The 57,671-nt window shown below is 70.0% G+C and carries 44 protein-coding genes and 1 tRNA gene (1 of these 45 running past the window's edge); 28 read left to right on the top strand and 17 right to left on the bottom strand.

Features of this window, described 5'->3' with window-relative positions; genetic code table 11:
• Positions 1-289, bottom strand: the beginning of a protein-coding gene (locus AB0M01_RS36815) for a glycosyltransferase (RefSeq protein WP_363677188.1). The gene continues 947 nt to the left of window position 1, outside the view; 289 of the gene's 1,236 nt are visible here — the first part of the coding sequence; its start codon is at positions 287-289; its stop codon lies off the left edge, out of view.
• A gap of 278 nt (positions 290-567) precedes the next feature.
• Between AB0M01_RS36815 and AB0M01_RS36810 the strand changes: the two genes are divergently transcribed.
• The 5 genes from AB0M01_RS36810 to AB0M01_RS36790 all read left to right on the top strand — a co-directional run bounded on the left by AB0M01_RS36810 (position 568) and on the right by AB0M01_RS36790 (position 4,758).
• Positions 568-1,776, top strand: a complete 1,209-nt coding sequence (locus AB0M01_RS36810) for a 3,4-dihydroxy-2-butanone-4-phosphate synthase (RefSeq protein WP_363677187.1) — start codon at positions 568-570, stop codon at positions 1,774-1,776.
• Positions 1,773-2,495, top strand: a complete 723-nt coding sequence (locus AB0M01_RS36805; RefSeq protein WP_363677185.1) for a methyltransferase domain-containing protein — start codon at positions 1,773-1,775, stop codon at positions 2,493-2,495. Before AB0M01_RS36810 ends, AB0M01_RS36805 begins: the two co-directional genes overlap by 4 nt.
• Positions 2,496-2,629: 134 nt before the next feature.
• Complete coding sequence (locus tag AB0M01_RS36800) at positions 2,630-3,037, top strand: cyclic nucleotide-binding domain-containing protein (RefSeq protein WP_363677184.1); 408 nt, start codon at positions 2,630-2,632, stop codon at positions 3,035-3,037.
• A complete protein-coding gene (locus tag AB0M01_RS36795; protein ID WP_363677182.1) occupies positions 3,015-4,010 on the top strand; it encodes an adenylate/guanylate cyclase domain-containing protein in 996 nt (331 codons plus the stop codon). The genes AB0M01_RS36800 and AB0M01_RS36795 overlap by 23 nt, the downstream gene beginning before the upstream one ends.
• Positions 4,011-4,044: 34 nt before the next feature.
• A complete protein-coding gene (locus AB0M01_RS36790) occupies positions 4,045-4,758 on the top strand; it encodes a GNAT family N-acetyltransferase (RefSeq protein WP_363677181.1) in 714 nt (237 codons plus the stop codon).
• 12 nt (positions 4,759-4,770) lie between these two features.
• Here AB0M01_RS36790 and AB0M01_RS36785 read toward each other — a convergent pair whose 3' ends face one another.
• Positions 4,771-6,054: a hypothetical protein gene (locus tag AB0M01_RS36785; RefSeq protein ID WP_363677179.1), complete on the bottom strand. Its 1,284-nt coding sequence runs from the start codon at positions 6,052-6,054 to the stop codon at positions 4,771-4,773.
• Positions 6,051-6,383: a PadR family transcriptional regulator gene (locus AB0M01_RS36780; RefSeq protein ID WP_363677177.1), complete on the bottom strand. Its 333-nt coding sequence runs from the start codon at positions 6,381-6,383 to the stop codon at positions 6,051-6,053. Before AB0M01_RS36780 ends, AB0M01_RS36785 begins: the two co-directional genes overlap by 4 nt.
• A gap of 178 nt (positions 6,384-6,561) precedes the next feature.
• Here AB0M01_RS36780 and AB0M01_RS36775 point away from each other — a divergent pair, with 178 nt between their 5' ends.
• Positions 6,562-7,482 carry a helix-turn-helix domain-containing protein gene (locus AB0M01_RS36775; protein ID WP_363677176.1) on the top strand — a complete coding sequence of 307 codons (921 nt, stop codon included), beginning with the start codon at positions 6,562-6,564 and terminating at the stop codon, positions 7,480-7,482.
• Here the strand turns inward: AB0M01_RS36775 and AB0M01_RS36770 are convergent.
• Together AB0M01_RS36770 and AB0M01_RS36765 are read right to left on the bottom strand one after the other, a co-directional pair.
• Positions 7,479-7,982, bottom strand: coding sequence for a hypothetical protein (locus AB0M01_RS36770; RefSeq protein ID WP_363677175.1), 504 nt, complete (start codon positions 7,980-7,982; stop codon positions 7,479-7,481). The two genes, AB0M01_RS36775 and AB0M01_RS36770, sit on opposite strands and share 4 nt — an antisense overlap.
• Positions 7,983-8,007: 25 nt before the next feature.
• Positions 8,008-10,311, bottom strand: coding sequence for a glycoside hydrolase family 95 protein (locus AB0M01_RS36765; RefSeq protein ID WP_363677173.1), 2,304 nt, complete (start codon positions 10,309-10,311; stop codon positions 8,008-8,010).
• Positions 10,312-10,393: 82 nt separating this feature from the next.
• Here AB0M01_RS36765 and AB0M01_RS36760 point away from each other — a divergent pair, with 82 nt between their 5' ends.
• On the top strand, positions 10,394-10,807 hold the full coding sequence (locus AB0M01_RS36760; protein WP_363677172.1) for an SMI1/KNR4 family protein: 414 nt from the start codon (positions 10,394-10,396) through the stop codon (positions 10,805-10,807).
• Between the two features lie 9 nt (positions 10,808-10,816).
• On the opposite strand, the gene AB0M01_RS36755 is transcribed toward AB0M01_RS36760, so the two are convergent.
• On the bottom strand, positions 10,817-11,383 hold the full coding sequence (locus AB0M01_RS36755; RefSeq protein ID WP_363677171.1) for a dihydrofolate reductase family protein: 567 nt from the start codon (positions 11,381-11,383) through the stop codon (positions 10,817-10,819).
• 130 nt (positions 11,384-11,513) lie between these two features.
• On the opposite strand from AB0M01_RS36755, the gene AB0M01_RS36750 reads away from it, so the two are divergent.
• Together AB0M01_RS36750 and AB0M01_RS36745 are read left to right on the top strand one after the other, a co-directional pair.
• The gene (locus tag AB0M01_RS36750; protein ID WP_363677169.1) at positions 11,514-12,275 is read left to right on the top strand and encodes a methyltransferase domain-containing protein; all 762 of its coding nucleotides are present in this window, start codon (positions 11,514-11,516) and stop codon (positions 12,273-12,275) included.
• Positions 12,272-12,931, top strand: coding sequence for an alpha/beta fold hydrolase (locus AB0M01_RS36745; protein ID WP_363677167.1), 660 nt, complete (start codon positions 12,272-12,274; stop codon positions 12,929-12,931). Before AB0M01_RS36750 ends, AB0M01_RS36745 begins: the two co-directional genes overlap by 4 nt.
• A gap of 7 nt (positions 12,932-12,938) precedes the next feature.
• On the opposite strand, the gene AB0M01_RS36740 is transcribed toward AB0M01_RS36745, so the two are convergent.
• Together AB0M01_RS36740 and AB0M01_RS36735 are read right to left on the bottom strand one after the other, a co-directional pair.
• The gene (locus tag AB0M01_RS36740; RefSeq protein WP_363677166.1) at positions 12,939-13,199 is read right to left on the bottom strand and encodes a hypothetical protein; all 261 of its coding nucleotides are present in this window, start codon (positions 13,197-13,199) and stop codon (positions 12,939-12,941) included.
• Complete coding sequence (locus tag AB0M01_RS36735; RefSeq protein ID WP_363677165.1) at positions 13,199-14,620, bottom strand: FAD-dependent oxidoreductase; 1,422 nt, start codon at positions 14,618-14,620, stop codon at positions 13,199-13,201. The genes AB0M01_RS36740 and AB0M01_RS36735 overlap by 1 nt, the downstream gene beginning before the upstream one ends.
• Before the next feature lie 88 nt (positions 14,621-14,708).
• Between AB0M01_RS36735 and AB0M01_RS36730 the strand changes: the two genes are divergently transcribed.
• Both AB0M01_RS36730 and AB0M01_RS36725 read left to right on the top strand, forming a co-directional pair.
• The gene (locus tag AB0M01_RS36730; protein ID WP_363677164.1) at positions 14,709-15,068 is read left to right on the top strand and encodes a metalloregulator ArsR/SmtB family transcription factor; all 360 of its coding nucleotides are present in this window, start codon (positions 14,709-14,711) and stop codon (positions 15,066-15,068) included.
• The gene (locus AB0M01_RS36725; RefSeq protein WP_363677163.1) at positions 15,065-15,463 is read left to right on the top strand and encodes an arsenate reductase ArsC; all 399 of its coding nucleotides are present in this window, start codon (positions 15,065-15,067) and stop codon (positions 15,461-15,463) included. The genes AB0M01_RS36730 and AB0M01_RS36725 overlap by 4 nt, the downstream gene beginning before the upstream one ends.
• A gap of 599 nt (positions 15,464-16,062) precedes the next feature.
• Here AB0M01_RS36725 and AB0M01_RS36720 read toward each other — a convergent pair.
• From AB0M01_RS36720 to AB0M01_RS36710, 3 genes are read right to left on the bottom strand one after another with little or no spacing between them, the layout of a single operon-like run.
• Entirely contained in the window at positions 16,063-16,980 is a 918-nt protein-coding gene (locus AB0M01_RS36720) for a helix-turn-helix transcriptional regulator (RefSeq protein ID WP_363677162.1), read from the bottom strand.
• The gene (locus AB0M01_RS36715) at positions 16,913-17,425 is read right to left on the bottom strand and encodes a DUF6879 family protein (protein WP_363677161.1); all 513 of its coding nucleotides are present in this window, start codon (positions 17,423-17,425) and stop codon (positions 16,913-16,915) included. Before AB0M01_RS36715 ends, AB0M01_RS36720 begins: the two co-directional genes overlap by 68 nt.
• A gap of 20 nt (positions 17,426-17,445) precedes the next feature.
• Complete coding sequence (locus AB0M01_RS36710) at positions 17,446-17,691, bottom strand: hypothetical protein (RefSeq protein WP_363677159.1); 246 nt, start codon at positions 17,689-17,691, stop codon at positions 17,446-17,448.
• A 115-nt stretch (positions 17,692-17,806) separates the two neighbouring features.
• On the opposite strand from AB0M01_RS36710, the gene AB0M01_RS36705 reads away from it, so the two are divergent.
• Positions 17,807-18,079, top strand: a complete 273-nt coding sequence (locus AB0M01_RS36705; protein WP_363677158.1) for a hypothetical protein — start codon at positions 17,807-17,809, stop codon at positions 18,077-18,079.
• Positions 18,080-18,150: 71 nt separating this feature from the next.
• Here the strand turns inward: AB0M01_RS36705 and AB0M01_RS36700 are convergent, their stop codons facing one another.
• Complete coding sequence (locus tag AB0M01_RS36700) at positions 18,151-20,112, bottom strand: Xaa-Pro dipeptidyl-peptidase (protein WP_363677157.1); 1,962 nt, start codon at positions 20,110-20,112, stop codon at positions 18,151-18,153.
• A gap of 145 nt (positions 20,113-20,257) precedes the next feature.
• On the opposite strand from AB0M01_RS36700, the gene AB0M01_RS36695 reads away from it, so the two are divergent.
• Positions 20,258-21,271, top strand: a complete 1,014-nt coding sequence (locus tag AB0M01_RS36695; RefSeq protein WP_363677156.1) for a LacI family DNA-binding transcriptional regulator — start codon at positions 20,258-20,260, stop codon at positions 21,269-21,271.
• 33 nt (positions 21,272-21,304) lie between these two features.
• Complete coding sequence (locus tag AB0M01_RS36690; RefSeq protein WP_363677154.1) at positions 21,305-22,219, top strand: 1,4-dihydroxy-2-naphthoyl-CoA synthase; 915 nt, start codon at positions 21,305-21,307, stop codon at positions 22,217-22,219.
• 13 nt (positions 22,220-22,232) lie between these two features.
• Here AB0M01_RS36690 and AB0M01_RS36685 read toward each other — a convergent pair whose 3' ends face one another.
• The gene (locus AB0M01_RS36685; protein ID WP_363677152.1) at positions 22,233-23,207 is read right to left on the bottom strand and encodes an RICIN domain-containing protein; all 975 of its coding nucleotides are present in this window, start codon (positions 23,205-23,207) and stop codon (positions 22,233-22,235) included.
• Positions 23,208-23,439: 232 nt separating this feature from the next.
• Between AB0M01_RS36685 and AB0M01_RS36680 the strand changes: the two genes are divergently transcribed.
• Genes AB0M01_RS36680 through AB0M01_RS36670 form a run of 3 tightly spaced genes read left to right on the top strand, consistent with a single transcriptional unit; the run spans position 23,440 to position 29,551 of the window.
• The gene (locus tag AB0M01_RS36680; protein ID WP_363677150.1) at positions 23,440-23,985 is read left to right on the top strand and encodes a sigma-70 family RNA polymerase sigma factor; all 546 of its coding nucleotides are present in this window, start codon (positions 23,440-23,442) and stop codon (positions 23,983-23,985) included.
• Positions 23,982-25,067, top strand: coding sequence for a hypothetical protein (locus AB0M01_RS36675; RefSeq protein WP_363677149.1), 1,086 nt, complete (start codon positions 23,982-23,984; stop codon positions 25,065-25,067). Before AB0M01_RS36680 ends, AB0M01_RS36675 begins: the two co-directional genes overlap by 4 nt.
• Positions 25,058-29,551 carry an FtsK/SpoIIIE domain-containing protein gene (locus AB0M01_RS36670; RefSeq protein ID WP_363677148.1) on the top strand — a complete coding sequence of 1,498 codons (4,494 nt, stop codon included), beginning with the start codon at positions 25,058-25,060 and terminating at the stop codon, positions 29,549-29,551. Before AB0M01_RS36675 ends, AB0M01_RS36670 begins: the two co-directional genes overlap by 10 nt.
• 94 nt (positions 29,552-29,645) lie before the next feature.
• On the opposite strand, the gene AB0M01_RS36665 is transcribed toward AB0M01_RS36670, so the two are convergent.
• Genes AB0M01_RS36665 through AB0M01_RS36655 form a run of 3 tightly spaced genes read right to left on the bottom strand, consistent with a single transcriptional unit; the run spans position 29,646 to position 31,252 of the window.
• Positions 29,646-29,954 (bottom strand): hypothetical protein, encoded by a 309-nt coding sequence (locus AB0M01_RS36665; RefSeq protein ID WP_145805289.1) that lies wholly within the window; start codon positions 29,952-29,954, stop codon positions 29,646-29,648.
• Between the two features lie 45 nt (positions 29,955-29,999).
• Complete coding sequence (locus AB0M01_RS36660) at positions 30,000-30,302, bottom strand: hypothetical protein (protein WP_363677145.1); 303 nt, start codon at positions 30,300-30,302, stop codon at positions 30,000-30,002.
• 29 nt (positions 30,303-30,331) lie between these two features.
• Positions 30,332-31,252: a hypothetical protein gene (locus tag AB0M01_RS36655; protein ID WP_363677144.1), complete on the bottom strand. Its 921-nt coding sequence runs from the start codon at positions 31,250-31,252 to the stop codon at positions 30,332-30,334.
• Positions 31,253-31,399: 147 nt separating this feature from the next.
• On the opposite strand from AB0M01_RS36655, the gene AB0M01_RS36650 reads away from it, so the two are divergent.
• Genes AB0M01_RS36650 through AB0M01_RS36635 form a run of 4 tightly spaced genes read left to right on the top strand, consistent with a single transcriptional unit; the run spans position 31,400 to position 51,002 of the window.
• On the top strand, positions 31,400-41,053 hold the full coding sequence (locus AB0M01_RS36650) for an actin cross-linking domain-containing toxin (RefSeq protein WP_363677142.1): 9,654 nt from the start codon (positions 31,400-31,402) through the stop codon (positions 41,051-41,053).
• A gap of 35 nt (positions 41,054-41,088) precedes the next feature.
• On the top strand, positions 41,089-47,451 hold the full coding sequence (locus AB0M01_RS36645) for a hypothetical protein (RefSeq protein ID WP_363677140.1): 6,363 nt from the start codon (positions 41,089-41,091) through the stop codon (positions 47,449-47,451).
• Complete coding sequence (locus AB0M01_RS36640) at positions 47,448-49,976, top strand: right-handed parallel beta-helix repeat-containing protein (RefSeq protein ID WP_363677139.1); 2,529 nt, start codon at positions 47,448-47,450, stop codon at positions 49,974-49,976. The genes AB0M01_RS36645 and AB0M01_RS36640 overlap by 4 nt, the downstream gene beginning before the upstream one ends.
• 60 nt (positions 49,977-50,036) lie before the next feature.
• Positions 50,037-51,002, top strand: coding sequence for a hypothetical protein (locus tag AB0M01_RS36635; RefSeq protein WP_363677138.1), 966 nt, complete (start codon positions 50,037-50,039; stop codon positions 51,000-51,002).
• A gap of 5 nt (positions 51,003-51,007) precedes the next feature.
• Here the strand turns inward: AB0M01_RS36635 and upp are convergent, their stop codons facing one another.
• A complete protein-coding gene (gene upp, locus AB0M01_RS36630; RefSeq protein WP_363677136.1) occupies positions 51,008-51,649 on the bottom strand; it encodes a uracil phosphoribosyltransferase in 642 nt (213 codons plus the stop codon).
• 139 nt (positions 51,650-51,788) lie between these two features.
• Between upp and AB0M01_RS36625 the strand changes: the two genes are divergently transcribed.
• From AB0M01_RS36625 to AB0M01_RS36595, 7 genes are all read left to right on the top strand, one after another.
• Complete coding sequence (locus tag AB0M01_RS36625) at positions 51,789-51,959, top strand: hypothetical protein (RefSeq protein ID WP_363677134.1); 171 nt, start codon at positions 51,789-51,791, stop codon at positions 51,957-51,959.
• 59 nt (positions 51,960-52,018) lie between these two features.
• The gene (locus AB0M01_RS36620; RefSeq protein WP_363677132.1) at positions 52,019-53,383 is read left to right on the top strand and encodes a hypothetical protein; all 1,365 of its coding nucleotides are present in this window, start codon (positions 52,019-52,021) and stop codon (positions 53,381-53,383) included.
• Between the two features lie 10 nt (positions 53,384-53,393).
• On the top strand, positions 53,394-54,743 hold the full coding sequence (locus tag AB0M01_RS36615) for a hypothetical protein (protein WP_363677130.1): 1,350 nt from the start codon (positions 53,394-53,396) through the stop codon (positions 54,741-54,743).
• Between the two features lie 102 nt (positions 54,744-54,845).
• Complete coding sequence (locus tag AB0M01_RS36610; RefSeq protein WP_363677129.1) at positions 54,846-55,346, top strand: tRNA adenosine deaminase-associated protein; 501 nt, start codon at positions 54,846-54,848, stop codon at positions 55,344-55,346.
• A gap of 28 nt (positions 55,347-55,374) precedes the next feature.
• A complete protein-coding gene (tadA, locus tag AB0M01_RS36605) occupies positions 55,375-55,809 on the top strand; it encodes a tRNA adenosine(34) deaminase TadA (protein WP_363677265.1) in 435 nt (144 codons plus the stop codon).
• 13 nt (positions 55,810-55,822) lie between these two features.
• A tRNA-Ser gene (locus AB0M01_RS36600) sits at positions 55,823-55,913 on the top strand.
• Between the two features lie 142 nt (positions 55,914-56,055).
• Positions 56,056-57,564, top strand: coding sequence for a potassium/proton antiporter (locus AB0M01_RS36595; RefSeq protein WP_363677128.1), 1,509 nt, complete (start codon positions 56,056-56,058; stop codon positions 57,562-57,564).
• Positions 57,565-57,671 lie beyond the last annotated feature (107 nt).

The raw sequence follows: 57,671 nt of genomic DNA, 5'->3' as shown, positions 1-57,671 counted from the left end.
CGCCCTCGACCAGGTCGAGCAGCGACGCGTGCAGCTGGTCCGCGATCTGGTGCTTGTGGTCGATCAGCCAGCGCACGTACGACGCGACGTCGCCGGCCGCGAGCCAGCGCCGCCCCTGCTCCGACTCCAGGAACTCGCGTGCACTCATCTCCATGTCGACGGTCGGTACGCCGAACGCCGGCCCGATCCACGCCAGGTCCGACGACGTCGCCAGGACGACCTCGTGCCCGCGCGCCATCAGCTCGGCGGCCAGCACCGCCATCGGCTGCGCGTCCCCACGGCTTCCCATCCCCACCAAAGCGATTCGCACGAGCCCACCCCAGAGCCAGTCGGCACACGAAGCACCGATGCTAGCCGTCTAGACCGGTTCAGTACGCCGGACTCCCGGCGTGGTTTACTGCTGCTGGTGCGATTCCAAGGTGTGACGGCGGGGAGCTGATCCCCGGCCCGTCGGCTTCGTACGGCGTACGGAGTGACCCGGTCCGACCGGGGCCACGCGGTGATACCCCGCTCTCGTGCTCGGACCCTGCCGGGTCCCTGGTCATCTCTGGACGCGGGAGCTGACACATGTTCACAGGAAGAATCGAGCGGACCGCGGTCGTCGCGGAGGTGGGCGCCGAGGCGCTCCGGGTCACCGTCGACGCCGGCGTACCGCTCGCCGAGGGTGGTGCCGTCTGTCTGGACGGCGTACGGATGACGATGCAGGCGGCCGCGCCGGGTGCGCTGGTCGCGACGCTGACCGACGAGACGCGCCGGCGGACGACGTTCGACCGGGTCGAGGCCGGCGCCGAGGTGCACTTCGAGCTGCCGCTGGCGGCCGGGGACCGGATCGACGGGCACCTGGTGCAGGGGCACGTCGACGGCGTCGGCAAGGTGCTGCGGATCGACGACGAACCGGCCGGGCGCCGGGTGTGGATCAAGCCGGCCGACCGGCAGCTGGCCCGCTTGGTGGCCAAGTCGTCGGTCGCGCTGAACGGGGTGAGTCTGACCGTCGCCGAGGTGCTGAAGGACCGCTTCTCGGTGGTGCTGGTGCCGAACACGCTCCGGCGTACGACGCTCGGTCGGCTCGCGGCCGGCGACCGGGTGAACCTGGAGAGCGACCTGCTCACGCGGATGGCGCGGGAGGGGCACGGGCCGGAGCTGCTGCGGGCGGTCGCGCGGCTGCCTTGGGCCGGGCAGCTGAGCGGGGAGGTCGGCGTACAGAAGGTGGTCGCGCAGTTGGCGGCCGGGGGTGGGGTCGTGGTGTGGGACCCGACGCTCGAGGGGGAGGGGGACGTGGTGTTCGCGGGGGAGCGGTTCCGGCCGCAGGCGATGACGTTCCTGCTCACGCAGGTGTGTGGGCACACGACGATCCCCTGTGCGGCGAGCGTGCTGGAGCGGTTGGAGATCCCGCCGATGCCCGGCGAGGGGGATCGGCAGGGGACGGCGATGCATGTTCCGGTCGATCTTGCGTCGCTGCCCGGGACCGGCGTGAGCGCGGCGGATCGTGCGGCGACCGTTCGGCGGCTCGCTGCGCTGGATGCCGTTGCTGCGGACTTCCTGCGGCCCGGGCATGTCTTCCCGCTGGCCGCTCGACCGGGCCTGCTCGCCGAACGCAAGGGGCACACCGAGGCGACGGTCGCGCTCTGTGAAGCGGCGGGGCTTGCGCCGGTCGGGGTCTGTTGCGAGGTGATGCGGCCGGACGGCGTGATGGCGGACGCGACCGACCTGGAGCAGTTCGCGCTGCGCTGGGAGCTGCCGATGATCGACGTCGACGACCTGGCCCGCTGGCTGTGACCGCGCTGTACGACGACCCGGACTTCCTGTCCGGCTACCGCGAGCTCCGCCGCAGCGGCCGCGGACTGAACGAGGACCTGGAGATCCCGGCGATGAACGCGCTGCTGTCGCCTGGCGGGCGCGGGGACGAGTTGCGGGTCGCGGATCTCGGCTGCGGCGAGGGTGAGCTCGCCCTCCGGCTGGCCTCGGCCGGTGCCTCGGTGGTCGCGATCGACGCGTCGGCCGCCATGCTCAGTCGGACCACCGAGCATCCTCAGATCCGTTACCTGCAAGAGGATCTGGCGCGACTGGACCTACCGGCGTCGTCCCTCGATCTCGTGGTGAGCAGCCTCGCACTGCACTACGTCGAGGACTTCATCGGCCTGGTCTCCCGCGTCGCCCACTGGCTGGTCCCCGGCGGCCGCTTCGTCTTCTCCGTCGAGCATCCGGTGATCACCGCACCACGCGACGCCGCCGACCTGCTCGTCGACGACTACGCCGATGAGGGCCCCAGGCAACGAACCTGGTTCGTCGACCACGTCGTCAAGTACCACCGCACGACCGGATCGACCGTCGAAACCCTCCTCGGGCAGGGCTTCACGATCGAAGCCCTGCGGGAACCGCAACCAACCCGCGCGCAGGTGGCAAGCAAGCCCCACCTGGCCATCCACCGCCGCCGCCCACCGATCCTGCTGATCGCGGCGCGGCTGGTCAGTCCACGGCGTACCGGGCCGCCCTGACGAAAGCCGCCGGCCACCTGATCGCGGTGAAGGGTGGTCGGTCTGAGCGTGGATCCCGGGTGCGGGTGACCCTCGGGCGGTTCAAGCGTTAGAGTTACCGACGGGAAACATCATCTGTGGCTCGGAGGATCGACGTGGCGTTTGGTAGGACGTCCCCCAGGGATCTGCCGTTGTTCGCGGACCTGTCCGGCCGTGAGATCAAGGACATCTTCCGGGCCGGCGAAGAGGTCTCGGTCCCGGCGGGCTGGTCGCTGATCCTGGAACAGACGCCGCCGGACGCGGCGTACCTGATCCTGGCCGGTACGGCGTCGGTGCGGGTCAAGGGCGAGGAGATCGCCGAGCTCGGCCCGGGCGACATCGCCGGCGAGGTCGCGGTCCGGCAGAACCGCTTGCGCACGGCAACGGTCACGGCGCGCTCCCGGCTGCAGCTGCTGCACTTCACCCGGGAGAAGTTCGACGACCTGACCACCCGGCTGCCCAACTTCCGCGACGCCATCGACGCCACCATCGCCGAACGCCGTGGCCCCCAGCCCGACGCCTGAGCCCGCCGCGGCTCCGCCTGACCTCGGAGCGCTGGCGAAGGAGTTCGAGCGCACCCTGCTCGGTGGCGAGCGGACGTTCACCCGCCTGCAGGTCTCCGAGCGCGCCGGCATCTCGTACGAGCGCGCCGAGCGGATGTGGCGCGCGCTCGGGTTTGCGACCGTCCCGGACGACGAGGTCGCGTTCACCGCGGACGACGTCGAAGCGCTCCGGCTGGTCGCCGCGCTGGAGGACGACGGGTTCATCGACCCCTCGGTCGAGTCCTCGCTCGCGCGCAAGCTCGGCCAGACCCAGTCCCGCCTCGCGTCCTGGCAGTCGGCGATGTTCCTCGACTTCCTGGCCCACGCGAAGCTCCCGGCCGACGAGGCGATCGAGGTCGCCGGGATGCTGCTGCCCGCGATGGAGAAGCTGCAGACCTACGTCTGGCGGCGGCATCTCGCGGCCGCGGCCGGCCGCTCGGTGGCCGGCTCCGACGAGCTGGCCCGCGGCATCCGCGCCGTCGGGTTCGCCGACATCGTCAGCTACACGCGTCTCACCCGCCGCCTGACCGAGGCCGAGCTCGGCGAGCTGATCGAACGCTTCGAGGGGATGGCCGCCGATGTCGTCGCGCAGAACGGCGGCCGGGTGATCAAGTCGATCGGCGACGAGGTCCTGTTCGTCACCGACACCGCCGCGCAGGGTGCCGCCGTCGCGCTCGCCCTCCAGGACCACGTCGCCTCCGTCGAGGACCTGCCCGACCTGCGGATCGGCCTCGCGTACGGCGGGATCCTGATCCGCCTCGGCGACGTGTACGGCGAGACCGTCAACCTCGCCGCCCGGCTCACATCGGAGTGCAAGCCCGGCCGGGTCCTGGTCGACCGCGAGCTGGCCGCCGCGCTGGACGGCCACGCGTCGTACCACCTGCGTCGCCTCCGCCGGGTGAGCGTCCGCGGCTACCACCACCTCACGCCGTACGCGCTGCAGCACAACCACTGAGTCGATCCCTGGTGATTGTTGGGACAATGGTTGAGTGCGCGAAATCTTGAGCCCGGCGGAGTTGTCCACGGCTGCCGACGGCGACGCGAAGGTCCTGTGGGCCGCCCAAGGCCTCACCGACGGCCACCGGGCCTGGTCCGCCGGGGACGCGGTCGCCGTCGTGGCGCCCGATCTGTCCCGGCACGACCGCATCGTCGTCCACGGCCCGGTCGACGATGCGGCACCGCTGGTCCGGGACGTCCTCGGGATCGTCGGTACGGCGTACCGGCCGTTCGGTGACGAGGAGCTGATCCGCGGCCTCGTCGACCGCATCCCGGAGCTGAACCTGCGCGCGACCTTCGGCTGGATGGAGATCGACGAGGCGCCGGTCGAGACCGTCACCGCGCGCTGGTTCCCGGATGACGCGGGCGTCGCCGAGCTGCTCGAGCAGGCCTCGCCGACGTCGTACGCCTGGCCGGGAGACCGTGGGATCAACCGCTGGGCCGGCATCGAGGAGTCCGGCGAGCTGCTGAGCGTCGCGGCCGACGCCTGGAGTGCGCCGGAGATCGGCTTCGTCGCCGGGGTCGCGACGCGACCGGCGGCGCGCGGCCGCGGGCTCTCGCGGCAGGTGTGCGCGTTCGTCACCGCCGAGCTGGTCAAGCGGCACGGACGGGTCGCGCTGATGGTTGATGGCAGCAACGAAACCGCGATCGGGCTATACCGCAAGCTGGGCTACCGGTACCACCCGGTCGGGGCGGCGCACCTGTAGCCCAGCGAGACGTCAGCGGGTCGGCGGCGGGACGGTCAGCGTGACACCGGTCGACGGCTTCGCGCTGGGGGTCGGCGTCGGCTTGGCGGTCCCGGACGTCGGATTCGGCGTCGGCGTCGGATTCGCGCTCGGCCCACCGGTCGGCCCGGTCGGTGTCGGCGTCGGTGCGGTCGGCGTCGCGGGCGCCGGCGGCGGCACGAACGGCGCCTTCGTGCTGTCCTTGCAGCCCATCTCCTCACCCGTGTCCGGGTTGTACTCCCCGGTCGGGGAGTCCGGCTCGATCACCGCCTGCGGGTACAGGTTGCTGACCGTACTCCCGCCCCGGCCGTAGGTGTTCGCGCAGTCGCTCAGCGGCAGGTTGAGCGGCTGCCCGTTCTCCGTGTACAGCCGGACGCTGACCTGCCGCCCCTGCTCGTCGAACGGGTACAGGTTGTTGATCGGCTCGCCGTCGAGCACCAGCCCGTTCTGGTACGACGGGCCGCCGCTCCGGTCGTCGTAGGTGCGCAACGAGAACAGCCCGTTCGACGCCCCGACGAAGCTCCCGGCGAGCGCCGCCGGCACGGCGAGGATCGCGATCACGTTCAGCGGTACGACGTACCAGAGCCACCGGCGGTCCTGCTGGCTGCGCCGCCCGATCCAGATCGACACCCCGGCGCCCGCGATCGCGCCCACGACCGCGACGGCCCCGGCGCCGAACAGCGCGAAGAACCCGCCGCCGCCCATCGCGCCGCGGAACACCCACCAGACCGGCTGCCCGACGCTGACCAGCTCGGTCCGCACGTTCGGGGGGATCTGCGCGATCAGCCCGCGGACGAACTCCGCACCCTGCGCACCGCGCGGCGTGTCCAGCACCGCCCGCGGGCTGTTGTTGCCCAGAGCCCGTACGCCGAGGAACGCGGCGGCGAACAGCACCGCCAGCCCGATCAGCCCGAAGAAACCGGCCGGCCCGGGAGACGAGGTCAGCAGCCCGACCAGCACCAGGAACGGCCCGGCAGTTCCGGCGATGATGCCCCAGCGCAGTGCTTTCTCGGCGGCGCTCTTGTTCAGCTCCGGCGGCCGCGAGGACGCCGGGTACCCGGCCGCGGTGCGCAGTTGGTCGGCGTACTGGCGGGGAGTGCCGAGGCGTTCCCACAGCTGGCCCTCGGTCGGCTCCTGCTGGAACTCGGCCGCGACCTCGGTCAGGTGGCTCGCGACGTCGTCGAGCACGTCCTCGAGCTCGCCCGGCGGCAGGTCGGACAGCTCCGCCTTGACCTGCGCCAGATAGGTCGCGATCGTCCCGGTCAAGGTGCTGTTCACGCTGCCTCCTCCTTGGTGGTCAGCAGGCCCGCCATCGTGCCGGCGAAGTGGTTCCAGGTCTTGGTGGACTCGGCCAGCAGGGTGAGGCCGATCGGGTTCAGCCCGTAGTACTTGCGGTGCGGGCCCTCCTCGCTCGGCTGCACGTACGACGTCAGCGCGCCGGCCGCGAACAGCCGCCGCAGCGTCCCGTACACCGAGGCGTCGGCGACGTCCTCGAGCCCGGCGGCGCGCAGCCGCCGGAGCACGTCGTACCCGTACCCGTCGGCGTCGCGCAGGACGGCGAGCACCGCCAGGTCCAGCACGCCCTTGAGCAACTGACTCGGATCCATCGGCCTCTCCCGCTCGTCCACGTCCGGCGCACCGCCGCCCCGGGCCCCTCAGACCGGACCGGCGGTGCTCTGCCGTTCACACTACTCCACATCCCGGAGTAGTGCACATCATCAACATCGGGCGGGTTGCGCAAGTTCGATCAAGTCCATCCCGGCGTCCAGGCCGCACAGTGGACCCATGACCGACGTGTACGCCGACTTCGTGGCCGCCGTCGCGGAGAGCCTGGACGGCTCCGCCCCGGCGGCGACCGGTACGACGCTCGCCCGCCGCGCCTACCTGTCCCGGTTCCACTTCGACCGGGTGATCAGCGCGGCCGCGGGCGAGCCGCCCGCCGCGTTCCGGCGCCGGCTGCTGCTCGAACGGGCGGCGTACCGGCTGCTCGCGGAGGACGTCGGCGTGCTGGAGATCGCGGTCGACGCGGGCTACGGCTCGCACGAGGCGTTCACCCGGGCGTTCGCGCGGGCGTACGGGATGTCGCCGCGCAGCTGGCGCGGCGAGCCGTCCCGGGTGTTCTTCCTGGCCGCACCGAGCGGCGTGCACTTCCAGCCACCGGCAGGGCTCCGGCTGCCGGCGAGGAGAAAGGTGAGAGGGATGGACGTTCTGGTCCGGATGGTCGAGCACCACGTGTGGCTCACCGGTGAACTGATCGAACGCGGCGCCCGGCTCGACGCCGCGGCGCTGGACCGGCCGATCGAGCTGTCGGTCGAGGGAATCGACGACGACACCTCGATCCGGTACCTGCTGGACCGCTTGGTCTGGCAGGAGGAGATGTGGCTGGCCTCGGTCGAGGACCGCCCGTTCCAGGTGCCGGAGTGCGGCCGCGACGTGACCACACCGATCCCGGAGCTGCGCACCCGGCACGCCGACGCCGGCGCCCGGTTCGTTGCCCTGGTCAACCGTCTGAACGACGAGGGCCGCTTCGACGAGAGCTTCGTCGACACAACCTGCGAACCGCCGCGAGTCTTCACGTACGGCGGAATGGTCGCGCACGTGCTCACCTTCGCCGCGCACCGGCGCTGCGTCCTGGTCGGCGCTTTCCACAGCGCCGGCGTCACCGACCTCGGCTTCGGCGACCCGATGGAGTTCGTCGCCGGCTAGTCGCAGCGGGCAGGGGCGAACTCGTCGAGCGACGTCACGCGGTAGTCGTCCTTGTAGTCGGGCGATCCCTGCTGTACGCCGTACCGGACCTCGCCGGGCTTGAGTGTCTGCAGGTCCTCTGGCGTGAAGACCGTCAGTCCGCCGAAGGACTGGTGCTTCTCGGCCCAGCTGCGGATCTTGTACGACGTCCCCGCTCGTAGCTCCGGTACAGCGGTGACGGGCTTCCAGCGCGCGTCGCCGGTCGCCAGGGGGATCTGCTGGACCGATTTCGCGCCCTTCGATGTTGTGTACTGGGCGATCGGCAGCTTCGTGTCCTTGCGGGACTCGTCGAACAGCTGCAGCTCGACGAGCTCGCCCTTCCTGCAGTCCTCCAGGACGATCACCGGGCGGCCGGTCGAGTCGACGGTGAGGCCGACCTGGGAGGGGATGTAGCCGGGGCCGCAGCCGGTCAGAGTCGCCGCCGTACAGAGTGCGGCGGCGACCAGACCGATCTTCAGCATTTCGTCAGCGTAGAGCTCGACAGGTCTAGGCGATGGTGATCCGGGCGGTCTCGCCCGGCTGGAGGTCCAGGTCGACCAGCTCGTCACCCAGCCGGACCTGCTGCGGCGTCGAGCGCTCCGCGGCGGTGATCTCGGCTGCGGTGAGCTTCCCGTCCGCCCAGGCCAGGTCGACCGTGTACCCGCCGCGCGCCCGCAGCCCGGTGACGCTCCCGGTCGGCCAGCTGCTCGGCAGCGCGGGCAGCAGCTCGATCTCGGTCCCGGTCGACTGCACGAGCAGCTCGGCCATCGCGCCGGTCCCGCCCGAGTTGCCGTCGAAGGCGTACACGTTCTCGTTCACGCCCGCGATGCCGGCCACGGAGTACGACAGCAGGTTCGCCTCGCTCGCGTCGGCGATCAGCGACCGGACGTGCTGCAGTGCGAGATCACCCTTCTGCAAGCGCGCGTAGAATGCGATCAGGTTCGCCTCGACCCACTCGGTCTGCTCCCAGCCGTCCGCGCCCTGCCGCCGGTCGATGATCACCTCGGCCGCCTGGGCGAGCTCCGGCGTGGTCCGGGGTGTGATCTGCCGCTCGGGGTAGAGCGCGATCAGGTGCGAGGTGTGCCGGTGGTTCGGCTCGGCCTCGTCGAAGTCGTGCAGCCACTCCTGCAGCTGCCCGTGCTTCCCGATCTGGAACGGCGGCAGCTTCTCGCGGGCCTTGGCGGTCTCCGCGCGGAAGTCCTCGTCGACGTTCAGCAGCTCGGAGGCCTCACCGCAGATCCGGAACAGCGCGTCGATCAGCACCCGGTCGGTCGTGTTGCCCAGCGAGAGCGACGCCCTCTCGCCGTCGGGCGTCAGGTACCAGTTCTCGGGGGAGTCGGACGGGCCGCTGAGCAGGTAGCCGGTCTCCGGATCCTCGGTCAGGTACGCGAGGAAGAACTGCGCCGCGTCCTTCAGGACGGGGTACGCCCGGGTCGCGAGGAAGTCGAGATCTCGGTGGTACTCGAAGTGCTCCCACAGCTGCAGCGAGATCCAGATCCCGCTCGTCACGTGCAGACCCCAGCCGAGCCCCCAGCCCGGCGCGCTGTAGCTCCACGCGTTCGACACGGTGTGCGAGACCCAGCCCGGCGCGCCGTACATCTCGGCGGCGGTCTTGCTCCCGCTCGCGCGGAGCCGGTCGATCAGGCCGAACAGCGGCGGGTGACACTCGCCGAGGTTGGTGATCTCGGCCGCCCAGTAGTTCTGCTGGGTGTTGATGTCGAGGTGGTAGTCGTTCGTCCACGGACCGCCGGAGGCGCGGCCGTCGTTCCACAATCCCTGCAGGGCAAGGGGGAGTGGTGAGTTTGCGCGCGACCCGGCGATCGTCAGGTACCTTCCGTACTGGAAGTACAGCGCGATCAGATCCGAATCATCGTTGCCTTCAGCAAGTAGTCTGCGCCGCTCGTCGGTCGGCTTCGCGTTGGTGTCGCCTCGGAGGTCGAAGCTCACCCGCCCGATCAACTCCGCGTGATCCTCGACGTGCTCGCGCTTCAGTACGTCGTACTCCGGCACCTCGAGCAACGCTGCAGCCTGCGCCGGGTCCGCCCCCAGCCAATCGGTGCCCACAGCAACCACAACGGTCACCGTGGTCGCGCCGGTGACCCGCAGCCCGTCCTCGTCCTCCTCGACCACCCCGTCGGTGATCACCCGAGCGTGGATCTCGACGGTCGCGCCGACCTTCCCGTTGCTGTGCAGCTCCTCGTACGCCTGCCCGCGCAGCACCAGCCGATCACCGTCGACGGTCACCTCAGCCGGAATCGCGTCGTCGCTGAAGCCCACCCGATGGTCGACCGGTGCGCTGCTCGTCACCTTGACGACAAGCACCCCCGCGACGTTGCTCGCGAACACTTCCCGCTGGACGCTCACGCCGCCCTTGCTGAACGCCGACCGCACGATCGCGTCATCCAGCTCCAACGACCGCTCGTACCCGTCGACTTCCCCGTCGAGCCCGTGCTCGACCACCAACTCCGGCAACGCCACGTTCGTCCCGAACGCCGAAGGCCGCCCCAGCAGATGCTCCCCCGCCAGCGCCTGCGCCTCGGCGTACTCACCGCTCAGCAGGAGCCGCCGAATCTGCGGCAGGTACTTCAACGCCGTCGTACTCACATCACTGTCCCCCGGCGCCCCCGACCAAGCAGTAGACGCCGACAACCGCACCCGCTCGGCCTCGACCCCGGAGAACACCATCCCCCCAACGCTCCCGTTCCCCACCGGCAACGCCTCGAACCACCGCTCCGCGGCCCGTTCGTACCAAAGCCGCCCCGCCGACTTCCCGGCACCCGCGACCCGCTCAACCACCTCACGCTTAAGCACCGCCACACCCTAAGCGCGCCACTCGACCGGTGGCTGCGGCCCCTCGGATCCTGGACGCCGCAGCGGTGAGATGCTCGGCCTCATGCACGAGCCGACCTGGCGCCACCTGCTGACCGCCGACGTGCAGCTCCAACCACCCGCCACTCCGGCCGAGCTGAGCGCCGCCGAGCGCGACCTCGGGACCGCACTCCCGCCCGCTCTCCGCGAGCTGTACGCCGTGACCAGCGGTATCTACGACCCTGCCGGCCAGTGGTTCGTCCTGTGGCGGCTCGCAGACCTCGCACCCCGGAACCTCGACGCCTGGTCGATCGAGACCGAGGCACGCCGCGACCTCCTCGCCTTCGGCGACGACGGCACCGGCGACCCGTTCTGCCTCGCCCTCACCGGCGACCCAGCCGTCCACACCTGGTCCCCGATCGACCAGCAGGCCTGGCCGCTCGCCGCGACCCTGCACGAGTTCTGGGCGGGCTGGATGACGGGCGAGATCAAGGCCTGACCCTGCCCCTCAGCCGTGCAGCGTCGGCCGGTAGATCAGCTCCTGGGTGTTGCCGTCGAGCGTGTGGCTCTCCAGCAGCTCGAGGTCGAAATCGGCGGCGCCCGCGAACACCGGGACCTGGCCGGTCTGCCCGGTGAGCACCGGGAAGATCGTCAGCTGCACCCGGTCGACCAGACCGGCGGCCATCAGCGCACGGTTCAGCGACACGCTCCCGTGCGAGCGCAGCGGTACGTCGGATTCCTCCTTCAGCCGCCTGACGACCTCGACCGCGTCCCCGCTCTCCAGCGTGGCGTCGGGCCAGTCGAGCGGGCCTTCGAGCGTGCTCGACACCACCGTCGCCGGCAGCGCCTTCATCCGTCCGATCCACTCGTCCATCCCGTCGGCCCCCGCGAGGATCGCCGCGTTCAACCGGTACGTCGCCGCGCCGTACACCATCCGCTGCGGTACGCCGTACTGCGCGGCCCGCCGCGCCAGGAACTCCGGCCCCTGCTTGCTCCAGTACCCACCCCAGTCCCCGGTGTGCGACCCGAAGCCGTCGAGGCTGGCGAAGATGTCATAGGTGTAGCTGACCGTCACTGTCGTACTCCTTGTCCCCGGCGGCCGTCGGTCGGCCGCTCACCAACCCGACGAACCCCGCACCCCCGATCCGACACCCGCGCCGAAAATCCTTTGCCCACCAGCGTCGCGCTTCGCAGACTCGAAACCCATGGACGAAGCCGAGCTGACCCACCTGCTGCGCAACGACCGCTACCCCCGCTCCGCCACCTACTCCGCCCGCCGGGCGGTCGACGCCGCCATGGGCCCCAACCCCCTCTGGCAAGCCGAAGCCCTCACCTCACTGATGTCCCTCCGCCCCGGCCAGCGAGTCCTCGACCTCGGCTGCGGTACGGCGCTGAGCTCGATCTTCCTGGCCCGCGAGTTCGGCGTGGAGGTCTGGGCCACCGACCTGTGGATCCAACCCGACGAGAACCTCCGCCGCATCACCGAGGCCGGCCTGGACGATCGGGTCCACCCCATCCACGCCGAGGCCCACGCCCTCCCGTACGCCGACAATTTCTTCGACGCCGCCATCAGCATCGGCGCCTACCACTACTTCGGCACCGACGACCTCTACCTCGGCTACCTCACCCGCCTCCTCAAACCCGGCGCCCACCTGGCCATCTCCCAGCCCGGCCCGGTCGAGGACTACGAATCCTTCCCGCCAGCCCACCTCACGCCGTACTGGAAATGGGACTTCTGCGCCTGGCACAGCCCTCAGTGGTGGCACCACCACTGGACCAAGACCGGCCTGGTCACCGTCGAGGTCGCCGACCAGCTCGCGCACGGCTGGCAAGACTGGCTGCAATGGAACGACGCCTGCGACCGCTACCGAGGCGCCCCCGACCAGGAAGAAGCCCAGATGCTCCGCGCCGACGAAGGCCGAACCCTCGGCCTCACCCGAGTCATTGCCACCCGGAACCCGGCGTGAAGTACATCCTCGTCCCCGGCGGCTGGCAGGGCGCCTGGGCCTTCGACGCCGTCACCGCAGAACTCCGCTCAGCAGGCCACGAAGCAGAAGCGATCACCCTTTCAGGCCTCGACGACGACCGCCCACCCGTCCCACCCAACCTGACCACCCACATCACCCAACTCACCGACCTCATCGCCGGAGTCGAAGGCCCGCTGACCCTCTGCGGCCACAGCTACGCCGGCCTCGTCATCGCCGGCGCCGCCGCCCGCCTCCCCGAACGCCTCACCCACCTGGTCTTCATCGACGCCTACGTCCCCACCGACGGCGACTCCTGCTGGTCCCTCACCACCGACACCTTCCGCAACCTCTTCATCACCGGCGCCCACCCCGACGGCCGCTGGGTCGCGGTCCCCGAGGGCATGGACCCGAGAGCCCGCCCCCACCCGCTCCCCAGCTTCCTCCAGTCGATAACCCTGCCGCCGCCCACCACCCCGCCGTACGCACGAACCTTCATCAGCGGCGGCGACTGGCCCGGCACCCCTTTCACCGCTCTGGCCGCCCGCCTCCGCAACGACGCGACGTGGAACTTCCACGAGATCCCGGTCGGCCACAACATCGCCCGGCGGGATCCAAGCGCGCTCGCGGCCGTCCTCGACGCGTTGCCGCCTCACTGACCGATGATCAGCTCTGGTGGCGCGGCAGCGTGCGTGACGTGCTGAAGAGCAGAACACCCGCGCTGATGCACGCGCCGCCGACGGCGAGGATCACCGGGCGGTACCCGGCGGCCACGGCCAGGACGCCGAGCAGGACGCCGAAGGCGTAGTGCAGAACGCCGTACCCGACGGTCTGGGTGACGGCCAACGCTGCCACCAGGCGGCGAGGGACGCCGGAACGGACGCCGCTTCCGGTCGTGCCGGTCGCGGCGACCCTCGCAGGGCCCATCAGCCGCAGCAGCCCGAGCTCGACGAGGCCGGCTGGTCGTCGATCACGGTTAGCAGGCCGCCGCTGATGCCGGTCGCGAGGCCTCGCCCGGCCGGGGCGGAGCTTGCGGCCGTTTGTGGCGCCGGTCCGCAGCATCCGCCGGCGGTCTCCGCGGTGGAGTCCCCGTAGGCGAGGTTCGAGGAGCAGACGCCGGTCTCGGGAAGGTCGAGCTGTACGTCGCGTGCCGCCGCCCAGTCCCCGGCGAGCGCGGCGACCACGGAGCGAGCCTGCTCGTACCCCGTGGCCAGCAGGAACGTCGGCGCCCGGCCGTAGGACTTCGCGCCGACCGCGTAGTACCCCGGTTCGGGGTGGGACAGCTCGTCGGCGCCGTGCGGCGGGACCGTCCCGCAGGAGTGCTGGTTCGGGTCGATCAGCGGCGCCAGAGCGCGCGTCGATCCCATGATCGGGTCCAGGTCCAGCCGCAGCTCGCCGACCATCTCGTGATCGGGCCGGAAGCCGGTCGAGTTGACCACGGTGTCCGCGACGACGCGCTGCTCACCGGCGGCCAGCTCGATCCGGCCGTCCGCCGTACGGGAGGCGCCGTCGATGCGGAAGCTGCTCACCAGCTCGACGTGACCGGACCGGACGAGCTTCTTCAGCCGGCTGCCCAGAGCGCCGCGCGCGGGCAGTTCGTCAGCGTCGCCACCGCCGTACGTGCGTGCCTGGTCGGCCCTGCGGACGACCCACACGATCTCGGTGCCGGGCGCCTGCTCAGCCAGAGCCCCGAGGTCGAGAAGCGTCGTTGCGGCGGAGTGGCCCGCTCCGACGACAGCGGTACGGCGTCCGGCGTACCGGTCGCGGTCGCGGCCGAGGACGTCGGGCAGCGCGTGGGCGATGCCGTCGGCGATCGCAGCTTCGCCACGGGCCGGGATCCCGGAACCGCCGAGCACGTTCGGGCGCCGCCAGGTGCCGGCCGCGTCGATCACCGCGGACGCGAGGATCTCGGTACCGTCGGCCAGCCGGATCAGGAACGGCGCCTGCTCGCGTCCAGCGGTGCGGACCCGGTCGAAGCCGTCGCGGGTGACGGCGACGACGGCCGCGTCGTACCGGATCCGGTCGTTGAGCGCGGGGGTCTTGGCGAGCGGTTCGAGGTAGGAGTCGATCAGGTCACCGCCGGTCGGCAGTGTGCCGAGGTCGGGCTGCACCCAGCCGGTCTGCTCGAGCAGGCGGCGGGCCGCGCTGTCGATGTCGTAGCGCCACGGGCTGAACAGCTTGACGTGCCGCCACTCGTCGATCGCGGCGGCGACTCCCGGTCCGGACTCGAGCACCAGGAAGTCCAGTCCTCGTTCGGCCAGGTGCGCGGCGGCCGCCAGACCGATCGGTCCCGCTCCGATGACCACGACCGGTCCCGCCGGCGACACGGCGGTGTTCTGCTCACTCACGATCCGTCCCCACTCTCGCTGTATCGAAGTTCATCTAATCAACGAGCCCCACCTTGCCTCTTGATTCGACAGGAGTCAAGATAGACGCATGTCGAAACAGAAGACCGCCCCGCCGTCGGCCGGCGGCTGCTGTACGCCGATTTCCGAGGCCGCGCTCGACCCGGCCCGGGCGGCCGAGGGGGCGGCTCTGTTCAAGGCCCTGGCCGACCCGATCCGCCTTCGCCTGCTGTCGATCATCGCCGCGTCCGACGGCGAGACCTGCGTCTGCGACCTCACCCCTCACTTCGAAGTGAGCGGCCCGACGATCTCCCACCACCTGAAGATCCTCCGCGAAGCAGCCCTGGTCGACTGCGAACGCCGCGGCACCTGGGTCTACTACTGGCCCGTCCCCGAAACCCTGCACCACATCGCGTCCCTGGTGACCATCCCGGCCAAGGCTGCCCGGTGACCAAGCCAGTCGTCCTCTTCGTCTGCATCCACAACGCCGGCCGCTCCCAAATGGCCGCCGGCTGGCTCCGCCACCTGGCCGGCGACACCATCGACGTCCGCTCCGCCGGCTCCGAACCCCGCGCCCACCTCAACCAGGTCGCCGTCGAAGCCATGCACGAAGTCGGCATCGACATCACCACCGCCGTACCCCAGCTCCTGAACACCGAGACAGTCCGCGAAAGCGACGCCGTCATCACCATGGGCTGCGGCGACACCTGCCCGATCTTCCCCGGCAAGCACTACGAAGACTGGGAGCTCACCGACCCTGCCGACCAGCCGATCGAGGTCGTCCGCGAAATCCGCGACGAGATCCAGGTCCGCGTCCAGACGCTGATCAGCAAGCTCACGCAGTGATCAAGTCACACGCAGGACGAAAACGTTGACCTGCACCAGGTAATCCGGTGTCTGCGCGACAACGTCGTCCGGATCGAGAAATGGATGCAATCCAAGGCTCTGGCAGGGCCTCAACCCTCCCCCACCTAGGTGGCTCCTCGCCGGCATCCTCGAATCGCAAGTGGTCTCGCCCTCGTTCGATCTATTGGAGCAGCCAGGGCGACACAGCGGTCAGGGCACGGCTTACGTGCCGCCCTGGCTGGTCTAGGGGATCGGGAGTTCTCGGCCGTCCTGGTGTGTCCAGAGCTGCGGCAGGCGCTCGACGAAGACACGATCGTGGGTGAACCAGCGGGCTGTGGTTCCCTCGAGCAGAGGTCTGTCCCACACGACCTGTACGTCGGATCCGGACACCGCGACGATCGTCCCTGGCCCGTAGTCCGGCGAGCTCACCCGCCGGCCGATCCGAAGCTCCGATGGTCGATGCTCTCTGATCGTCAAGGCCGGCTCCCGTTCTCGTCACGCCGCTGGAACCGTGCCAACGCTAGTGATCGAAAGGCCGCCTCAGGAGAGAATTTCTCCGGATTTCTCGACGTCCGGCAACTGCCCTCGGAGTGCAGAAATCAATCGCTCGGAACGTCTGACTCCGCCGCGAGATCGTTCATCACCCGGCCGATGATCTGACGTGCGCCACGGCCGTAGCTTGCGACCCCGGCGAGTTGCTCGAAGGTTTCGGAGTACAGCTCGATCTCCTGCGGCTGACGCAGATCCAGCTCCGCGCTGAACGTCTCCAGCACGACCCGCCGGTCGTCGTACATCCAGAAACCGTGCCAGGGCGAGACGGTGTACTCGGTCTCCGTCGCGATGATGCCAACCCGTACGTTGCGCAGGTGCGAGACAGCCGCGAGCCGGTCGAGCTGCCCGAGCATCGCGTCGATCGAGCACAGCCGAAACCGCAACGCGGCCTCGGTCAGGACGAAGTGGAACTGCTTCCCCGGGCGGTACAGGATCTCTTGACGCCGGAGCCGGGCGGCCACGGCTTCGTCGGCGTCGTTGACGATCTTCAGCCGACGCACCGACTCCTCGAACCGCGCTCGGGCGTACTCACCGGTCTGCAGCAAGCCCGGTACGACGGTCGCCTCGAACACGCGAAGCAGCCGAGTCCTCTGGTCCCACTCGTAGAGCTGCTCCTGCTGCGGCCGTAGTCCGGCCCGCATGAGATGCCGCCACTCCGCGAACTGCAGTTCCAGCGTGTGCAGCGACGCCAGGAGCGCATCCAGCTCGGACGCGTGACCGCTAGCCAGCACCCAAGCGCGGAGGTCGTCGTCGCTCGGAGTCTGCTTGCCGTTCTCGAGCTTCGAGACCTTCGACGGCGCCCAACCCAACGACTCCGCGAACTCCCGCCCACTCGATCCGGAGGACTGTCGGAGATCGCGGAGCCGTCGGCCGAGCGCAGTACGCGCTGCGTGGACGTTAGTCGCGTCCGCGGTGTTGTTGTCCGGCAAAGTCGTCCCGTCGTACGGCGTGATGCCAGGCGGCATCTCGCCAGCCATTGTGCTGCACGACCTCACGAGCGTCGGTGACCAGCTCGCTGCCGGCGAAACGATCGGAGTCGTCGAAGTTCATCCGCACCAGAGTCGTCGAGTCGAACAGCCAGTAGTCGTGCTTCGGTACGCCGACGGCGTCGGCCTGATCTCTCGCCAGGTACCGGATGTCCTCGCCGGCCGCGGTGGTGAACTGTGCACACCACATCCCGAAGCGGCTGTAGTCGGACAACGGCACCGTGACGACCCGAACCCGGCTGAACCGCCGCCCGGCCGCATCTGCGTCGCGAACCAGCTCCAGCCACTCCTGCAGCCAGGGTAGGTCGTCCGGCTCGCCCGTCAAGAACTTCGCGAGCGACCCAGCCTCGTCGTCCTCGTCGTACCGATCACGAACTTCGAGCCGGAAAGCCGTGTGCTCGAACGAGTTGAGCAGCTCCCACAACGACGGACCGGACGCGGCGCTCAGCTCCCCTCCTGCTGCTCCAGGTACCGAAGCGCGTACATCTTCAGCACCTCCTCGGGAATCTCGATCAAGGTCTCGTGCGCGGGCACCGGCGCGACGGCGTTCACATCGGCCAGCACCTGCGGATCGGTCACCTTCCATCCTTGCGCGATGTAGGTGACCCGATCGGTCCGATCGGTCGCGAACAAGGTCGGTGAGTTCTTGGTCTGCGAGTCGGGATCCTTACCGAGGAAGCGTGCACGCATCGCGGTCTCCCTTGCGAGAAAGTGATCGAAATTTCTCACCATCGTCCCGCCGTCGTGCGTCGAGGTCAACAGCGCTCGGCGAGTTCGGATCATCGAGCCGTGTCAGGATTTCCTCATGGACTCAGCGGTGACCGCTGCGCGGCTCGAGTGGTGGGCGAATCGTTGGACGTGCTTCGGTGCGTTCTCGGTGTCGGTGAACATCTCAGTCGACGAGCAGGGATGGGCGGCGACGGGACAGCTCGCGCAGGCCGAGGAGTACGCGGATGTAGCAGCCTTGTGCGAGTTCGACGAGGCGTTCGAGCTTCGCTTTCCGGATGACAGCACGGTGGGCGTCCTGGTGAGCGACTTGACGCGGACGGGGAGCTTCACGCTGACCGAGGTGCGGTAGGCGCGATCGTCTGCTGTCGCTTGAGGGCGCCAGCCCGCACCCCAGGGCGCAAGCCCGCGTGGGAATGAAAACTAGCCGAGGGGGTCGTGGAGATTCGGTCGCTGGGTCGGCGTGGTGATGTCGACGTCGAGGGGTACGACCTTCGAAGGCGCAGGGACCTTGCCGGCAGTCACAGGCAGGTTCAACCGGCTGTGGGCGAGGTCGATGTCGACCGTCGCTCCCGTGTCGTTCGGGGTCGTCCACTCGGTGTCCGACAAAGTGACCGCGAGGCCGAGGGTTCGGCCCTTGGGGATGACCTCGTCCTGGGCTCGCAGAGGCACAGTGACCGTTGTCCACTTGCCAGGCACTAAAGGCTTGGGATGCGCCAAAGAAGAGCTGTGGGCAGCGTCGATCCAACCCCGGCTGACGATCCCATGGTCGGACGGCGCGGTGAGCTTCTCCACGGTGAAGTAGCACGAGTCGTCGTACTCGACGCTTTCGCCTTCGCAGGTCGACTGAGACGTACGCCGGATGCCCGTGTAGCGCTCGGCGTCGCCGTACTCGATCAGGCGGGCGGTGACCGGAGTGGTCTCGGAGTCGGCCTTGACGCGCAGCGTGACGGTGGGCGTCCCGCTGAGGCGGATGGTTGCCGGGAGCGGCGCGGAGAGGAACATCTGGCGGCCGGCGATCTCCTCGGTGGGCGTCGCGACGATCGTGTCCTCGGTCAGTGAGGGATCGTCGGTGACGGTCACCGTTCCCTTGCCGTAGGCACCTAGTTTGCCGGCGGCCAGGGGGACGGGGACGGTCCGCGAGACGGCAGGCCAGGAAGCGTAGGAGCGCCACACGTCGGGGGCGACCTCCACGGACGCCTGCGGTGAACGCATCACTCCGTTGGGCAAACCCTGAAGCCAGTAGTCGAACCATGCATGCAGTTCGTCGACCCACTCGTCGCGCCGGAACTCGAAGGGGTCGACGTGGTCCTCGAGGCCGAGCCAGATCTTCCGCGGTACGCGGTTCTTGGCGAGCGCGTCCCACCACTGCGCGAAGTGGTTGGTCTGGACGTTGTAGTCGCTGAGCCCGTGCGTCACGAAGACCGACGCCTTGATGTTGCGGGCGTCCTTCACGTAGTCGCGTTCGGCCCAGAAGCGGGTGTAGTCGCCGGTCTCGTCGTCGTCGGACTCGCCGAGATCGGCCCGTACGGCGTCGCACGCGGGCGTGTCGTGGCCGACGTACGCGCCGAGCCAGGGCATGTAGTCGACCGAGTAGGGCACGCCGCCGGAGCGCGAGTAGTCGTACCAGGAGGAGATCGCCGAGATCGGCACGATCGTCTTCAGCCCCCGTACGCCGGTCGCGGCGACCGCGTTGGCCAGCGTGCCGTCGTACGACTTGCCGATCATCCCGACGGCGCCGGTCGTCCACGAGGCCCGCACCGGCGAACCGTCAGCCAGAGAAGCCGTGTTGCGCCCGTTCAGCCAGTCGATCACCGCGACGACCGAGTCGACCTCGTCCTCGCCGCCGACGTCGCCGCAGCCGGTGGAGCGGCCGGTGCCGACGATGTCGACGCCGACGACCGCGTAGCCGCGCGGGACGAAGTAGTTGTCGTAGTACAGCGGCATCTTCTGGATGACGCCGTTCGCGTCGTAGGTCTTCTTCTCGCTCTCGTTCCCGCGTCCGCAGCAGGAGTAGTACGGCGAGGCGTCCATGATCACCGGGATCCGGACGCCGGCGGCGTCGGTCTCGCGGGGGCGGACGATGTCGACCGCGATCTTGTCGTCGACGCCGTCGGAGTCGGTGTCCATCCGGGTGTCGACGTAGACCGACTCGCGGATCGCGCCCGCGTAGTCGTAGACCGGCTTGGTGCTCTTCGTCTTGGTGTCGACGTGCTCCGGTACGCCGCCGGCCAGGCTTGCCTCGAGCGCGGGGGCGGCGACACCGCCGGACGGGCTGGGCGTTCCGTCGGGAGCCGGCGCGGCCGTCGAGGTACCGGTCACCGCAACGAGGCAGAGCAGGGTGGACGAGGCCAGGACGGTCACCCTGGCGCGGACGGTCGTCATGGCTCGGAAGGCTAGTCACTCGTACGCCGAGAAGCCAGGCTCTGGCGACATTCCCGGGTACTTCCCGGGCACTCAGCGTGATCGACACCACTGGTCCGATAGGGTGACCGCCACCCGGGGGGAGCCAAAGGAAGGTGGGTGGCCAGTGAATCTGCGAGCGCCGGTGACATTGCTGGACGTCGCGCAGCGGGCAGGTGTGTCCGTCGCGACCGCCTCCCGCGTGCTGAACGGCGGCGACCGGGTACCACGCCCGGAGCTGCAGGAGCGGGTCCGCGAGGCGGCCGCGGAGCTCGGCTACACGCCGAACGCGCAGGCCCAGGCGCTGGCCAAGTCGTCCACGAACGTGGTCGGCATCCTGGTGCACGACATCGAGGACCCGTACTTCGCGGCGATCGCGAACGGTGTGATGCGCGCCGCCGACGAGCGGCACCTGCTGGTGATGATGGCCAGCACGTTCCGCGACGCCGAGCGCGAGATTGCTTACTTGTCGTCGCTGCGCGCCCAGCGGGCCCGCGCGGCGGTGATGATCGGCTCCCGCCGGACCGACGCCGACCAGCTCGCCCGTACGGCGAACGAGATCGAGTCGTTCCTCGGGTCGGGCGCGGGGCTGGCGCTGGTCAGTCAGGCCGGGATGCCGGCGCACACGATCGAGCCGGACAACCGGGCGGGCGCTGCGCAGCTGGCGCGCGAGCTGGTCGGTCAGGGCTGGCGGCGGTTCGGCGTACTGGCCGGGCCGGAGGAGCTGGCGACGGCGCGGGACCGCAAGGACGGGTTCGTCGCGGGGCTCGCCGAGGCCGGGCTCGAGCCGGTGGCGTCGCAGCCGGGGGACTTCACCCGTGACGGTGGCCATGCGGCGGCCACCGAGCTGCTGGACCGGGAGCCGGAGCTCGACTGCTTGTTCGCGGTGAACGACGTGATGGCGGTCGGCGCGATGTCGGCGTTGCGGCAGCGCGGGATCGACGTACCGGGCCGGCTCGGCGTCGCCGGGTTCGACGACATCGCGACGCTGCGAGACGTCTGGCCGGGGCTGACCACGGTCCGGCTGCCGCTGGAGCAGATGGGCCGCCGGGCGCTGGAGCTGGCGATCGAGGGCGGCGACCCGCGGACCGAGACCTACCCGCCCGAGGTGGTACTGCGGGAGAGCACGACCAGGCACTGAGCCTTCGACCGGCTCTGAAATATGCTCGGCCGGGTGACCGAGCCTGTGAACGTCAGCGAGATCTTCGACCCGTCGGCGTGGAAGCAGGTCGACGGCTTCGACCTGACCGACATCACCTACCACCGCGCGGTGGACGCCGGGGTGGTGCGGATCGCCTTCAACCGCCCCGAGGTGCGCAACGCGTTCCGCCCGCAGACGGTCGACGAGCTGTACCGCGTGCTCGACCACGCGCGGATGTCGAGCGACGTCGGCTGCGTGCTGATCACCGGCAACGGGCCGTCGGCCAAGGACGGCGGCTGGGCGTTCTGCTCCGGCGGCGACCAGCGGATCCGCGGCAAGGACGGTTACAAGTACGCCGAGGGCACGACGGCCGACTCGATCGACCCGGCGCGCGCGGGCCGGCTGCACATCCTCGAGGTGCAGCGACTGATTCGGTTCATGCCAAAGGTCGTCGTGGCCGTTGTTCCGGGCTGGGCCGCCGGTGGCGGGCACAGCCTGCACGTGGTCGCGGACCTGACGCTGGCCTCGGCCGAGCACGCGCGGTTCAAGCAGACCGACGCGGACGTGGCCTCGTTCGACGGCGGCTTCGGTTCGGCGTACCTGGCCCGGCAGGTCGGGCAGAAGTTCGCCCGCGAGATCTTCTTCCTGGGCGACGAGTACTCCGCCGAGGACGCGTTCCGGATGGGCATGGTGAACAAGGTCGTCCCGCACGCCGAGCTGGAGCAGGTCGCGCTGGAGTGGGGCAAGAAGATCTGCGCCAAGTCGCCGACCGCGCAGCGGATGCTGAAGTACGCGTTCAACCTGGTCGACGACGGGCTGGTCGGCCAGCAGCTGTTCGCCGGCGAGGCGACCCGCCTGGCCTACGGCACCGACGAGGCCGCCGAGGGCCGCGACTCCTTCCTGGAGAAGCGCCCCGCCGACTGGTCGTCGTACCCCTACGCCTTCTAGAAACCCGTCCAGGTCAGGACTGGGTCCACTTCTGGCTGCCGTCGCCGGTGCAGCCGCGCAGGAACAGCAGTCCGCCGTTGTCGGCCTTGTCGACCGTGACGCACTTGCCCTCGGCGGCCGGGTTGATCAGCTGACCCTTCTGGGTGACGCGGAACTGCTGGGCGGCGCTGCCGTTGCAGGCGACCAACTGGACCGCGGTGTTCTCCGCGATCGAGCCCCAGGCGAGATCCATGCACTGGCCCAGCGCGCGGACCGTGCCGTCGGAGTTGAACGTCCAGGCCTGGTTCGCGCCGTCGTGGCAGTCCCAGACCTGCAGCGGGGTGCCGTCGGTGCCCGCGCCGGCCCGGCCGTCCTTCACGTCGATGCAGCGTTCGGCGCCCTCGCTGCGCATGGTCGCCGGGGTGCTCTTCATCGCGCGCAGCTGGTTCGAGTCCTGCTTGACCGAGTCACCGCCGGTCTGCTGCTGGCCCTTCTCGGTCACCTTCGTCGTCACGGTGGTCGTGGCCTTGGGCAACGTCACCGTCGTACCGGGTTTCACCACGGTGACTTGGCCGCCCGGCGCCGTCACCGTGGTGGTGGCCCCAGGCAACGTCACCGTCGCGCCGGGCCTGAGCACGGTCACCTGGCCGCCCGGCGCGGTCACCGTCACGGTCGCCGTCGCCACCGAGACCCGCGGCGTGCCGGTCACCGTCGTGGTCGTCGTCGCGGTCGGTACGGCGCTGGGCGTGGTCGTGGCGCGCGAGGTCAGCGGCGCGTCGACGGCGACGATCGTGTCTTGTGGTGAGTCTCCGCCGAGGTGGGTCAGCAGGGGGACCGCGACCGCCGCCCCGGCCACGAACGTGGCGACGAACGCCGTCGTCATCCAGGCCCGGCGGTCGGGCAGGTTCGCCACCCGCGGCGTCAGCGGACGGCGGGCGAAGGTCCCGGCGAACCGGGTCGAACCGGGCCCGTCGGAGCGGCGCGGACGGGAGAATCGGGAGGGCGGCACGTCAACTCCATGGCTTCTAGGGCGATCAGCCGGCTGCCTCCGGCACGGGCAGCCTCCCCGAGGATCACCCGCGTCCGTGGCCGGAGTCAAACATCTCCGGGAGATCACTCGTTGGTCACCAGATGAGCGGCAGTCGTTACTCATCGTTCACCGGAAGCGATTGCGCAGCTTGTCTTCAAGAGTTAAATTGAGGCCCGAATTCGGGTCTCTGCCTCTTGTACCGCCCCAATCTGTGAGGTCCGTCATCAACGACATCAGCCCTGGCCGACTGCACGCCATCGAGCTCTGTCTGGCCGAACGTGACAGCCTGCGCCGCTACGTGAAGAGTCTGATCGGCGGGGACGCGTTCGCTGTCGAGGACGTGGTCCAGGAGACGTTGCTGCGCGCCTGGCAGCAGGCCGAGACGCTGGACTGGGAGAGCCGGCCGATCCGGATGTGGCTGTTCCGGGTCGCCCGCAACCTGGTCGTCGACCTGCACCGCCGGGAGCGCCGCGCGGTCCCGAGCGGGCTGTGCCAGGCGGACTTCGAGACGACCATCAGCGCGCCGGACCCGGCCGAGGAGGTCGCCGGGCGGCACGTCCTGGTGGACGCCCTGAGACGTTTGTCACCCGCGCACCGCGAAGTGGTGATCCGGGTGCACCTGTGCGGCCAGCCCGGCGAGGATGTTGCCATGGCTCTCGACGTTCCCCTCGGCACCGTGAAGTCGCGGACCCACACGGCGGTCCGCGCGCTGCGGGCCGACCTGCTGCGTCGCGGGTGGGGCGAGGCCGCTGCATGAGCTCGTTGGGAAGCGGCAGCAGCACGCACCAGGTGCTCGGGTACATCGGCCTGGCGCTGCTGTTCCTCGTCCTGCTCAACCTGCTGGTCCGCAAGCTCGGTGGCTGGAAACGCCTCGGTCGCTGGATCAAGCGGGAGTCCAGCAACACCTTCCACGCGTTCTACGACCCGGTCGCGGACCGCGTCCGGTATCGCCGGCGCGTGCGGTTCCTGACCGGCGTACTGCGGAACCGGAACGCGTGGGCGCAGGCCGAGCAGGCGATGAACCACGCGGCGGCGATCGATCGCGCGATGGCGCCGTACGCGCTGGCGCTGACCAAGCGCCGGATCGGTGTCCTGGTCGCGGGTCCCGCGGCTGAGCGGCCGCTGCCCGAGCCCTGGGAGAAGGACGAGCACGACCCGAGGCTGTGGTGGATCGAGCGCTCCGAGCTCGCGGACTACGCGCTACCGATCGGGTACGCGCCGTCCCAGACCCCGTTGCTGATCTGCCTCGGGACCGGCAGCGACGGACAGAGCGCGCTCCTGATCGACCTGCTGGCCGGCCCGTCGTCCCTGTCCGTGTACGGCGTGCAGCGCACCGCCCAGGCGGTGGTCCAGGCGGTGGCGGCGCAGCTCGACGTCCGGCTGCCGGCCGGCGCGGTGGAAGTTGCCGCGGGCATCCATGACCGGCACGACGGGATGCGCCTGGACGAAGCGATCCGGCGGATCGGTGCCTGGTTCGTCGTCGGCGCCGAACGGCTCGATCAGCCGATCCCGTCCGGGGTGCGCCTGATCAGCCTCGGCGTGGCGCGGGGCAGTTCGCGCCTGGTCGAGGCGACCGAGGAACACGGGCTGCGACTGCACGGTGGCGCTCCCTGGCTGGAGATCGACCCGTTGCCGTTGGCCAGGGCCGTCGCTCGTTCCGTCCGCCGGATGCCGCCGCACGACTTCGAGACCCGTGGTCCGGCCCGTCCCGCGACCACCACGACCGACGACCTGGACGACCTCGAACTGCCGGTCGGCGTGGCCGGCGTCTCGGTGCTGCACCCCGCCGGGGCCCGGGCGAACGACGTACCGACCGGGAAGGCGACATCGTGGAGCTGAACCTCACGACGGTCGAACAGCAGGGCAAACGGCGGACCGACCGGGTGGTGAAGCTCCCGAAGGGGCTCTCCGTCGGAGCGCTGGCCGAAGGCCTCGGTCAGCCGGGACAGACGTTGTTCGTCGGCAGCCGGAAGCTCAACCCCGCCGCGCCGCTGGCCGGATCCGGCGTACGCGACGGCGGCGTGCTCGGGATCGGCGCTCCGGCCGAGATGCCGAACCTGTTGCAGCGGCCGGCCGGCCCCGCGCCGGTCACCGTCGAGCTGCACGCGGTCTCCGGTCCGGAGGCGGGCCGGATCTGGCGGATCGGGCCCGGCAGCCACGAGATCGGCTCCGACCCGCTGTGCTCGATCCAGCTGAACGGTTCCGGCGTCCCTCCCCGCGGCCTGTGGGTCACGGTCGGCCCGGGCGGTGAGACGTACTGGCACCAGACCGAACCGATGAACGGCAAGGTGATGAGCCGGCGGATCGGCCCGCCCGACGACGACGCGGCGACCAGCGCGATCCGGATCAGGGACCTGGAGAACCCGGCCGCCGACGAGTCGTCGCCGGCGATCGACCCCGGCGAGAGCCCGGTCGGCCAGATCAACGAGTGGCTGCCCGAGGAGGACCTCTCGGTCGGCTCGGTGCTGCTGCGCCGCAGCGGCGCGCTGGAGCCGGTCGCCGCGGTGCGGTTCTCCGACGACGGCTTCGGCCTCGACTACAACCGGCCGCCGCGGATCGCGCCGCACCTGGACGACGAGAAGCTTCGGTTGCCCACGGCACCGACCCCGCCGGCCAAGCGGCCGTTCCCCTGGCCGGTCGTGATGGCACCGGTGGTACTGGGCATGGTGATGGTCTGGTTGCTCAACTCCTACTACTTCCTGATCTTCACGATGCTCAGCCCGATGATGATGGGGATGAACTACTTCAACGGCCGGAAGACCAACCGGGCCGAGCACATCGAGGCGATCCGCCGGTACAACGCGCGGAAGGCGGCGCTCGAGGAGGAGATCAGCGTCGCGGTCGCCCGGGAGCGGGTGATCCGCAACGTCACCGCGCCGGACCCGGTCCGGGTCGCGCAGCTCGCGACGATGCCGGGCAGTCGCCTGTGGGAGCGTCGCCGCTCCGACCCCGACTACCTGTTGCTCAGACTCGGTACGGCGGACCAGCCGTCGCTGAAGGAGCTCGACGACCAGAGCCGCGAGGAGAACCACCGCACGATCCGGTGGACCATCCCGGACGCGCCGGTCGCCGTCCCGCTGCGAGGGCACGGCGTCGTCGGGATCGCCGGCCGCACCGCGGAGTCCCGCGCGCTCAGTCGCTGGATGGTCGTCCAGGCCGCGGTGATGCACTCGCCCCGGATGCTGCGGATCGTCGTCCTGGCCGAGCCCGACCGGGCCGAGGACTGGAACTGGGTGCGCTGGTTGCCGCACCTGCGGCCGGAAGGCGCGCCGGCGGCGGTCCTGATCGCGAACGACGAGGCGACCACCGCGGCCCGCGTCACCGAACTGATCTCGCAGGTCCAGGGCCGGCAGCGCCGGATCGAGGCCTCCGGGCGGAACGGGCAGCTCAACGATCCCGAGGTCGTCGTGATCGCGGACGGCGCCCGCCGGCTGCGCGACGTACCGGGGTTCATCCAGGTGCTGACCGACGGCCCGGCCGTCGGCGTCTACAGCATCTGCCTCGACCGCGACGAGCGGCTGCTGCCGGAGGAGTGCGGCGCCGTCCTGGCGACCGGGCTGCAGAGCCTCACCGTGAAGCGCCCTGGTCTGCCCGACCTGAACAACGTCCGTATCGACCTGGTCTCGGCGCAGTGGTGCGAGCAGATCGCCCGCGCGCTCGCGCCGGTCCGCGACGTCAGCCCCGACCACGACGCCGGTCTGCCGAAGCGGGTCAAGCTGCTCGACGAGCTGGACCTGGAGCCGCCGACGGCGGAGACGCTGCTGAGTCGCTGGCAGCGCCGTCCGGGCAGTACGTCGTTCGTCCTCGGTGCCGATTTCGACGGCCGGTTCAGCGTGGATCTCGTTGCCGATGGCCCCCATGGCCTGATCGCGGGAACCACCGGTTCGGGCAAGTCGGAGCTGCTGCAGACGATGGTCGCGTCACTGGCGGCCGCGAACCGGCCGGACGAACTGACCTTCGTCCTGGTCGACTACAAGGGCGGTAGCGCGTTCAAGGAGTGCGCCGGACTGCCGCACACGCTCGGCATGGTCACCGACCTCGACTCGCACCTGGTCGAGCGAGTGCTGGAGTCGCTCGAGGCCGAACTGCGCCGCCGGGAGCGGATCCTCGCCGCGGCCGACGCCAAGGACCTTCCCGACTACCAGGCCAAGCGACTGGTGAACCCGGAGCTCGGCCGCCTGCCGCGGCTCGTGCTGATCATCGACGAGTTCGCGGCGATGGTGCGCGAGATCCCCGAGTTCGTGCCCGGGCTGATCGGCATCGCCCAGCGCGGCCGGTCGCTCGGCATCCACCTGATCCTGGCAACCCAGCGGCCCGGTGGGGTCGTCACCGGTGACATCCGGGCCAACACCAACCTGCGGATCGCGCTGCGGGTCACCGACGCGGCCGAGAGCATGGACATCGTCGACGTCAACGAGGCGGCCTCGATCAACCCGTCGCTGCCCGGCCGTGCGGTGATCCGGCGCGGGCCCCGGCTGGCCGACCTGTTCCAGACCGCGTGGGTCGGCGCCGAGCGCGACGCGGGTGACGACCTGATCGAGCAGGGCCCGGTCGAACCGTCGAACGTGCACGTCACCGATCTCGACTGGGAGTCGCTCGGCAGGGCGGTCGCCCAGGACGACGCGCCCGTCGTACCGGACCAGACGCCGGCCAAGCTCGCGGTGACCGACCTGATGGCACTGGTCGAAGCGATTCGCCAGGCGGCCGAGCAGCTGGACGACTTCACTCCGCAGCCGCAGCCGTGGAGGCCGGCGCTGAAGGAGCAGATGCTGCTGTCGGAGCTGCCGGACACGAGCCACCAGAAGATGTTCGCGCCGTACGCGCTGGAGGATCTGCCCGCGCTGCAGCAGCAGCGGGTGGCCGGCGTCGACTTCGAGACCTTCGGCCACCTGTACGTGATCGGCGCACCGCGCACGGGCCGGACCCAGATGCTGCGGACGCTGGCCGGTTCCGCGGCGAAGAACCTCAGCGTCGCCGACCTGCACATCTACGGCATCGACGCCGCCGGTGGCGGTCTGGCTGTACTCGAAGCGTTGCCGCACTGCGGTGCGGTCGCGTCCCGGCACGACATGGAACGGATGGCCCGGGTCCTGCGCCGACTGAACCTGGAGATCACCCAGCGCCAGGAACTGGCCGGCAAGCACAACGCGACCGGTCTGACCGAGCTGCGCAAGGTCCTGCCGAAGGCGGAACGGCCCGCGCACATCCTCGTCCTGATCGACGGCTGGGACGCGCTGTCCGCGACGCTGGACGACCACGATCAGGGCCAGATGCTGCAGGACGTGATCCGGCTGCTGCGCGAGGGCGCGGGGGTCGGGGTCCACGTCGTGGTGACCTCGGAGCGCTCGCTGCTGGGCGGCCGGTTGGCATCCCACAACGACCACAAGCTGCTGCTGCGCCAGGCCGAGCGGACCGACTACCAGGCGGCCGGTCTCCGGCTCACCAAGGTGCCGGCCAACGTGAACGCGGGTCGCGGCTGGCACGTGCTGACCGGCAGCGAGACCCAGATCGCGGTGCTGGCCGAGGGCGGCGGCGCCGAGCAGGTCGAGGCGATCCGCGAGATCGCGGTCGAGGCGCGGAAGCGGGACGCGAAGGTTCCGGCCGTACGCCGTCCGTTCCCGGTCGCCGAGCTGCCGACCTCGGTCGAGTTCAACGCGGCGTACGAGCGGGTGCCCGCGGAGAACCGGCGACCGCTGTGGGGTCTGATCGGCCTCGGCGGCGACGACGCCGGGCCACTGGGCGTCGACCTGGCCGGCTCGGCCTCGTCGTTCGCCGTCCTCGGGCCTCCTGGGTCGGGGCGCACCAACACCCTGTCCTGCTTGGCGGTTTCGCTGCTGGCGGGCGGTACGTCGCTGGTCGTGATCACGCCGCGAGACAGTCAGCTGCGAACGCTCACCAGCCACCCGCAGGTCGTCCTGATGAGCAACGGGGATCCGAGCGAGGACCAGCTGCGGTCGACGCTCGACCAGATCGCCGGCCCGAAGGTCGTGATGATCGACGACGCCGACCTGATCATGTCGGCGGCGGCGGACAAGGTCCTCAAGGAGATCATCGTCTCCGGTCGCGACCACGGCATCGGCCTGGTCTTCGGTGCCTCCACCGACGGCTTCCAGTCCGGCATGGGCGGCTGGCCGACGGCGGCTCGCCGGGCGCGCCGCGGAGTGGTGACCGAGCCGCACTCCTTCGGCGACGGCGACCTGATCGGCGTCCGGCTCAACCACACGATCACGCGGGCGGCACCGAAGCTCGGCCGGGCCTGGACCACCGGTCACGGGTCGACGCCGATCGCCGTCCAGCTGCCGATCACGACGCTGCGGGTCTGAGCAGCGGCAGCGGCACCAGACGCACGCGAAGAGCCCCGGAGGAACGCGTCTCCGGGGCTCTTCGGCGTACTGGAACGGGCTGCGTGAGGTCGCCCTACTTCGTCTGGTTCAGGCTGTCGGTGATGCCCTGGTCGAACTCCTCGGCGTTCTTCTTGATGCCGTTGAACATGTCGGAGAAGTCGTTGATGCCCTTGACCGCGGCCTGCAGGCTGGAGTCGAAGTTGTTGTAGGTGCTGCGGATGACCTCGCTCGACTGCTTGAAGACCATGCCGTCCTCGACCAGCGTGTTCACCCGGTCCCGCAGGGTGCCGATCAGCGGCACGATCTGCTCGTGGGCGTTCTTCATCAGGTTGGTGACGTCGACGATCTTGCCGTAGTCGAGATTGATGCCGTCTTGCGCCATGGCGGGTTGCTCACTTCCTTGGTTGGCTGGAAAACGTGGGAACAGTCAGGAGGGCAGCGCGTCCTTGATGCCCTGGTCGAAGTCCTTCGCGTTCTGCTCGATGCTGTCGAACATCAAGGAGAACTCCTTGATGCCCTGGACCGCGTCCTGCAACGAGGAGTCGAAGGTGTTGTAGAGGTTGCGGATGGTGTCGCTGGAGGTCTTGAAGACCATGCCGTCCTCGACCAGCGTGTTCACCCGGGTCCGCAGGTTGGCGATCTGCGGCACGAGCTGGGCGTTCGCGTTGCTCAGCAGGCCGGAGACCTCCTCGATCTTTCCGTACTCGAGGTTGATGCCGTCTTGCGCCATGTGTCGGTTCCGCTCGCTTGTCGGGGAGGTCAGACCTTGCTGCCGGTCCAGCCCGGGTAGTCGGTGTCGTCGTTGTCGTCGGTGTTGTTGTCGTCCACGCTCTCCGGCGTCTCGACCCACTCCTGGCTGGTGCCACGCCAGTCGTCCGGCCCGCGGGTGAACTCGTGCACGGTGCCGTCGGAGTTCGTCACCGTCTGGGTCCCGCTGCCGTCCTTGGTGATGTTCGTCTCGGTGACGTCCTTCTTGCCGTCGGTGTCGGTGCTGGTCGACACGCTGTGCGACGTCTGGTCCTTCGGGTCGCCCGACACGGTGGTCTCGTTGTGGACGGTGCTGCCGTCGGGGTAGGTGCTGTCGGAGACGATCTTGTTGCCGCCGTCGCTGTAGTTGGTCACCGACGTGTAGGTCTTGCCGTCGTAGGTGACGGTCGTCTCTTCCTTGATCACGTTGCCCTGGTCGTCCAGCGTCAGGTGCGTGTTCACGTTCCCGCGGTCGGTGACGATCGTCTGGTCCAGCGGCGGCGCGTCACCGGGGTCCGTGGCGCTGCAGAAGTCGGGCTGGTCGTCGCCGACGCACTGGTCCTTGTGCTCCTGGTAGTAGTCCCAGGTGGACTTCTCGCGCTGGTAGTTCGACAGCGCCAGGTTGCTGTTGGTGGCGTGCATGCCCTGGGCGATCTCGGCGTCGAACTGCAGGAACGCCTCACCGACCGAGCCGAAGGAGTCGCCGAGCTTGGTCAGGCCGTCCTTGGCCTTGCCCATCGTGTACTCGGCGTTGGAGTGCAGGGAGTAGACGGCCGACGAGATCTCGCTGCTGCCCAGTTCGTCGTCACCGGTGCCGTTGCCGAGCGACTGAAAGACCTGGTCGTCCATCGAGGGGATCAGCCCCTCGGCCAGGTCGTGCAGGTCCTTCTTCGCGTCGTTGAGCAGGTTGTAGTCGATCTTGATGTCGGCCATGGTGCCTCCCGCTGTCCAGCCGGTTCCACCCAGACCACGTCACGGGGCGGTCGCAGGTTCAGAGAAGTTTTCCGCTGCCCGGAATGAACCGTGGAGCGCTCTCACGCGTGGACTGTCGGAGGGTCACTTCAGCTGGAGGGGGTTGCGATGCCACGGCCGGGCGACTGGGACGCGATCGGTCTCGGCGGCGACCCCACGCCCGGGGACCCCGAGAAGATCAAGGGTCTGGCCGACGGCCTGCAGAAGATGGGCGGCAAGGCGCGGGAGATCATCACCGCGATCGAGGCCGTGATGAACAAGAACTCCGACAGCGTCTTCGTCGGCAAGACCGCGGACGCGCTGCGCGGCAAGGTGGACGGCCGGCTGCGCGGGCACGTCGAGGACGTGGCGTCCGCGTTCGAGACCTCGGCCCAGGCGCTGCGCGACTGGCGTGACGTCGTGATCGAGCAGCAGCGCAAGGCCGACGGGGCCCTGGCCGCGGGACGCGGCCTGGCCGAGGACGACCCGAACCGCGACACCCACAAGGAGACCGCCCGGTCGGCCGGTGAGTACCAGTCCGACCAGGCCTCGGGCTTCGCCGGCAAGATCAACGGCGTCTCCGACATCCAGCTGCCGATCTCGGAGTGCGAGGCGTTCTGGGAGGCCTTCAAGTGGCTGGCGATCATCCTGATCATCCCGGCGCTGATCTTCGGCGGCCCGATCGCGCTGATCGCGCTCGGCGTGAACCTGGCCCTGTTCATCAAGACCATCGTCGACGTCGCCAAGGGTGACGCGAACTTCCTGGACCTGTTCCTGGCCGGCCTCGGCCTGATCGCGCCGACCACCAAGGCGCTGCCGATCTTCAGCATCATCAAGGCGGTCGGTAGCGGCATCGGCGCCGGGGTGAAGGGCATCACCCAGGGCATCAAGAGCATCTTCAGCGGCACGTTCACGTTCAAGGGGCTGATCACCGGCCTCAAGGGCCTGAGCTTCGTCGGCCGGATCAACATCGCTGAGACCGGGCTCGCCGTGGTGACCGGGATCCGGAACTTTCCACTCACCGTGGTCAACTTCACCACGAACTTCGGCAAGCTCGCGCTGAACGGGATCACCAAGCTGAGCACGGCGATCGGCGCCATCCCGCCGGCGCTCGGCCGCGGCTTCTCGGCGATCGGCAACGGGCTGAAGACCGGCCTGACCGGGACCTGGAACTTCACCAAGGCGCACTTCGGCAACCTGCAGTGGACCCGGATCTTCCTGCCGGTCGCCGCCGACGAGATCCGCGCCTTCAAGGCCCTCGGGCTGACCAACTTCCAGGCCTTCACGCAGGCGCTCAAGGTCGGCGTGATCGGCCGTGGTGTCCTGGGCAAGGACGTGTTCGGACTGCCGATGAAGGTCGCGCCGCTGCGCGGGATCAGCGGCGCCCCGATCGACACCGGTGGCAACGGCGGGTTCTGGAAGAGCTTCCAGCAGCAGCTGGTGGACCCGATCCGGATGGAACCGCTGCACATCAAGATGCCGGACCTCGCGATCGGCGCCGGCTTCCGCGGCGGCAACATCACCTCGCAACTGCCGGACCTGGTCCCGCTCAAGACCGGCGACTTCGGCAAAACCGTGGCACCGACCATCACCACCCCGGGCGGCCTGGAGATCCCGAGCAACGCCGGGGTGCAGATCCCGAACGTCCCACCGGCCACAGTCATCGGTACGGCGGGCGTCAACACCCCCTCGCTCCCGTCGACCGCGCTCGGCAACGTGTCGCCGCCGCTGCCCAACGTGGCGGTCAAGCCGATCGACGTCGCCACCGGCGCGACGCCACCCGCCGTCCAGGTCAACAACGTGGCCATCGGCAACATCGGGGTCGGCAACATCCCGTCGCCGCACGTCAACAACGTGTCGATCGGCAGCACCGGGCTCACCGGCGTACCCACCCCGCACATCGGTACGCCGGAAGTCGGATCGGTCCATCTCGGCGGCACCAGCGTGCAACCGCCGGCGGTCAGCAACCTCGGCTCGTTGCACATCTCGAACCCGCAGGGCGCGAACCTGACCGACCTGACCGGCTCCTCGATCCGCGGCAACCCGCCGGCCGTGCCGACGCACCTGGCCAACCAGATCTTCGACGGCGCCGCGAACGGGTTCCAGGCCGGACAGATCCGGTCGATCGCCCACGAGCTGTTCAACGCGCCCAACGGCCCGACCTTCAGCGCGACGCACGGGGTGACCTCGCCGGGCCTCGACAAGGTGAACGCCGCCCTCGACCTGGTGCACAACCCCACCGTCAGCTCGCAGGGGCTCACCCCGCCCGCGGTCCACACCGCGAAGGCCGGCGGCGACGTGCACGTCAACCCGAGCCTGGCCGGTGCCGACCTCAAGACACCGACACCCGCCACGATCAAGGTCGACAACCCGGGCCTGGCCGGTTCGCAGAACGCGCCGGTCGTTCCGACCGTGAACGTGCAGCCGGTCGCCGTACCGCAGCGGGCCGTGGACCTGAACGTCCAGCCGACGACCGTGCACACCTCCGGTCAGAGCACCGTCACGCCGCCGGTCAACCTGAAGCAGGACCTGCCCGCCAACGCGGGGTCCAACCAGCACACGCCGACGATCCTGGTCGGCGACAAGCCACTGCCGACCAGTACGACGCCGGTCCAGAACCTCGGCCAGGCAGGCGTTCCCGGCCACGCGCCGGTCCAGGCCCTGGACACCCATCTGATCCCGGTCACGCCGCGGCCCGTGCACGACCCCGGTTACTCGCTGGCCAAGGGCGGCGACATCGCCACCTCGGGCGTCGGCACGAACACGATCGCCAGCCGCGCGGAGATCACCCTCAACGGCATCCCGGACCGCCCGGACGTGATCGTCAAGGTCACCCGCACCGAGGGTGGCGTCAGCAACTACCACCTGTACGGCGGCGGCCCGAGCGGCCGGATGGAGGTGAACGGCGGGACCATCCGCTTCACCGACACCGCGACCGGCAACAGCATCCGGTTCGACACCAACGGCGTGAAGCTCGACGAGGGACTGCGGCTGACCCGGGCCGACGGGATACTGCGGCCGGACGACCACATCGTGATCCCGGCCGGCGCCGGCAGCGACCTCCGGGTGACCACGGTCGCCGGTGACGCCGTACCGGCCGGGGTGACGGTCAAGCAGCTCGACACCGGTCAGATCCAGGTGGTCGACAGCAAGGGCGTTCGCTCGGTCTACACCGCGCAGGGCAAGTTCGAGAGCCAGTCGCTCGCCGGCACCTGGGAGAACGACCTCGCGGCCAAGGCCGGCGTGTTCCGCAAGCCGGGCGACACCGACGCCGTGGTCGACGCCAGGATGGACGACTTCGGGCAGGTCCTGCGGGCCCAGGCCAAGTACGACGCCGCCGCCGACGACGTCGCCGTGAACGGCCTGCGGATCGACGGCCCGTCGACCGGGCCCTCGGTCGGCGACAAGGCGCACGTCAACCTGCAGGCCGCCGAGGCGGATCTGAACGTGGCGAAGGCCGAGTTCGCGGGCAAGCACGGGATGGATGCCGACGGCCTCCAGCAGCAGTTGGACAACCTGACGCTGGACTCGCTGAAGGAGCGGCCGCGGCTGCTCGGTGGCATGGACGGACGGGCCACCGACGCGCCGACGCCGGCCGGCACGCACGTCGCGCCTCCACCGCCTCCGCCTCCCGCGCAGCACCTCGCGCCGCCTCCGCCGCCACCCCCGCCGGCCGCGCACCTCGCGCCGCCTCCGCCTCCGCCGCCCGCCACGGTGAACCGCGGGCCTGCACCCGGCGTCTCCGCGGTCGACCGGCCGGCCCAGGTCCCGGCGCCGAAGTTCAGCAAGGATTTCGACAGCGCGTCGTTCGGGCACGAGAGCGAGCTGCGCGGTTTCGTCGTGGCGATGCCGGAGGGCACCGACCGGGTGTTCGCGTTCGTGAAGCGGGTCGACACCGGCGACCCGCTGATCATGGTCACCAAGGACATGAGCAACGGCGCCTACCGCGCTCCCGAGGGGATGCCGGGGGTCGCCGGCAAGTGGAACACCCACACCGTCGAGCTGGTCAGCTATCCCGGCAAGGTCGGGGACCAGGCCGGCGCCAAGCTCGGTGACGACGCCACGAACTTCCTGCTCGACACGTTCAAGAAGCAGCTCAACGACGCGAACCACCAGCCGATGAAGGTGGTGACCAGCCCGGACGGCCGGTTCGAGCTGAACATCACCAACCACAAGCACATCCTTGCTGGTGGCAACGGCCTGGGACTGGACGACGTCGGCTCGGTGCACATGCCGCCGACCGGGCAGCAGATCACCGTCGGGGTGAAGGCCTCGGACTTCGGCAGCGGCGCGAGCAACGAGCTGCGGCTGCTGGCCGACAACCCCTGGTACCAGGCGGAGTTCCGCAACGACAGCGCGCTGGTCGCGATCAAGGAGGGCCTCGACAACCCCGCCGCGGTCGAGGGCTCGTACGCGTACCTGAAGTCGATCATGACCTTCACCGGCAAGCAGGTGGACAAGCACGGTATCGCGATCGGCGAGTACCCCGGCGGCGTACCGCACCGCGGTCTGACCGACCCGGCGGTGAAGAACGACTGGGGCGTGCTGCCGCGCACGCAGCCGAAGGTCGTGCTCGAGACGCTGACCGACGCCGACCGGCTCGCGACGCTGAAGCTGCTGCGCGACCTGCCCACGCCCGCGGGGGGCAACGACTTCGCCTGGACGCAGGTCAAGGCGTACATCCTCGGCGGTGGCGAGGTCGCCGGGCACGGCATCAACGACGCGGTCATCGCCGGCGAGAAGGCGCTGCTGTTCGAGTTCCGCGAGGTTCCGGACGGGCTGAAGCACCTGGTGCCGCACGAGAAGGCGCCCGCCGTCTCGGTGACCGGCAGCCTGAACGACCTCGGCACCGGGCGTCCGCAGGCGGTCCGGGACATCAACGCGTTCGTCCGCGATCCCGACCGGGCCGACGCGTTCGGCGACTGGTACCGGGGCAGCTTCCCGGACAAGGCGGACTGGTCCACCACCAAGATCCTGAACGTCTCCGCGGCGCAGCAGAAGGCTGACTGGGTGGTCGCGACCCACCCGGAGAAGTGGGCGGACATCACCGGTACGGCGGCCCCGCGGCCGCTGGACGACCTCGGTGGGTCGGTGCACGTCGACGTCAAGGGCAAGGGCCGGGCGGTCGACGACCTGGGTGGATCGACTCCTTCCAGCATCCAAGGCAACGCCGCCGACGACCTGCTGCTCGACCCGTTGAAGGAGCTGCCGCGGCCGGTCCGGCCGAACACCCAGTCGTTCAGCGACGCCTGGGAGACCGACCTCGCGATCAAGACCACCGTGTTCCGCAAGGCCGGCGACACCGACGCGGCGTTCAACGGCCGGATCGACGACTTCCGCGAGGTCCAGGTCGCGCAGACCAACGTCAAGCTGGCCCTGGAGGACCTGGCCGCGGGCGGTCAGCGGATCGACGGTTCGTCGACCGGACCGGCGGTGGGCGCCGACATCGGCGCCGGGCTGCAGCGCGCCCAGAACGAGTTGCACACGGCGACGCTGACGTTCGAGGCCAAGCACGGGCTGAAGGTCGACGCGCTGCAGCAGCAGCTGGACGACCTGGTGATGGACTCGCTCAAGGACCGGCCGCGCCTGCTCGGTGCCGGAGGCAAGGAAGTCGTCGTCCCCGGCGGCGGGGTCACGTTCAGCTTCGACGGGACGCGGGCCAACTTCATGGGCGCGCGGGCCGGCGAGTACGACAGTGTGCTGACCGGCAGCACCCTGAAGGTCTCCAGCGACGACGGGTTGCGGACGCTGACGTTCCAGCTCAACCGCCGGACCGGCGAGCCGATGCTGGTCGCCGACGAGCTGGTGCTCGGGCCGGGTGGCGGCGCGGGCGGGCAGCGGCTGACCACGGACATCAGCCTGGGCCTGCCCGAGAACGCGATGATCCCGGACGCTCACGGCGGACGGGTCACGGTCAGCTTCTCCAGCTCCACGGGCGAGTTCCGGGTGCCGGGTGCGCAGGGTCCGGAGTTCTACGACCGGGCCGGAAACTTCCTGCGGGTCGAACCAGGGGTGGCCGGGCCGCGGCCGGACCTTCAGCTGCCGAGCCGGCTGGACGGCGACGAGCTGGGCCAGGCCCAGTGGAAGGCGCAGGTCGACCTCTCGCGCACGCACATGGCCGCGATGGACGAGATCGACGGCGTCCGTCCGATGATGCTCAAGATCCGCGAGGGTGCCTTCACCAACCAGCGGTACTACGGCGGGTTCGTCGACCCGGACGTGCTGCGCGGCCGCGGCGCCGAGCGGCTGATCGGGGACGTGGACGACTTCAACCGGATCGCCGACGACCTGCTCGGCCAGGGCCCGGTCGGACCGACGAAGGTGTACCGCGGCGTGAAGCTCGACGCCGACGCCGCGAAGGCGAACGAGTTCGTCGAGCGGCTGCCGATCTCCACGTCGAGCGCCTGGGACTTCCAGCCCAAGGAGTGGGCCAAGAGCGCGAACGCGCCGGGCAGCCGGGTCGTCTTCGAGATCGAGGTCCCGCCCGCGCACGGCAAGCTGGCGATGTCGTACCCGGACGGCTACCACCCGGGCGCCGGTGAGATCAGGGCGCTGAACCAGGAGCAGTTCGAGGTGACGCTGTCGCCGACGGTCCTGAAGCGGACCGGCGACTCGTTCCAGAAGGACGGGCTGACCGTCATCCCGGTCCGGGCCGAGCAGATCAAGCCGTACGACGTCGAGGAGCTGATCCTCGAGCGCTGGGACGGGCTGTCGTCCAAGCAGGCGTTCGACCAGTTCGCCGCGGCGTTCGACGAGGTCCCGCTGCGGAAGTTCTCCGCGATGGGCGACGTCACGGCGACCTCGAAGCTGAGCACCAACGGCCTCGTGAACACGATCACCGTCAGCAAGCCGGGCTTCGCCGGCAACGACCTGACCATCACGGTCACCCGGTCCGGCGACTCGGTCACGGTGACCACCACCGCGGACGGCATCACGAGCGTCAAGGGCACCTGGTCCGGTGACGAGTTCGGCCACCTGGCCACCGACCTGCGGGCCGGGACCCTGTACGACAACGACCTGTTCGTCGGGATGTCGAAGCCGGCGGCCTGGAACCAGCAGCCGTCCTTCAACCCGCAGTGGGAGCAGGACCTGGCGGCCAAGCTGCAGGTGGTCCGGCAGCCGGGCGACTCCGACGCGATGCTCGACGTCCGGATGGAGGACATCGCGCGGCTGCAGCAGACGCAGACGAACCTGCGGCGCGCGGAGCACAACTTCGACCTGCACGGTGGCCGCGGCGACGGCCCGGCCTCCGACCTACCGGTCGGCGAGCAGGTCCGGATCGACCTGGACGCGGCCCGCGCGGACCTGGATGCCGCGAAGACCAGCTTCAAGCGCAAGCACGACGTGGAGTTCGACGACGTCGCGGCCACGATCGACAAGCTGCCGAAGCGGCCCAAGCTGGACGGCGCCGGCCGCTCCTTCGAGGTCCCGGGCGGCGGGGTCTCGTACGAGGTCAGCGGTACGACGGTGACGTTCCAGGGCAGCCGCGCGGACTCGTTCACCGGCTCGGTCGCCGGCCGTGAGGTGACCGTGAGCGAGCTCGGCGCGGGCGGCGACGCGGTCCGGAGCTGGACGTTCCGGCTGGGCTTCGGCCGGCCGAACCTGATCGGCCAGAGCTTCCACCTCGCCGACGGCCCGCTGGCCGGGCGCTTCGGCACCGCGACCGGGATGGCCGGCAAGCTGGACGGCGTACTGGACAGTGGTCTGCCGTTGAAGGTGTCGGGCGACGACATCGTGGTCGCGGCACCGGGCGGCGTCTTCAAGTACGACCGGAGCGGCACCTTCCAGGGCCAGGTCACGCACCTCGGCGACGATCTCGGCCGGCCGGTGCCGCCGCCGGACGTGTCCGACGCGACCCGCTGGACCGCGCAGGCCGACCAGTCCCGCGTGCATCTCGGCGAAGCCGCGGTGAACAAGCAGGTCGAGAACCTGATGAAGGACGTGATGGGCGGTTCCTTCACGTCCAAGCGCGGCTACGAAGGCTTCGTGAACCCGGGCGCCCTGGCCGACGGGACGCTGGTCAACAAGGTCCGCACGTTCCACTCGGTCACGCAGGACCTGCTGACCAAGGGGCCGGCCGACAACATCACCGTGTACCGCGGGGTGTCGATGGACCCGGCCGCGGCGACCGCGGGCAGGTTCACCGAGCGGTTGCCGATCTCGACGTCGAGCACGCTGAAGTTCCAGGACGATTGGGCCAAGAACGGTGTCCTGAGCAACCGGGTGGTCTTCGAGATCGACGTACCGCCGGCCCACGGCAAGCTGGCGATGTCCTACCCCGACGGCTACCAGCGCGGTGCGGCGGACGCGCGTGCGTGGAACCAGGACCAGTTCGAGATCACGCTGGCCCCGACCACGCTGGTCCGCAACGGCGAGCCGCGGCTGCTGGACAACGGGCTGACGATCATCCCGGTCAAGGCCGAGCAGATCCCGCCGTCGCTGTACGACGAGGTGATCACCGCCAAGTGGTCCGGCCTGTCCGGCGAGGTCGCGTTCGACGACTTCGCCAAGGCCTTCTCCGAGGATGCCCTGCGCAAGTTCGACGGGATGGCCGACGTCACGGCCCACTCGACCCTCAGCACCGACGGCCTGGTCCGCACGATCACGGTCAGCAAGCCGGGCGTGGCCGAGCAGATGGTGATCACCGTGACCCGCGAGGGCGACTCGGTCCGCGTCACCAGCGGGCAGCTGCACGGTGACGTGGTCTTCGACCAGGCCTGGAGCAAGGCGGAGTTCGCGCACATCGCGACCGACCTGCGCGGCGGCGTCCTGCACAACAGCGAGCAGTTCGCCGGGCGGATCGAGCCGGCCGCGTGGAAGAACGCGCCCGAGACCCGGCCGATCGGTCAGGTCTGGGACGCCGAGAACGCCGCCCGGGTGGACCTGTTCCGCCGGGCCGGCGACACCGAGGCGGACCTGACCTCTCGGATCGACGACTTCAGCAAGGTCCAGAAGGCGTACGACGACTACCGCGCGGCCGGCGCGAACTACGACAAGTTCGGCGGCCGGGCCGACGGCTCGTCCAAGGGCCCGTCGGTCGGTGACAGCGCGCTGCAGGACCTGCGCGCGACGTACGACGAGTTCACGGCGGCCAAGCAGCTGTTCGAGTCGAAGCACCCGGGGACGCAGTTCGACTCGCTGCGAGGACAGCTGGACGATCTGCTCGCGACCTCGATCCAGGAGCGGCCGCGACTCGTCGGCGGCGGGCCGGACCGGCCGGTCGGTGGCCCGTCGGCGCGGATCAACCCGATGGCCGACACGACCCTGAAGACGCACGACCTGCCGAACGACGTACGGATCACCGTGCAGGGCAGCACGGTCACGTCGGTCGACGCCCCGCGCGGTGGCCTGATCGAGGTCCAGCACTCCGGCACCTCGGTGTCGGTGACCAAGCTGACGCCCGAGGGCAACGTCGCGCACACCTGGGAGTACCAGCCGATGCGCCGCGGCGGTCTGCGCCTGACCGGTGAGTCCCTGCAGCTGGACGGCAACGCCTTCCACGGGCAGTGGCTGCGGATGACCGACGAGGGCCTCACCGGCAACCTGTACGCCGGAACGATCGACGACCTCGGCGGCGTCCGCTGGCCGGTCAAGGCGAACGGCGACACGATCTCGATCGCCTCGGCGGCCGGCACCCTCAAGTACGACCGCGCGACCGGCGCGTTCCGCGGGCTCGACGAGGGCCTCACCGCCGACGCGCCGGCGCCGGTGGCCACGCATCTCACCGACCCGGTCGAGGCCCAGCGCTGGCCGACTCGGTCCAGCTGTCCCGGACGCATCTGACCGCGGCGGCGAGCGACGACTCGATCCGCGCGCTGATGGACGACGTGGCGAACGGCTCCTTCACCTCGCACCGCGGCTACGGCGGGTACGTCGACCTGTCGATGACGGACGCCGACGACCTGATCAGCAAGGTCGACGACTTCGTCACGACCGCTTCCCAGACGGCCTTCCACGGCCCGAACCCCCGGGTCACCCTGTACCGCGGCATGTCGCTCGACCGGACGGCCGCGCAGGCCGACGAGTTCGTCGAGCGGCTCCCGTCGTCCACCTCGAACGGGATGGACTTCCAGCGCACCTGGGCCGACAACGGCGTCCAGGGCAGCCGGGTCGTGTTCGAGATCGACGTACCGCCGCAGCACACCAAGCTCGCGATGGCCTACCCGGAGCGCTACACGCCGGGCGCGGGCGACGCGCGGGCGGTCAACCAGGCCCAGTACGAGGTGACGCTCGCGCCGACCACGCTGATCCGGACCGGCGAGAACCGGCCGCTGGGTGACCTGACGATCATCCCGGTCCGGGCCGAGCAGCTGCCGGCATCCCGGTACGACGACCTGATCCGCGAGGAGTGGACCGGTCTGCCGTCCGGGACGGCCTTCGACGACTTCGCCGCCGCCCTGTCGACCGAGCGGCTGCAGAAGTTCCAGGGCATGACCGACGTGCACGCGACGTCGACGATCAGCGCGGACCGCCTGGTCAACGTGGTCAGGGTGACCAAGCCGGGGACCACCGACGAGCTGGTGATCACCGTGACCCGGAACGTCGACGCGGACTCGGTCGCGGTGTCGGCCCGGTTCAACGGCGAGCGCTTCTTCGGTGGCTCCTGGAGCGGGACCGACTTCGCCCGGATCGCGACCGACCTGCGGGCCGGCGTACTGCACAACAGCGACGTGTTCGCGGGCAAGCTGCAACCGCTGGCCTGGCGGCGGATGCCGGAGCCGACGCTCACCGACGACGCCGTCGCGCACACGAACCTGTTCCGGCGTACCGGTGACTCCGACGTCACGGTCGCGCAGCGGATGCACGACTTCAAGGCCGTCCAGAAGGCGTACGACGAGTACGTCGCGGCGGGCAAGGCCGGCGACACCTTCGGCGGGCGGACCGACGGGCCGTCGTCCGGGCCGTCGATGGGGCAGCGGGCGGACCTGAACCTGCAGCTCGCGCAGCAGCGGTTCGACGCGGTCAAGGACGCCTTCCAGGCCAAGCACCAGCTGTCCGCCGACGACCTGATCCGGCAGCTGGACGAGCTGCGGATCGACTCCCTCAAGGAGCGTCCGCGGATCGTGGCCAAGGGCCGGCCGAAGACCGCGGGCGTGCCCGGCGTCGAAGGCCTGCAGGTCAGGCTGGCCGACGAAGGCCTCTCGCTGAGCGGCGCGGGAGCCGCCGGGTTCCGCACCGACCTGACGCCGGACGGCCTGGTCGCGGTGCACCGGCTCGGTCAGAACGGCGTCGACAGCACGCAGACCTGGCTGTTCAAGCCGTTCATGGGCAAGCTCGTGCACGTCGGCGACGGGTTCCCGCTGGTCAACGGCGCCTTCGACGGCCGCTCGGTGATGATCACGCTGAACAAGGGCGTGCCGGAGTCCGGCCAGGTCGTCGACTCGCTCGGCCACCCATGGCCGGTCAAGCTCACCGACGACAGCCTGGTGATCGCGACGCCGGACGGCCCGCAGGTCTACAGCCGGACCGGCAGGTTCCAGGCACCGCACCCGACGACCACCCACCCGGCCCCGGCGGCGCTGCCGGACGGGTTCACCGGCGACGCCGCGCGCTGGAACAACGCGGTCGACGCCTCCCGCCTGCACCTGACCGAGGCGCTCGACAAGGCCAGCGGCGTGCACGCGCTGATCCGCAAGGTCCAGACCGGCGCGTTCACCGGTAAGCGTGGGTACGGCGGGTTCGTGAAGAACGCCTCCGACGACCTGATCAAGGACACGCTGCACTTCGACCAGGTCACCAAGGAGCTGCTCTTCAAGGGCCCGGACCGGCCGATGACCGTGTACCGCAGCGTCGACATGGACCGGGCGACCGCGCAGGCGACCGAGTTCGTCGAACGGGTGCCGAGCTCGACCTCGCAGGACCTCGCGTTCCAGGTCGAGTGGACCCGCAAGGGCCTGCCGGAGAACACCTACGTGTTCGAGATCGACGTACCGGCCGGGCACGGCAAGCTCGCGATGTCCTACCCGCCGGGCTACACCAAGCTCGACGCCGACGCGCCCGCGCTGAACCAGGCCCAGTCCGAGGTCACGCTGGCCCCGACCAAGCTGGTCCGGACCGGCCCGGACAAGGAGGTCGTGGTCGACGGGGTGACGCTGAAGGTGATCCCGGTCGAGGCGGTCCAGATCCCGGCCGACAAGCTGCGCGGGTTCATCCGCGAGCCGTGGCAGGGGATGCCGACGGCCACGGCGTACGACGACCTGGTGCGCGCCTTCGACGAGCGCTCGATCGCCAACTGGCACGGCTACAAGTACGCCGACGTCCAGGCCGTGAAGAGTGCCGACGGCAACCTCACCACGCTGACCGTGAGCCGGCCCGGCTCGACCGACCAGCTCACCGTCACGATCACCCGCAACACCACCGACGACACCGTGGCGGTGACCTTCACCGGCGGCGGCCGGGAGATCACCAAGGGTCCTTGGCAGCCGACCGATCTCGGGGACATCGCGGCCAAGCTGCGCAGCACGATCCTGCACGACAGCGACGAGTTCGCCCCGCTGCCGCGACCGGCGTCGTGGCCGCAGGACACGGTCGAGGTCCAGATCCGGCAGCTGCCCGGCGACGTGACGGTCAAGGTCGAGAACAACGGCCTCACCACCACCCACGAGCTGCTCACCCAGAACCCCGGCACCAAGCTGGAATCCCTGCCAGGCGGTCACTTCCAGGTCGCCGAGGGCAGTAAGGCCTACCGGTACGACGCGACCGGCGAGCTGCTCGACACCCGGATCACCGTGGTCGGCGCGCAGGGCGAGCAGTTGACGGTCGTGCACGGCGTCGACGACGTGGTGACGATCCGGACCGGCACGGATCTGCCGGTCGACGGGCGCACGGTCACCTTCGCCGGCGGTGAGTACACCGTGACGCGGACCGGCGGGCACGACGTGTTCGATCTCCAGGGTGCGCTGCTGCGCGAGGTCACCGACCTCGATCCGCTCGGCGCCGGGCAGCTCGGGTCGCGGATCACCCGGGCCCAGGACGGCACGATCACCTGGACCGACCTGCACGGTACCGCCGTCCCGGTCCCGCACCGCGCGACGATCGATGCCCAAGGCAACATCAAGGTCGAGCTCACGCTCAACGGCAGCCCGCGCAACGGCGAGTACCACCAGTACTCGAAGACCGGGCAGCTCACCGAGCAGGGCTTCCGGGTCGTCGACAACGGCCGGGCGACGGACTACACCTACGTCGTCGACCGCGTGGCCGGCACCTGGAGCCGCAGCGGCGGCGTGACGGACAACGTCGCCACCGGTGGCTTCCTGCACGGCAAGCTCGACGTGACCGGCGCCGGGAACGGCAACCTCAAGCTGCTCAGCTCGACCGCCAAGGAGGTCCAGGTCTTCGAGCGGCGCTGGCTGGCCGGTGGCACCGTCCTGGACAGCTTCCGCCGCACCGACACGCTCGGCTTCGGCACCTTCGAGCGGCGGACCACCTGGGCGACGTACGACGCGACTGGTGGCGGCCTCTCGAACTGGGGCAAGCGCGAGTTCGACACCGGTGGCTACTCCTGGCGCGACGTCGACCACAACGGCCGGTCGGTGCACCACTTCCAGCAGGGCCTGCAGAAGTACGACAACCCGGTCGCCGAGCAGCTCACCCCGATCATGGGCAAGGCCGAGAAGGAGATCGCCGGCCACGTCCTGGCGATCCGGGGCGCGGACAACACCTGGACCTGGAACCGGTACGACGCCGACGGCGGCCTGGTCGCGTCCGGCTCGCGGACCTGGGAGAAGGTCGGCGACGGCTTCACCGACCGGGTCCGGATCGGGACCCAGGACGAGATCGCGCAGCAGAAGTGGGGCGCCTTCAACGGCGTCGACACCGCCCGCCGGTACCAGGAGTTCAAGCTCGAGGTGGACGCCGGCGTCGTCACCCGCTCCGGCGAGTTCGACGTCCGCGGGACCGGCGACAAGTCGATCGGCAGCGCCAAGTTGCTGGACAACGGCGACATCGTGTCGGCGAGCCGGGTCGGGGAGCAGCGGCCGCCGCTCTGGTTCCGCGAGTTGGTGCAGGACAACAACCGGACCTTCGACGGCTTCACCGCGCACATCGCGAAGGACCCGCAGTACCAGATCCACCGCTGGGAGACCTCCGGGGCCGGGGGCAACAACCGCGGTGTCCGCTACCAGGCCGGCGACGAGTCGATCACCGACGTGGACATGGCCGGCAACCTGGTCCGGTTCGAGGGCAAGCTGCACGACGGCAGCAAGCTGAAGGTCGGCGACCAGGTCAAGCCGCCGGAGACCGCCCTGCCGAACCTGAACGGCCGGACCGTGAAGGCGTGGGACAACGAGACCTCGCGCGGCTGGCGGGCCTTCGACGGGACCAACAACACCTGGGAGGACTTCGTCCGGCTGCCCGGTCCGAGCCGTCCCGGCCAGGGGCCGGACTGGGTACTGGTGCGCAGGAGCGAGCCGGGTGGACAGGTGCGGGAGTTCCCCGAGCCGGGCAACACGAACGTGTGGTTCCAGCGGGACCCGCACGGCAACCTGGTCGGCGAGCAGCACCTGGCGCCCGGCGTACGGGGGAATCAGCCGCAGCGCTACATCGAGTCGAACGGGCCGGCCGACTCGTCGTCGTGGACCTGGCGCGAGCTGGACGCGAACGGCGTGCCGACCGGTAACCACGGCGACCGGTTCCATTTCAAGGGCTCCCGCGAGGAGTCGATCAGCTGGGACAACTCGTTCCGCGACTTCGACGCCGGCGGCAACCTGATCCGCGACCGGCACATGCTGGACGAAGGCCGGTACGTCGAGTCGTGGAAGTCGGCGAACAACAACTGGCACAGCGCCGAGTTCGACAAGTTCGGGCAGCGGGTCGACGGTGCGATGACGTTCGACCGGCGCTGGGGCACCGGCGACGGGACGTGGTCGCCGCGCTGGAGCCAGAACGCCAAGTACCACGTGGACTTCCAGCCCGGTACGCCGCAGTTGACGCGCCAGGTCCGCTTCGAGACGCCGCAGCACGTCGGCGACGGACGGCCGGTCCGGGTCCGCGAGTACACGGTGGACGAGGCGACCAAGGTCAGCGACCGGGCGCAGTGGAAGGAGTTCGACTTCGACAAGATCGTCCGGGAGCGGGTCAAGTCCGGCGACAACTTCCTGGAGACCGACAAGATCCACGGGCAGTGGAAGCTGTGGGACGAGACCGGCGGAGTGGTCGGCGAGCGGTCCCAGAACGGTCTGGTCTTCGAGCTGCGCGACGGCCGGCTCCGGCTGACCGGCAACGAGTACGACTTCCGCGGCGCGATGACCGAGTTCCGCGGCTGGAACTCGCGGATCGGCGACGCCCAGCGGCAGCCGTGGCTGATGCACTCGGACTGGTCGCTCGACCCGAAGGTGTTCCGGCCGGGTGGCAGTGCGGGCCGGGCGGAGGCCGGCTACGCGTCGTACAGCCGGCTGCTGTTCCAGAAGATGCTGCTCACCGCGTCGACCGAGTTCGTGCTCGACTACGCGGCCAGCGTAATCATCCTGGCGATCATCGCCGAGGCGCAGAACAAGCCGTTCACCGGCACCGACGCGCTCAAGGCGCTGATGAACGCCGCCGTCGGGACGACGCTGCGCACGGTGGCCGGCACCGCGCTGACCGAGACCCGCCTCGGCGGCTCGCTGCGCGACCTGAAGACCACGGCCGGCAACCTGGACGGCGGCAAGCTGGTCACCAACCGGCCGACCAACAACAACGCCAGTTGGGGTGTCGAGTGGGCCGGTCACACCGGTGTGGCCAAGTGGCGTGGCGGTACCTTCGACTACGGCTTCGGCATGCTGATGCTGCCGCTGACCGGGTTCGTGAACGGCACGATGAACGCGGCGATCTTCGGCGTCACCGGGCCGGACGGCAAGCCGCTGAAGCTGACCGGCTGGCAGGCGATGGCCGAGGGCGGCATGTCGGTGGCGACCGGATTCGCGGTGGCCAACAGCCTGGGCATGCTGCGCACGATCGGGATGGGCTTCGGCGCCGGGCGGTACTTCCAGAAGGGCGGGATCGCCGACATCGCAGCCGGGTTCGGGCTCAAGTTCTTCGAGAAGGGCCTGTCGATCGCCTTCCTCGGCCCGGCGATCCGCGCGTCCATGGACCCCGCGTGGTCGCGGCCGCTGGTGCTTCCGCCCAGTGTTACCGTGCCACCGATGGAGACCACGAACTCGGGTCTGGTGCTGCCGCCCGGTACGCAGCAGGGAGCTCAGTGACTACGAGGTATGTGGCCCCCAAGGGCGGGCGTGGCACGTTCCGGCGGATCTCCGACGCGGTCAAGGCCGCGACCCCCGGCGACGTCGTCCTGATCGCCGCCGGCCGGTACGACGAGCAGGTGGTGCTGGACCGCTCGCTGGCGCTGGTCTCCGAGCAGGGCCGCGGCAGCGTCGAGGTGGTCGGCGTCGCCGGCAGCGGTGAGCCGGCGATCGTCGCCGAGGGTCTCGAGTGCGCGCTGCGCGGCCTGGTGGTCGGGGCCGCCGACGACAGCGGGACGCCGGCGATCGGGATCGCGCCGGGTGCCGGGCTGCTGGTCGAGGACTGTCTGGTCACCGGCAGCCGGATCCATGCCCGCGGCAACGAAGGCGGTCAGAGCCAGGACCTGACCGGGTACGGCGTGACGACGGTCCTCGTCCGCCGGTCGGCGCTGAGCGACGGCCGGCTGGCCGCCATGCACCTGTCCGGCCGGGTCCGCGCGAGGATCGAGGACTCCAGCATCGACAAGATCGACGGCATCGGCGTCGTACTGTCCGGCGGGGCGCAGGTCGAGGCGGAGCGGCTCCGGATGACGTCCACCGCGGGCTACGGCTTCCGCTCGCGCGGTGGCGGCAAGGTCACGATCACCGACTCGGTGCTGCGCCGGACCGGGATGGCCGGCGTACTGCTGGAGGACGGCTCCACCGGCGTACTGACCGAGGTGGCGATCGACTCGTCCGGTGCGGCCGGTGTGCACGCGACCGGGACGGCGCGGGTCGAGCTGACCGACTGCCGCGTCCGTACGCCGAAGGCCAGCGCGCTGGTCGTCCAGGACCAGGCTGAACTGACCGCGAAGGGCTGCACGGTCTCCGACTCCGGGGCGAACGGGCTGCTGATCTCCGACGGGGCCGAGGCGACCCTGACCGACACGCGGTTCGACCGGTCGGCGTACAGCGCTCTGCACCTCACCGGTACGGCGACCGTCAGGCTGACCGACTGCCTGATCCGCGGCGGCAACGAGCACGGCGTGCACGCGACCAGCACGAGCCGGGTCGAGCTGGCGGCCTGCGGGATCGCCGACGTCGGCCTGACCGCACTGTCGGTCGTCGACGACGCCGTACTGCGGGCCGAGGACTGCCGGATCTCCGGCGGCTCGGTCGGCGTCCACCTGGAGTCGAACTCGGTGACCAGCCTGGACGCGTGCTCGGTGACCGCGACCAGCGGGACCGGGATCGAGCTGTCCGGGGCCGGGATGGTGCGGATGGACGCCGTCCGGGTCAGCCGGACGAAGGCGGCCGGCATCGTCTTCGGCTCCGGGACGAGCGCCGAGCTCGCCGGCAGCACGATCGAGAAGTGCGAGGGCTCGGGCCTGGTGGTCTGGTCCGGCGTCGCACCGACCGTCACCGGCCTGCGGGTGACCGGCGTGGCCAAGAACGGGATCTACCTCGCCGAGAAGGCCGCCGGGACGTACACCGACTGCGACGTGGTCGGCACGCAGTACCCGGCGCTGCATCTCAGCGCGGGCTGCTCGCCGGTACTGCGGCACGTGCGGATCCGCGACTGCGCCGGAGCGGCCGGGCAGGACGACGGCGCGAACCCGGTGTTCGACGACTGCACGGTCGACGGTGCGCCGATGGCGCCAACCGCTGCGCCGGCCGCTGTGAGCGCTGCGGCTGCCGCCAACGACCCTGCCGTCGTACCGGCGTCCGCGCTGGCCGAGAGCATGCCGCCGGAGGACGAGCTGCTGGAGGACGTGCTCGCCGAGCTGGAGGAGCAGGTCGGCCTCGACCGGGTGAAGCGCGACGTCCAGTCGATGGTGAAGCTGATGCAGACGGTCCGGATGCGGCAGGAGGCCGGGCTGCCCGCGCCGCCGCTCAGCCGTCACCTCGTGTTCGCGGGCAACCCCGGTACCGGCAAGACGACCGTGGCCCGGCTGTACGGCCGGGTGCTGAAGGCGCTCGGCCTGCTCCGCAAGGGACACCTGATCGAGGTCGACCGGACCGCGCTGGTCGGCGAGTACGTCGGCCACACGGGTCCGAAGACCACAGCGGCGATCAACCAGGCGCTCGGTGGCGTGCTGTTCATCGACGAGGCCTACTCGCTGGCACCGGTCGGGATCGGCAACGACTTCGGCACCGAGGCGATCGCGACGCTGGTCAAGATGATGGAGGACCACCGCGAGGACCTGGTGGTGATCGTGGCCGGCTACGTCAACGACATGGGCCGGTTCATCGGCTCCAACCCGGGCCTGTCGTCGCGGTTCACCCGGACGATGCTGTTCGACGACTACACCTCCGACGAGCTGGTGCGGATCTTCGAGTACCACGCGAGCGAGCACCAGTACCAGCTGAGCGGGGACGCCCGGGCGGCGCTGGCGCACCTGTTCGAGGTGATGCCGCGCGACGAGGGCTTCGGCAACGGGCGGACCGCCCGGCAGATGTTCCAGCAGATGACCGAGCGGCAGGCACACCGGCTCGCCGAGCTCACCGCGCCGACCGCCGACCAGCTCAGCTCGCTGGAGGCCGCGGACATCCCGCAGATCCGTTAACAGAAATTAATGGGAAGTGAGCTGCTGACAGTGTGAATTCAGCCGCTTACTCTCACACGCATGACTCTTTCCCGTCGTGGGCTGCTCGCCGGGACCGGTGCGATCCTCGCCGCCGGTGCCGTCGGAGCCCCGCCCGCCTCCGCCCGGACCACCGCCCTTCCCGCCACCAAGCGGTTCAAGATGAGCGCGACCACCAACGAGTTCTTCCGGCACAAACCGCTCTGGGGCCCGACGGTCATGCAGTCGATGGCCTTCGACACCCCGAACAACCGGATCTTCACCGCTCAGCTGCGCTCCGGCACGGCCGCGAACAGCGGGACGCTCACGCTGAGCCAGCTGAACTTCTCCGGGACCGTGCTCGGGCACATGTACCTGACCGGCTTCGGGCACGGCGTCTCGATCGGCGCCCAGGGGGTCGGCAGTACGTCGTACCTGTGGACCGAGACCGACGTCGACACCGCGAACGGGCGCGGCCGGCAGATCTGCCGGTTCCCGTGGCAGAACGGCGCGACGCTGACCAAGGACTCGGCCTCGCTGACCAAGTGGAAGCCGGTCGCGAACGGGTCGGTGTTCACGCCGGCGGTCGACCAGCGGTACGGGCGGCTCGGCGTACGGCACTCGCTGGCCGACGGGATGCACATCAACATCTACTCACTGGCCGCGGCGCAGGCCGGCGATTTCAGCAACGTCCTGGCCAGCTTCAAGCAGCCCGCCCTGACGCCGGGGATCGACTTCCAGGGCTGGGCGCTCTACGGCTCGTACTGCTACTTCTGGGAGGGCGAGGCCTACCCGGGCGAGCCCGACGAGACCAAGGCCAACTCGAAGCTGTGGTGCTACGACATCAACCGCGGCGAGATCGTCGACTCGTTCCTCACCCTGGCCGGCAAGAGCCTGACCTACCGCGAGGCCGAGGGGATGGCCGTGTACGGCGCCACCGACGCGACCGCGCGGCTCTACTTCGGCTTCGCCTCCGGGGTCACCGGGGATCGCCGGGCCAACTTCTTCTACCGCAACACGCTGGTCTAGCCGGACTACTGGGCGACGCCGTACAGGCGGTCACCGGCGTCGCCCAGGCCGGGGACGATGTAGCCCTTCTCGTTCAGGTGCGAGTCCATGCCGGCGATCACCAGCGTGCACGGGACGTTCAGGTCGGCGAGCTCGCGCTCGATCCGCTCGACGCCCTCCGGGGCGGCCAGCAGGCAGATCGCGGTGATGTGGTCGGCGCCGCGGTCGACCAGGAACTGGATCGCGACCGCCAGCGTGCCGCCGGTGGCCAGCATCGGGTCGAGCACGTAGCACTGCCGGCCGTGCAGGTCCTCGGGCAGGCGTTCGGCGTACGTCGACGCGGTCAGGGTCTCCTCGTTGCGGATCATCCCGAGGAAGCCGACCTCGGCCGTCGGCAGCAGCCGGGACATGCCTTCGAGCATGCCCAGACCGGCCCGCAGGATCGGTACGACGAGCGGCTTCGGCGAGGTCAGCTTGATCCCCTCCGCCTCCGCGACCGGGGTCTGGACGGTGATCGGGCCGGTCCGCACGTCCCGGGTCGCCTCGTAGGCGAGCAACGTGACGAGCTCCTCGGTCAGCCGCCGGAAGGTCGGCGAGTCGGTGCTCCGGTCCCGCAGCGTGGTGAGCTTGTGGGCGACGAGCGGGTGGTCCACGACGAGGATCTGCATGGCCGGAACGCTACCGCGTCGGCGATTCGTCCCGGGAAACCTCGGGCCCCGATACGGTTGGGGTGCAGTCGATTTTGGTTCGTGCCCCCGCCCGCCCCAGGGCGCTCCGACCTCAACCGACCCGGACGGACGTGCGCCCGTGACCGAGAACTCCGGTAAGTCGCCCGAACAATCGGACCGTCTGCGCCGCCGCGCCGCCTTCCTGCGCGAGCTCGAGGAGGCCAAGGCCCTTCGCGACCGGGTGCTGCCCCGGCGGGCCCGGATCCGGCAGATCCGGGCGGCGATGCGGCGGGCGACGTACCACCACTAACTTTTCGCCCCTGGCGTGCATCTGGCTGAGCAAGAGACCTTCTGCTCAGGAGCGACGCCATGAGAATCCGTTCGAAGCTGCCGGTCGCACTGCTGGCCGTCGCGAGCCTGGTCACCGCGGGGATGAGCGCCGCCGCGCTCGATGCGGACGCGGCCGACGACGAGTGTCTCTACAACCAGCCCACGATCAGCCAGGACACCTCGCCGGTCCAGACCATCGTGCTGGACGCGTCCGGGAGCGTGCCGATCGAGATGCACGCCAACCGCGACTCGCTCGACTGCAGCGGGATGGTCGCGTACGTCCAGAAGAAGGACGGCTCGCAGCAGCAGACGGTCGCCCTGCCGAACGAGGGTGGCCGGGGGATGCCGCCGAGCTGGACCTGGTACGGGTTCCTCCCGCTGACCGCCGCGACCGGTGAGGGCGACTGGGTCATCACCAAGGTCACCCACGGCGCGAACGTGCTGGAGACCAACGTGCCGTTCCACGTGTACCGCGGCAGCGTGCTCACGTTCGACCAGCCGGCGCGGACCAGCGGCACGGCCCGTACGACGCTGTCCGGCCAGCTGCGCCGGTACTCCAAGACCGGCGCACTCGTCCCGGCCGCCAACACCACGGTCAAGCTGCTGCACCTGACGCAGGACCTCCTGGTCGCCACCGCGAAGACCGACGCGACCGGGCGGTTCCGGACCACCGTCGCGTTCACGCAGAACACCACGCTGCGGGCCTACACCGCGGCCAGCGGCAACCACGTCGAGCAGATCACCGACTACCGGACCGCGCACAAGCTGATCGCGATGAGCTACCTGAGCGCGCTGCCCACGGCGTACGCGAACGGCTGGTGGAAGGTCTCCGGGTCGGCGTACCCGGGCAAGCTCGACGCGGATCTGCAGGTGTTCAACGGCAGCGCTTGGGTCACCACTCCGTCGTACGGGCCGATTCCGGCCAACGGCGTCTACTCCCGCTACTGGATGCCGACGAAGCCCGGGACCTACCGGCTGCGGGTGTGGGTGCGCGGCCAGCGGGTCGACAACTCGCCGTCGCGCGAGGTCAGCGTCAAGGTGACGACGTTGCCGAAGGCTCCGACGTACATCGTGGGGGCGACGGTCGCGCCGACGGCGGGGCAACCGATCCACTGGGACTCGACGATGTCGACGTACGGCACGCTGAAGTACCGGCGGGCGGACGGAACGCTCGGCCCGGTCTACAACCAGGTGGTCGAGGTGCACGCGCGCGAGGTCGGCCAGACCGGGTGGGCGCGGGTGGGCACCGCCCGGACCACCGTCAGCGGGTACTTCTTCACCCGCTGGGGCGTGAACGTCCAGCCCGGCCGGACGTTCCAGGTGATGCTCACCTACCCGGCGATGCTGCCGACTTTGGCCAGCAGCGCGACCGGTGTCGTCGGTCCGTTCGCCGTACAGCCCTAGGAGTTGTGCCATGCAGCGCAAGCTGATCAGTTTCGCGGTGGGGGTGTTCGTCACCGCCGCCTCCCTGACGTACGCCGAAGCCGCCGCGGACCCGTGCCTGGCCGGGCCGCCGATGCAGTCCTACGGCGGGGACCCGAACGAGAACGTGCTCACCACCGCGGACCTGCGGGTGCCGGTCGAGATGCAGGTACCGGCCCCGGAGTCCGTCGCCTGCGACGGGATGACCATCACCGTCGAGCGGCCCGACGGCTCGCAGCGGGTCGTGGTGCCGCTGACGGAGAAGGTCCACAACGAGTTTCCGACCATCGACACCCGGACGGGCTTCCTCACCGCGACTCTCGCCGGCGGCGCCGGCCGGTGGGTGATGACCAAGGTGACGCACGGCGCCAACGAGCTCGCCGCCAGCGTCTCGTTCCAGGTGCAGCGCGGTGCCACGCTCGTGCTCGACCAGCCGGCGCGCACCAGCGGTACGGCGAAGACGGTGGTCACCGGACTGGCCCGCCGCTACTCGACCACCGGTGCCCTGGTCCCCGCGGCCGGCGTCACCGTGCGCATCCTGGGCCTGAACCGCGCGACCGTCTTGGCCACCGCCAGGACCGGATCCGACGGCCGCTACTCCGTCCAGCTCGCCCTGACCAAAGCCACCGAGCTGTTCGCCAACCTGCCATCCGTGGGTGACTACGTCGAGCTGACCACAGCCCCGGCGGTCGCACACAAGCTGCTCTCGATGAGCTACCTGACGTCCTCCCCGACCGCAACCGTGAACAACTACTGGAAGGTCAGCGGGACAGCCTTCCCTGGGACGCTGTTCACCACCTTGGACTTCTGGAACGGCTCGGCCTGGCAGTCGACGCAGTCGTTCGGCAACACGGCGGCCAACGGCTCGTACGCGCGGTACTGGAAGCCCGACCGGCCCGGGACGTTCCGGATGCGGGTGTCGGTCTCCGGGGCAGGCATCGACAACTCGCCGTGGAGCCGGGAGACCACGGTCACGGTCAAACAGTTGCCGCAGGCGCCGACGTACTTCGTGGGGACGGTGGTCGCGCCGACGGCTGGGTTGCCTGTGCTCCGGGATTCGACGTTCTCCAGCTTCGGGACACTCAAGTACCGGCGCGCCAACGGGACGTTGGGTCCGGTTGGAAACCAGGTGGTGCTGGTCCACGCGCGGCGGGTCGGGGAGACCGCCTGGACGGTCGTCAGCTCGGCTCGGACGGCGGTCAGCGGGTACTTCTACACGCGGTGGGGACACATCTACGACGCCGGCCAGAGCTTCCAGGTGATGCTCACCTACCCGACCAAACTCCCGCAGGCCGCCAGCAGTGCGACCGGGGTTTTCGGGCCGTTCACCGTCCAGCCCTGATCGGTCGCGCAGCGTCGCCGTACGGTAACTGCCGGGGCACCGATACCGGCTCGAGATCGGGGATCCCTCCCGCCGGACGCCTGATTCTGCGACGATGAGGCCGTGTCTGATCCCACGGCCTCGCCGATGACGAGCACCGAGCTCGACTTCGCGCTCGCGGCCTACACCGAGGACGGGGTCTGGACGGTCACGCCACTGGTGCTGCGCGGCGAGCCGGATCTGTCCGCGCTGGTGTCGGCGCTGCGCCGCTACCCGGGCGAGTCCGGGGTGATCGGGATGATCTCGGTCGACGAGGACTTCTTCGTGCTGGTCCGGGTCGACGGCGGCCGGGCCCGGCTGCTGATGTCCGACGTCACCGCGGCGACCGAGTGGCCGCTGGCCAAGCAGGTCGTCGACGAGCTGGACATCCCGCTGGCCGAGGACGACGACGAGCAGGTCCCGGCCGGCGACCTGGCGATCGTGGCCGACCTCGGGATGACCGCGATGGATCTGGGCGCGCTGATCGACGACGTCGACCTGTACCCCGAGGAGATGCTCGAGGAGATCGCCGAGGCGCTCGGCTTCGCCAACCAGTTCCACGAGGCGATCGAAGCCATTGGCTGACCCGGCCCGCCGGGCCTGGGCCCGGCTGATGGAGCTCGCCCTGGCCGAGGCCGAGCAGGCCCGCGGCAGCGCCGACGTACCGATCGGTGCGGTGGTGGTGACCGCCGACGGCGAGGTGATCGGCCGCGGCCACAACGAGCGCGAGGCGACCGGCGACCCGACCGCGCACGCCGAGGTGCTGGCGATCCGTCAGGCCGCCGCGGCGGTCGGCGAGTGGCGGCTGACCGGCTGCACCCTGGTGGTCACGCTGGAGCCCTGCACGATGTGCGCGGGCGCCATCGTGCTGTCCCGGCTGGACCGGCTCGTCTTCGCGGCGTACGACGAGAAGGCGGGCGCCGTGGGCTCGCTCTGGGACGTCGTCCGGGACCGCCGGCTGAACCACCGGCCCGAGGTGATCGGCGGCGTGATGGCCGACGAAGCGGGCGCCCGGCTCCGCGATTTCTTTATTGGGCACAGGTCTTGATAGCCTCTGCGGCGGTGGCGTGTCCGAGCGGCCGAAGGAGCGCGCCTCGAAAGCGCGTGAAGGGTACCCCCCTTCCGAGGGTTCAAATCCCTCCGCCACCGCCAACCGGCTCCGGCCGGGAGTTACGCCGAGGACCCTGATGCTGTGTGATGCGTCAGGGTCCTCGTTCTTTGTCCGGCGAGATGATTCGTTGCTCATAGCTCGGGTCAATTAAGCTGCAGCCCCCGACCCTGAGGGGCCGAGCCTGTGGACGTGCACGAACTCGACCGGATCCTGCTCGCCGGCGCCGCGGTGCTGCTGGTGGCGATCGTCGCCGTGCGGCTGTCCGGCCGGCTCGGGCTGCCCTCGCTGCTGATCTACCTCGGGATGGGCCTGCTGCTCGGGGAGTCCGCGCTCGGGATCCAGTTCGAGGACGCCGAGCTGGCGCACGCGCTCGGGTTCGCCGCGCTGGTGATCATCCTCACCGAGGGCGGTCTGACCACCCGGTGGAACGAAGTGCGCCCGGTGATGCCGCTCGGCGTCGTGCTGGCCACGCTCGGGGTCGCGGTGTCGGTCTCGGTGGTCGCCTGCGTCGCGCACTTCGTGCTCGGCGCGGACTGGCAGATCGCGGTCCTGCTCGGCGCGGTGACGTCGCCGACCGACGCCGCGGCGGTGTTCTCGGTGCTGCGCCGGGTCCCGATCAGACCACGGTTGCGCGGCGCGCTGGAGGCCGAGTCCGGTCTGAACGACGCGCCGACCGTGCTGCTCGTCACGATTGTCAGTACGGGCTCGATCGGCGAGCACGGCGTACCGTACTTCGCCGGACTGGTGCTCTACGAGCTGGTCATCGGCGCACTGTTCGGTTTCCTGGTCGGTTGGGTGAGCGTCGGCCTGCTCCGCCGGGTCGCGCTCGGCTCCGCCGGTCTGTACCCGCTGGCGATCGTCTCGCTCGCCTTCATCTCGTACGCCGGGGGCACGGTCCTGCTGCACGTCTCCGGTTTCGCGGCCGTCTACGTGACCAGCCTGATCCTCGGCCGCGCCGAGCTGCCGCACCGGATCGCCACCAAGTCGTTCGTCGACGGGATCGCCTGGCTGGCCCAGATCGGGCTGTTCGTGATGCTCGGCCTGCTCGCCTCGCCCGGCCGGATCGGCCTGGACGACGTCGTGGTCGCGCTGGTGATCGGGATCGCGGTCACCGTGGTCGGCCGGTTCGCGGCGGTCGCGCTGTCGGCGACACCGTTCCGGATGCCGTGGAAGGAGCAGACCTTCATCGCCTGGGCCGGCCTGCGCGGCGCCGTACCGATCGTGCTGGCGACGATCCCGCTCGCCGAGCACGTGCCCGAGGCGGATCGGGTGTTCGACGTGGTGTTCGTGCTGGTGCTGCTGTTCACGCTGCTGCAGGGACCGTCGCTGCCCTGGCTGGCCCGGCGGCTCGGCGTACTGGACGACAACGCGGCGCACGAGGTCGACATCGACGTCGCGCCGCTGGAGTCGCTCGGCGCGGACATGCTGCAGGTGCAGATCCCGAGCGAGTCCAAGCTCGCCGGGGTCGAGATCGGCGAGCTGCGGCTGCCGGCCGGGGTGTCGATCTCGCTGGTGATCCGGGCCAAGCAGGCGTTCGTACCCGATCGCCGGACCGTGCTGCGGGCCGGGGACGCGATGCTCGTGGTGACGCCGAACCCGCTGCGCGAGAAGACCATCCGCCGGCTGCGCGCGGTGTCGCGGGCCGGGCGGCTGGCGGGATGGTTCGGCGAGCGCGGCCGCGAACAGGTATAGGGCGTGTCTCCCAGTTCCCGCCTACTGCGCGGCACTCGGCACGGCACCTCGGAGCACTGGAGCAAAGGCCACGATGGAAAAACATCGAGGCCTTCACTCCAGCACTC

Origin of the sequence: Kribbella sp. NPDC051770, assembly GCF_040681455.1 — a bacterium.
Lineage (GTDB): Bacteria > Actinomycetota > Actinomycetes > Propionibacteriales > Kribbellaceae > Kribbella.
The sequence above is the reverse complement of the archived record's forward strand: the minus strand, read 5'-3'. Positions and strand labels throughout refer to the sequence as shown.

Coding starts and splice junctions, on each gene's coding strand:
- AB0M01_RS36615 (WP_363677130.1), top strand. CDS start 53,394: ATGCAGCGCAAGCTGATCAGTTTCGCGGTGGGGGTGTTCGTCACCGCC.
- AB0M01_RS36705 (WP_363677158.1), top strand. CDS start 17,807: ATGGACTCAGCGGTGACCGCTGCGCGGCTCGAGTGGTGGGCGAATCGT.
- AB0M01_RS36720 (WP_363677162.1), bottom strand. CDS start 16,980: ATGCCGCCTGGCATCACGCCGTACGACGGGACGACTTTGCCGGACAAC.
- AB0M01_RS36675 (WP_363677149.1), top strand. CDS start 23,982: ATGAGCTCGTTGGGAAGCGGCAGCAGCACGCACCAGGTGCTCGGGTAC.
- AB0M01_RS36760 (WP_363677172.1), top strand. CDS start 10,394: ATGCACGAGCCGACCTGGCGCCACCTGCTGACCGCCGACGTGCAGCTC.
- AB0M01_RS36660 (WP_363677145.1), bottom strand. CDS start 30,302: ATGGCGCAAGACGGCATCAACCTCGAGTACGGAAAGATCGAGGAGGTC.
- AB0M01_RS36635 (WP_363677138.1), top strand. CDS start 50,037: ATGACTCTTTCCCGTCGTGGGCTGCTCGCCGGGACCGGTGCGATCCTC.
- AB0M01_RS36665 (WP_145805289.1), bottom strand. CDS start 29,954: ATGGCGCAAGACGGCATCAATCTCGACTACGGCAAGATCGTCGACGTC.
- AB0M01_RS36645 (WP_363677140.1), top strand. CDS start 41,089: ATGGACGACGTGGCGAACGGCTCCTTCACCTCGCACCGCGGCTACGGC.
- AB0M01_RS36620 (WP_363677132.1), top strand. CDS start 52,019: ATGAGAATCCGTTCGAAGCTGCCGGTCGCACTGCTGGCCGTCGCGAGC.
- AB0M01_RS36810 (WP_363677187.1), top strand. CDS start 568: ATGTTCACAGGAAGAATCGAGCGGACCGCGGTCGTCGCGGAGGTGGGC.
- AB0M01_RS36740 (WP_363677166.1), bottom strand. CDS start 13,199: ATGGGCCCTGCGAGGGTCGCCGCGACCGGCACGACCGGAAGCGGCGTC.
- AB0M01_RS36730 (WP_363677164.1), top strand. CDS start 14,709: ATGTCGAAACAGAAGACCGCCCCGCCGTCGGCCGGCGGCTGCTGTACG.
- AB0M01_RS36650 (WP_363677142.1), top strand. CDS start 31,400: ATGCCACGGCCGGGCGACTGGGACGCGATCGGTCTCGGCGGCGACCCC.
- upp (WP_363677136.1), bottom strand. CDS start 51,649: ATGCAGATCCTCGTCGTGGACCACCCGCTCGTCGCCCACAAGCTCACC.
- AB0M01_RS36655 (WP_363677144.1), bottom strand. CDS start 31,252: ATGGCCGACATCAAGATCGACTACAACCTGCTCAACGACGCGAAGAAG.
- AB0M01_RS36780 (WP_363677177.1), bottom strand. CDS start 6,383: ATGGATCCGAGTCAGTTGCTCAAGGGCGTGCTGGACCTGGCGGTGCTC.
- tadA (WP_363677265.1), top strand. CDS start 55,375: ATGGAGCTCGCCCTGGCCGAGGCCGAGCAGGCCCGCGGCAGCGCCGAC.
- AB0M01_RS36700 (WP_363677157.1), bottom strand. CDS start 20,112: ATGACGACCGTCCGCGCCAGGGTGACCGTCCTGGCCTCGTCCACCCTG.
- AB0M01_RS36775 (WP_363677176.1), top strand. CDS start 6,562: ATGACCGACGTGTACGCCGACTTCGTGGCCGCCGTCGCGGAGAGCCTG.
- AB0M01_RS36710 (WP_363677159.1), bottom strand. CDS start 17,691: ATGCGTGCACGCTTCCTCGGTAAGGATCCCGACTCGCAGACCAAGAAC.
- AB0M01_RS36770 (WP_363677175.1), bottom strand. CDS start 7,982: ATGCTGAAGATCGGTCTGGTCGCCGCCGCACTCTGTACGGCGGCGACT.
- AB0M01_RS36750 (WP_363677169.1), top strand. CDS start 11,514: ATGGACGAAGCCGAGCTGACCCACCTGCTGCGCAACGACCGCTACCCC.